General features: G+C 59.6%; 54 protein-coding genes, 1 tRNA gene, 1 pseudogene and 1 riboswitch (2 of these 57 running past the window's edge). Of the genes and pseudogenes, 26 read left to right on the forward strand and 30 right to left on the reverse strand.

Features of this window, described 5'->3' with window-relative positions:
• The 4 genes from CAF73_RS22020 to rpoE all read right to left on the reverse strand — a co-directional run.
• Positions 1–701, reverse strand: the 5' end (the start) of a protein-coding gene (locus CAF73_RS22020; RefSeq protein ID WP_085700596.1) for a DegQ family serine endoprotease. Its footprint begins 748 nt before the window's first position; the window shows 701 of its 1449 coding nt (coding positions 1–701); its start codon is at positions 699–701; the stop codon falls past the left edge of the window.
• Positions 702–907: 206 nt separating this feature from the next.
• On the reverse strand, positions 908–1870 hold the full coding sequence (locus CAF73_RS22030) for a MucB/RseB C-terminal domain-containing protein (protein WP_085700594.1): 963 nt from the start codon (positions 1868–1870) through the stop codon (positions 908–910).
• Positions 1871–1878: 8 nt separating this feature from the next.
• On the reverse strand, positions 1879–2466 hold the full coding sequence (locus CAF73_RS22035; RefSeq protein WP_011332903.1) for a sigma-E factor negative regulatory protein: 588 nt from the start codon (positions 2464–2466) through the stop codon (positions 1879–1881).
• A 31-nt stretch (positions 2467–2497) separates the two neighbouring features.
• Positions 2498–3079 carry an RNA polymerase sigma factor RpoE gene (gene rpoE, locus CAF73_RS22040; protein ID WP_003172477.1) on the reverse strand — a complete coding sequence of 194 codons (582 nt, stop codon included), beginning with the start codon at positions 3077–3079 and terminating at the stop codon, positions 2498–2500.
• A 556-nt stretch (positions 3080–3635) separates the two neighbouring features.
• Between rpoE and nadB the strand changes: the two genes are divergently transcribed.
• Entirely contained in the window at positions 3636–5252 is a 1617-nt protein-coding gene (gene nadB, locus CAF73_RS22045; protein ID WP_085703822.1) for an L-aspartate oxidase, read from the forward strand.
• Here nadB and CAF73_RS22050 read toward each other — a convergent pair.
• Positions 5221–5673, reverse strand: coding sequence for a protein YgfX (locus tag CAF73_RS22050; RefSeq protein ID WP_085703823.1), 453 nt, complete (start codon positions 5671–5673; stop codon positions 5221–5223). The genes nadB and CAF73_RS22050 overlap by 32 nt on opposite strands.
• On the reverse strand, positions 5657–5911 hold the full coding sequence (locus CAF73_RS22055) for a succinate dehydrogenase assembly factor 2 (RefSeq protein ID WP_007957989.1): 255 nt from the start codon (positions 5909–5911) through the stop codon (positions 5657–5659). Before CAF73_RS22055 ends, CAF73_RS22050 begins: the two co-directional genes overlap by 17 nt.
• Positions 5912–6060: 149 nt before the next feature.
• On the opposite strand from CAF73_RS22055, the gene CAF73_RS22060 reads away from it, so the two are divergent.
• Complete coding sequence (locus CAF73_RS22060; RefSeq protein WP_085700591.1) at positions 6061–7002, forward strand: folate-binding protein YgfZ; 942 nt, start codon at positions 6061–6063, stop codon at positions 7000–7002.
• 35 nt (positions 7003–7037) lie between these two features.
• The gene (locus CAF73_RS22065; RefSeq protein ID WP_085700590.1) at positions 7038–7859 is read left to right on the forward strand and encodes an HDOD domain-containing protein; all 822 of its coding nucleotides are present in this window, start codon (positions 7038–7040) and stop codon (positions 7857–7859) included.
• Here CAF73_RS22065 and CAF73_RS22070 read toward each other — a convergent pair whose 3' ends face one another.
• From CAF73_RS22070 to CAF73_RS30245, 3 genes are all read right to left on the reverse strand, one after another.
• Positions 7860–9245 (reverse strand): sensor histidine kinase, encoded by a 1386-nt coding sequence (locus CAF73_RS22070; RefSeq protein ID WP_085683188.1) that lies wholly within the window; start codon positions 9243–9245, stop codon positions 7860–7862.
• Positions 9238–9909: a response regulator gene (locus CAF73_RS22075; RefSeq protein WP_085683189.1), complete on the reverse strand. Its 672-nt coding sequence runs from the start codon at positions 9907–9909 to the stop codon at positions 9238–9240. The genes CAF73_RS22070 and CAF73_RS22075 overlap by 8 nt, the downstream gene beginning before the upstream one ends.
• Positions 9910–10034: 125 nt before the next feature.
• Positions 10035–10361 carry a hypothetical protein gene (locus CAF73_RS30245; RefSeq protein ID WP_170929780.1) on the reverse strand — a complete coding sequence of 109 codons (327 nt, stop codon included), beginning with the start codon at positions 10359–10361 and terminating at the stop codon, positions 10035–10037.
• On the opposite strand from CAF73_RS30245, the gene CAF73_RS22080 reads away from it, so the two are divergent.
• Genes CAF73_RS22080 through CAF73_RS22095 form a run of 4 tightly spaced genes read left to right on the forward strand, consistent with a single transcriptional unit; the run spans position 10360 to position 14398 of the window.
• Positions 10360–11337 carry a tripartite tricarboxylate transporter substrate binding protein gene (locus CAF73_RS22080; protein ID WP_085700589.1) on the forward strand — a complete coding sequence of 326 codons (978 nt, stop codon included), beginning with the start codon at positions 10360–10362 and terminating at the stop codon, positions 11335–11337. The two genes, CAF73_RS30245 and CAF73_RS22080, sit on opposite strands and share 2 nt — an antisense overlap.
• A gap of 56 nt (positions 11338–11393) precedes the next feature.
• Positions 11394–11852 (forward strand): tripartite tricarboxylate transporter TctB family protein, encoded by a 459-nt coding sequence (locus CAF73_RS22085; RefSeq protein WP_085700588.1) that lies wholly within the window; start codon positions 11394–11396, stop codon positions 11850–11852.
• A gap of 1 nt (position 11853) precedes the next feature.
• Positions 11854–13368: a tripartite tricarboxylate transporter permease gene (locus CAF73_RS22090; protein ID WP_085703824.1), complete on the forward strand. Its 1515-nt coding sequence runs from the start codon at positions 11854–11856 to the stop codon at positions 13366–13368.
• On the forward strand, positions 13361–14398 hold the full coding sequence (locus tag CAF73_RS22095; protein WP_085700586.1) for an AbrB family transcriptional regulator: 1038 nt from the start codon (positions 13361–13363) through the stop codon (positions 14396–14398). Before CAF73_RS22090 ends, CAF73_RS22095 begins: the two co-directional genes overlap by 8 nt.
• 67 nt (positions 14399–14465) lie before the next feature.
• Here CAF73_RS22095 and ung read toward each other — a convergent pair whose 3' ends face one another.
• Positions 14466–15161, reverse strand: a complete 696-nt coding sequence (gene ung / locus CAF73_RS22100; RefSeq protein ID WP_085683353.1) for a uracil-DNA glycosylase — start codon at positions 15159–15161, stop codon at positions 14466–14468.
• 132 nt (positions 15162–15293) lie between these two features.
• On the opposite strand from ung, the gene CAF73_RS22105 reads away from it, so the two are divergent.
• A complete protein-coding gene (locus CAF73_RS22105) occupies positions 15294–16406 on the forward strand; it encodes an enoyl-CoA hydratase/isomerase family protein (protein ID WP_085703825.1) in 1113 nt (370 codons plus the stop codon).
• Between the two features lie 77 nt (positions 16407–16483).
• Here CAF73_RS22105 and CAF73_RS30665 read toward each other — a convergent pair whose 3' ends face one another.
• The 6 genes from CAF73_RS30665 to CAF73_RS22130 all read right to left on the reverse strand — a co-directional run bounded on the left by CAF73_RS30665 (position 16484) and on the right by CAF73_RS22130 (position 25199).
• Positions 16484–21661, reverse strand: coding sequence for a calcium-binding protein (locus CAF73_RS30665; RefSeq protein ID WP_267963004.1), 5178 nt, complete (start codon positions 21659–21661; stop codon positions 16484–16486).
• 55 nt (positions 21662–21716) lie between these two features.
• Positions 21717–22043: a hypothetical protein gene (locus tag CAF73_RS29945; RefSeq protein WP_139834862.1), complete on the reverse strand. Its 327-nt coding sequence runs from the start codon at positions 22041–22043 to the stop codon at positions 21717–21719.
• 2 nt (positions 22044–22045) lie between these two features.
• Positions 22046–22906, reverse strand: a complete 861-nt coding sequence (locus CAF73_RS22115; protein WP_085703826.1) for a hypothetical protein — start codon at positions 22904–22906, stop codon at positions 22046–22048.
• 46 nt (positions 22907–22952) lie between these two features.
• Positions 22953–24152 carry a glycosyltransferase family 4 protein gene (locus tag CAF73_RS22120; protein ID WP_085703827.1) on the reverse strand — a complete coding sequence of 400 codons (1200 nt, stop codon included), beginning with the start codon at positions 24150–24152 and terminating at the stop codon, positions 22953–22955.
• 203 nt (positions 24153–24355) lie between these two features.
• Positions 24356–24757: a hypothetical protein gene (locus CAF73_RS22125; RefSeq protein ID WP_085700582.1), complete on the reverse strand. Its 402-nt coding sequence runs from the start codon at positions 24755–24757 to the stop codon at positions 24356–24358.
• A 178-nt stretch (positions 24758–24935) separates the two neighbouring features.
• The gene (locus CAF73_RS22130) at positions 24936–25199 is read right to left on the reverse strand and encodes a hypothetical protein (RefSeq protein WP_085700677.1); all 264 of its coding nucleotides are present in this window, start codon (positions 25197–25199) and stop codon (positions 24936–24938) included.
• Between the two features lie 284 nt (positions 25200–25483).
• A riboswitch (guanidine-I (ykkC/yxkD leader) is annotated at positions 25484–25584 on the forward strand.
• 63 nt (positions 25585–25647) lie between these two features.
• On the opposite strand from CAF73_RS22130, the gene CAF73_RS22140 reads away from it, so the two are divergent.
• From CAF73_RS22140 to CAF73_RS22205, 14 genes and pseudogenes are all read left to right on the forward strand, one after another.
• Entirely contained in the window at positions 25648–26715 is a 1068-nt protein-coding gene (locus CAF73_RS22140) for a putative urea ABC transporter substrate-binding protein (RefSeq protein WP_085703828.1), read from the forward strand.
• Between the two features lie 18 nt (positions 26716–26733).
• Positions 26734–27549: an ABC transporter permease gene (locus CAF73_RS22145; RefSeq protein WP_085703829.1), complete on the forward strand. Its 816-nt coding sequence runs from the start codon at positions 26734–26736 to the stop codon at positions 27547–27549.
• Entirely contained in the window at positions 27546–28334 is a 789-nt protein-coding gene (locus CAF73_RS22150) for an ABC transporter ATP-binding protein (protein WP_085700579.1), read from the forward strand. The genes CAF73_RS22145 and CAF73_RS22150 overlap by 4 nt, the downstream gene beginning before the upstream one ends.
• 12 nt (positions 28335–28346) lie before the next feature.
• Positions 28347–29072, forward strand: a complete 726-nt coding sequence (locus CAF73_RS22155) for an urea amidolyase associated protein UAAP1 (RefSeq protein ID WP_085700578.1) — start codon at positions 28347–28349, stop codon at positions 29070–29072.
• Between the two features lie 11 nt (positions 29073–29083).
• Positions 29084–29725 carry an urea amidolyase associated protein UAAP2 gene (locus CAF73_RS22160; RefSeq protein WP_085703830.1) on the forward strand — a complete coding sequence of 214 codons (642 nt, stop codon included), beginning with the start codon at positions 29084–29086 and terminating at the stop codon, positions 29723–29725.
• Positions 29726–29900: 175 nt separating this feature from the next.
• Positions 29901–33533 (forward strand): urea carboxylase, encoded by a 3633-nt coding sequence (gene uca / locus CAF73_RS22165; RefSeq protein WP_085703831.1) that lies wholly within the window; start codon positions 29901–29903, stop codon positions 33531–33533.
• Positions 33534–33558: 25 nt separating this feature from the next.
• Entirely contained in the window at positions 33559–35331 is a 1773-nt protein-coding gene (atzF, locus tag CAF73_RS22170; RefSeq protein ID WP_085703832.1) for an allophanate hydrolase, read from the forward strand.
• A 169-nt stretch (positions 35332–35500) separates the two neighbouring features.
• Positions 35501–36988, forward strand: coding sequence for a sensor domain-containing diguanylate cyclase (locus CAF73_RS22175; protein ID WP_085703833.1), 1488 nt, complete (start codon positions 35501–35503; stop codon positions 36986–36988).
• Between the two features lie 5 nt (positions 36989–36993).
• Positions 36994–37212: a cysteine-rich CWC family protein gene (locus CAF73_RS22180; RefSeq protein WP_085700573.1), complete on the forward strand. Its 219-nt coding sequence runs from the start codon at positions 36994–36996 to the stop codon at positions 37210–37212.
• Between the two features lie 33 nt (positions 37213–37245).
• Positions 37246–37932 (forward strand): annotated as a pseudogene (locus CAF73_RS22185) (pseudouridine synthase); the annotation flags it as partial.
• A 322-nt stretch (positions 37933–38254) separates the two neighbouring features.
• Positions 38255–39139, forward strand: coding sequence for an alpha/beta fold hydrolase (locus CAF73_RS22190; RefSeq protein WP_085700572.1), 885 nt, complete (start codon positions 38255–38257; stop codon positions 39137–39139).
• A 170-nt stretch (positions 39140–39309) separates the two neighbouring features.
• Positions 39310–39383, forward strand: a tRNA-Gly gene (locus tag CAF73_RS22195).
• A gap of 477 nt (positions 39384–39860) precedes the next feature.
• Positions 39861–40178, forward strand: a complete 318-nt coding sequence (locus CAF73_RS22200; RefSeq protein WP_064384151.1) for a helix-turn-helix transcriptional regulator — start codon at positions 39861–39863, stop codon at positions 40176–40178.
• Positions 40171–41430, forward strand: coding sequence for a type II toxin-antitoxin system HipA family toxin (locus tag CAF73_RS22205; protein ID WP_085700571.1), 1260 nt, complete (start codon positions 40171–40173; stop codon positions 41428–41430). Before CAF73_RS22200 ends, CAF73_RS22205 begins: the two co-directional genes overlap by 8 nt.
• An 80-nt stretch (positions 41431–41510) precedes the next feature.
• On the opposite strand, the gene CAF73_RS22210 is transcribed toward CAF73_RS22205, so the two are convergent.
• Positions 41511–41879: a DUF6124 family protein gene (locus CAF73_RS22210; RefSeq protein WP_085700570.1), complete on the reverse strand. Its 369-nt coding sequence runs from the start codon at positions 41877–41879 to the stop codon at positions 41511–41513.
• Positions 41880–42399: 520 nt separating this feature from the next.
• Between CAF73_RS22210 and CAF73_RS22215 the strand changes: the two genes are divergently transcribed.
• Positions 42400–43128: a bifunctional 2-polyprenyl-6-hydroxyphenol methylase/3-demethylubiquinol 3-O-methyltransferase UbiG gene (locus tag CAF73_RS22215; RefSeq protein ID WP_085703834.1), complete on the forward strand. Its 729-nt coding sequence runs from the start codon at positions 42400–42402 to the stop codon at positions 43126–43128.
• A gap of 41 nt (positions 43129–43169) precedes the next feature.
• On the opposite strand, the gene tam is transcribed toward CAF73_RS22215, so the two are convergent.
• Complete coding sequence (gene tam, locus CAF73_RS22220; protein WP_085700568.1) at positions 43170–43940, reverse strand: trans-aconitate 2-methyltransferase; 771 nt, start codon at positions 43938–43940, stop codon at positions 43170–43172.
• A 214-nt stretch (positions 43941–44154) separates the two neighbouring features.
• Here tam and CAF73_RS22225 point away from each other — a divergent pair, with 214 nt between their 5' ends.
• On the forward strand, positions 44155–44565 hold the full coding sequence (locus CAF73_RS22225; protein ID WP_085700567.1) for a low affinity iron permease family protein: 411 nt from the start codon (positions 44155–44157) through the stop codon (positions 44563–44565).
• A gap of 46 nt (positions 44566–44611) precedes the next feature.
• On the opposite strand, the gene CAF73_RS22230 is transcribed toward CAF73_RS22225, so the two are convergent.
• The 8 genes from CAF73_RS22230 to CAF73_RS22265 form a co-directional block, all read right to left on the reverse strand.
• Complete coding sequence (locus CAF73_RS22230; RefSeq protein WP_085700566.1) at positions 44612–45112, reverse strand: DUF4142 domain-containing protein; 501 nt, start codon at positions 45110–45112, stop codon at positions 44612–44614.
• Positions 45113–45187: 75 nt separating this feature from the next.
• The gene (locus tag CAF73_RS22235; protein WP_077045875.1) at positions 45188–45343 is read right to left on the reverse strand and encodes a KGG domain-containing protein; all 156 of its coding nucleotides are present in this window, start codon (positions 45341–45343) and stop codon (positions 45188–45190) included.
• A 118-nt stretch (positions 45344–45461) separates the two neighbouring features.
• Positions 45462–46811: a bifunctional diguanylate cyclase/phosphodiesterase gene (locus CAF73_RS22240; RefSeq protein ID WP_085700565.1), complete on the reverse strand. Its 1350-nt coding sequence runs from the start codon at positions 46809–46811 to the stop codon at positions 45462–45464.
• A gap of 77 nt (positions 46812–46888) precedes the next feature.
• A complete protein-coding gene (locus CAF73_RS22245) occupies positions 46889–47527 on the reverse strand; it encodes a LysE family translocator (RefSeq protein ID WP_085703835.1) in 639 nt (212 codons plus the stop codon).
• Between the two features lie 60 nt (positions 47528–47587).
• Complete coding sequence (fos, locus tag CAF73_RS22250; protein WP_085703836.1) at positions 47588–48004, reverse strand: fosfomycin resistance glutathione transferase; 417 nt, start codon at positions 48002–48004, stop codon at positions 47588–47590.
• Positions 48005–48007: 3 nt separating this feature from the next.
• Entirely contained in the window at positions 48008–48727 is a 720-nt protein-coding gene (locus CAF73_RS22255) for a hypothetical protein (protein ID WP_085703837.1), read from the reverse strand.
• 35 nt (positions 48728–48762) lie between these two features.
• A complete protein-coding gene (locus CAF73_RS22260; protein WP_085703838.1) occupies positions 48763–49497 on the reverse strand; it encodes a hypothetical protein in 735 nt (244 codons plus the stop codon).
• Between the two features lie 20 nt (positions 49498–49517).
• Positions 49518–50429, reverse strand: coding sequence for a LysR family transcriptional regulator (locus tag CAF73_RS22265; RefSeq protein ID WP_170929778.1), 912 nt, complete (start codon positions 50427–50429; stop codon positions 49518–49520).
• Positions 50430–50507: 78 nt separating this feature from the next.
• Here CAF73_RS22265 and CAF73_RS22270 point away from each other — a divergent pair, with 78 nt between their 5' ends.
• Complete coding sequence (locus CAF73_RS22270) at positions 50508–50996, forward strand: DMT family transporter (RefSeq protein WP_085700559.1); 489 nt, start codon at positions 50508–50510, stop codon at positions 50994–50996.
• A 34-nt stretch (positions 50997–51030) separates the two neighbouring features.
• Here the strand turns inward: CAF73_RS22270 and CAF73_RS22275 are convergent, their stop codons facing one another.
• The 4 genes from CAF73_RS22275 to CAF73_RS22290 all read right to left on the reverse strand — a co-directional run bounded on the left by CAF73_RS22275 (position 51031) and on the right by CAF73_RS22290 (position 55572).
• A complete protein-coding gene (locus CAF73_RS22275) occupies positions 51031–52362 on the reverse strand; it encodes an MFS transporter (RefSeq protein ID WP_085700558.1) in 1332 nt (443 codons plus the stop codon).
• Positions 52363–52443: 81 nt separating this feature from the next.
• Entirely contained in the window at positions 52444–53370 is a 927-nt protein-coding gene (locus CAF73_RS22280; protein ID WP_085703839.1) for a hydroxymethylglutaryl-CoA lyase, read from the reverse strand.
• Complete coding sequence (locus CAF73_RS22285; RefSeq protein ID WP_085703840.1) at positions 53367–54560, reverse strand: CaiB/BaiF CoA-transferase family protein; 1194 nt, start codon at positions 54558–54560, stop codon at positions 53367–53369. Before CAF73_RS22285 ends, CAF73_RS22280 begins: the two co-directional genes overlap by 4 nt.
• A 103-nt stretch (positions 54561–54663) precedes the next feature.
• Positions 54664–55572 carry a LysR family transcriptional regulator gene (locus tag CAF73_RS22290; protein WP_085703841.1) on the reverse strand — a complete coding sequence of 303 codons (909 nt, stop codon included), beginning with the start codon at positions 55570–55572 and terminating at the stop codon, positions 54664–54666.
• Between the two features lie 240 nt (positions 55573–55812).
• On the opposite strand from CAF73_RS22290, the gene CAF73_RS22295 reads away from it, so the two are divergent.
• Positions 55813–56531, forward strand: the 5' portion of a protein-coding gene (locus CAF73_RS22295) for an aminotransferase class I/II-fold pyridoxal phosphate-dependent enzyme (RefSeq protein WP_371918978.1). Its footprint extends 598 nt past the window's final position; only the first 719 of its 1317 coding nucleotides appear in the window; the start codon lies at positions 55813–55815; its stop codon lies off the right edge, out of view.

The raw sequence follows: 56531 nt of genomic DNA on the forward strand, positions 1-56531 counted from the left end.
CCGTTCAGGTTGAACAGCGGGCCACCGGAGTTGCCCGGGTTGATCGGCACGTCGGTCTGGATGAACGGCACATAGTTTTCATTCGGCAGGCTGCGGCCGACGGCACTGACGATGCCTTGGGTCACGGTGTGGTCAAAGCCGAATGGAGAGCCGATTGCCACGACCCACTGACCGGCTTTCAGATCCTGGGATTTGCCAAGCTTGAGCACTGGCAGATCCTTGCCTTCGATTTTCAACAGCGCCACGTCGGAGCGTGGATCGGTGCCGATCAGCTTGGCTTTCATCTCACTGCGATCAGCCAGACGGACAAGGATTTCATCGGCATCGGCGATCACGTGGTTGTTGGTCAGAATGTAGCCATCCGGCGAAATGATGAAGCCCGAACCCAACGATTGCGCTTCACGCTGACGATCACCACGCGGAGAACGCTGTTGCGGCGGCATGCCGCGCTCGAAGAACTCGCGCAACATCGGCGGCAAGCCTTCCAGATCAGGCATCTGCTGGCTCACTTTGCGATCCGGCAGTTTTTGCGTGGTACTGATGTTCACCACGGCAGGCGAGGCCTGTTCGACCAGTTGAGTGAAATCAGGCAGGTTGACCGGACTGGCTGCTTCGGCCGCCTGGACTGCAGGAACAGCCTGACCGAGCACCAGCACAGTGGCGAAAATGGAGAGATAAGATTTCAAGCTTGGTATCGACATACAGCTCCCGTTACGACGAGCAGGGTTAAGCGATATGGAGCAAGGAACACCGGAAACCACAGGCCGGCATTTTTGTTCCGGGAACAACAAACAAGGCCAGAGCCGAGAGGCTCTGACCTATAAAAAATTTTCGGGTGTTTTGCAAATGAAAAAGCTCAGCAAACATTTCACGTCTCGAAGACGAAGTGGAGATAGCTGGAATCAGCTCACTGCTTGCTGGTTGCAGCGCCATCATTGCGCATCGACAGGGCAATTCGTTCGGCTGTCCCGATAGGGATCTCGCCAACCACCGTGACCATCATTTCGCCTTGAGGCGTTGTCAAACGGCGGGATACGGCAACGGTCGGGCCCAGTTGAGTCCGGGTATCGGTAACGGTTGCGCCGTTGAGCGGCTCCAGGAAGACAGAGAAACGGGCGAGACCATCGTCGTACATCAGGCTGTTGACCTGGGTCTTGGTTTCCGGATCCTTGTGGGAGGAGCTGCTGGTGAGCTCGAAGCCAGGAGGCAGCCAGTCGGAACGCCAGACCTGGGCGGTCTTGACTGCAGACGCCTTGTCGCTGTCTAGAGTAACCGTCTTGCAATCGGAATCGGCTTGCAGATCTTTATCGGACGGGACATCAGACGTGTCCAGCCGCGTGAACTGGAATCTTTCGAGCAACTGTCCCTTGTCGTTCAACAGCAGCGACTTGAGCGGCAGACCCGTTTCCTTGTCCAGATGCAGTTCGAATCCATAACGGTGCTGATCCCGCGGCGTCAGCGATACGATCACCGCTTCCCGCCCGGCTACGCGCGACTTGCCGATGACGGCAAGGTCATACCAGTTCTTAAGCTTTTGAGGATCCAGAGGACGAGCGGCAGTATTGGGAGAGTCTCCCAGACCCGCAATCAGGGTGCCGCTGACGCACTGAGTATGTCCATCAATGCGCACGACTTCCTGAGCCGAACCGTCGAGCTGAAGCAAACGCTCGCGGACCTGGCCATTCTGGACCCGATGCCAGATGTTATGGGTAGAGAAACTACCGTTACGCTCGTAAACGAATGTGCCGTGAAAGCTTTGCTGCTGCTCGGCCCGGCCCAGGCGGGTCAACCAGTCCTGAGCCTCGTCGGCGTGGGCTGGAACAATGAACCAGCCGCTGAGCAGAAGCGAAAGTAGAGGTATGGCGCGCATGATCCCCCTTAACGGTTTTCCAGGCTTGCTGCACGTGCATAGGGCAGCGCGCTTTCGGTGCCTTTCAGGGCAGCCTGTTGAGCGTGTTGACGCAGGTAACCTGGCAGACGCTGATCATGCCAGCCTGGCTGACCTTGCAATACGCCATTGGCCATTGGGCCTGTGGCTTCCGAACTCTCATTGTAGCCCGCCAATACCGCCGGGCCTTTGACCTGAGGAGTGGCCAACACTGGCTGATTGGATTGCTGGGCGAGTTCCACGCCGGCGATTTCGTCCTGGTTGTACAGGCGAACACCCGCCAGAACGGCAACGGTCACCGAAGCGGCTACGGCCAGACGACCGAGGCTGCGCCATGGACCGCGGGACACTTTGGCAGGGGTCGCTTCGTCTTCCAGTGCAGCAGAAACAGCCGCAGCGAGATCCAGACGTGGAAGCAACAGATCCTTGTGCATGGCTGCCCGAGCGATCTGGTAACGAGCCCAGGTTTCACGGGTTTCAACATCGTCCAGTGCATTGAGCACTCGACGCAATTCCAGTTCGTCCGCTTCGTTATCCATCACTGCGGACAGCGATTCCTGCAGGGCTTCACGACTCATGGCGTTCCTCTCTTGGCTGTCGCCGCTGTCTTTAGTTTTCCTGCAACAACGGCTGCAGGGCTTTATCGATGGCCTCCCGGGCGCGGAAAATCCGGGAGCGCACGGTACCAACCGGACATTGCATGACGCTCGCGATGTCCTCGTAACTCAGACCATCGAATTCACGCAAAGTTAACGCCGTGCGCAAATCCTCTGGCAGTTGCTGAATGGTTCGATGGACGGTGCCCTCGATCTCATCCCGCAGCAATGCACGTTCAGGCGACTCGAGATCCTTCAGGCCGTGATCGCCGTCATAGAACTCTGCATCTTCGGAACTTACATCACTATCCGGCGGCCGACGGCCGCGTGAAACCAGATAGTTCTTCGCCGTGTTAATGGCGATGCGGTACAGCCACGTATAAAACGCACTGTCGCCGCGGAAATTTCCAAGCGCTCGATATGCCTTGATAAAGGCTTCTTGTGCGACGTCCTGGGCTTCATGGGTGTCGTGCACAAAACGCACGATCAACCCGAGAATTTTGTGCTGATACTTCAGCACCAGCAGATCGAAAGCTCGCTTGTCGCCACGCTGAACGCGTTCGACCAGCTGCTGATCCTCTTCCTGGGTTAGCATGAACACTCCTCGATAAACTCGGAGGAGGCTTGCATGACCAATCGACCGGACTTGCAAACATAGACTCGGGCTTTTCGCAAAAGTTCTCCCCCTCCAAGCAAGTTTCCTGCGAGCTCTGATTTGGCACGCACGAAAAACGCAGCGCGGGATGAACCGGCTGCGCGAATAATCTTGTCATCGGCTCGCCGGCAAAAACCCAACCGCAGGTTCCGCATTGAAGCCGACACTGTCCCTTGTTTCGGGCAACTGTCTATTGATCTTGGGCCTCTGGCAAAAGTTCCAAATATTTATAGACGTGTCGCACCGACCTTGTGCAACCGTGAGCGGAAAAAGCCTGTTTCATCGTCGATACAGTCGCTTTTCCCCAAAACCGCTGAAAAAACTGACGACAAAGCGTCGGGATTTTCCGTCACGGTAGTTTCACAATGCCATATCGGCCCGGCTATTGTGCCGCCCAACCCCTCTATATACTAGTGGGCTGTGTGGCTGCCTCGACTCGCCCATCCGCCAGTCCTGCGCCAACCCCGACCCGGGTCGCTTTGAGCGGAATCCTGAAATGAGCCAACAGTTTCAACACGATGTTCTGGTGATTGGCAGCGGTGCTGCCGGTTTGAGTCTCGCGCTGACCCTGCCCGGTCACTTGCGCATCGCCGTATTGAGCAAAGGTGACCTCGCCAACGGCTCGACCTATTGGGCACAAGGTGGCGTCGCGGCCGTGCTGGACGACACCGACACCGTCGAGTCCCATGTCGATGACACTCTGAATGCCGGCGGCGGCCTGTGCCATGAAGACGCGGTGCGTTTCACCGTCGAGCACAGCAAGGAAGCAATTCAGTGGCTGATCGACCAGGGCGTGCCGTTCACGCGCGACGAACAGTCCGGTACGGAAGACGGCGGTTTCGAATTCCACCTGACCCGCGAGGGCGGCCACAGCCATCGCCGGATCATCCACGCAGCTGACGCCACTGGCGCTGCGATTTTCACGACCCTGCTGGCCCAGGCCAAAGAACGCCCGAACATCGAATTGCTCGAACAGCGGGTAGCGGTCGACCTGATCACCGAGCGTCGGTTGGGGCTGGAAGGCGAACGTTGCCTGGGCGCCTACGTGCTCAACCGCAAAACCGGAGAAGTCGATACCTTCGGAGCACGCTTTGTGATCCTGGCGTCCGGCGGCGCCGCGAAAGTCTATCTATATACAAGCAACCCCGACGGCGCCTGCGGTGACGGCATCGCCATGGCCTGGCGTTCGGGCTGCCGCGTGGCAAACCTGGAGTTCAACCAGTTCCACCCCACTTGCCTCTACCACCCGCAAGCCAAGAGCTTTCTGGTAACCGAAGCCCTGCGTGGCGAAGGCGCCCATTTGAAGCTGCCGAACGGCGAACGCTTCATGCAACGTTTTGACCCACGTGCAGAACTGGCACCACGGGACATCGTCGCCCGCGCCATCGACCATGAAATGAAGCGCCTGGGTGTCGATTGCGTCTACCTCGACATTAGCCACAAGCCCGAAGCCTTCATCAAATCGCACTTCCCGACTGTCTACGAGCGCTGCTTCGGCTTCGGCATCGACATCACCAAGCAACCGATTCCGGTCGTACCGGCGGCGCACTACACCTGCGGCGGCGTGATGGTCGATCAACAGGGCCGCACCGATGTGCCCGGCCTGTACGCCATTGGCGAAACCAGCTTCACCGGCCTGCACGGCGCCAACCGTATGGCCAGCAACTCGCTGCTCGAATGTTTCGTCTACGCCCGCTCGGCTGCAGCGGACATTCTCGAGCAACTCCCCGACGTCGCGATCCCGCGCGCCCTGCCCGCCTGGGACGCCAGCCAGGTGACCGACTCCGATGAAGACGTGATCATCGCCCACAACTGGGACGAATTGCGGCGGTTCATGTGGGACTACGTCGGCATCGTGCGCACCAACAAGCGCCTGCAACGGGCACAGCATCGCGTGCGTCTGCTGCTGGACGAAATCGACGAGTTCTACAGTAACTACAAGGTCAGCCGTGACCTGATCGAGCTGCGCAACCTGGCGCAAGTGGCAGAACTGATGATCCGCTCGGCCATGGAGCGCAAGGAGAGCCGGGGCCTGCATTACACCCTCGACTACCCGGGCCTGCTGCCTGAAGCGCTCGACACTATTCTGGTGCCGCCCACCTACGCCGGCTGAACTTGAGGCGTACCCGCAGGCGTCGGTGCAAATCCGACGCCTGCGCATCCCGCGGCACGCAGATCGACCTGACGCGCCACTCACCACGCAACCGAAAGCGCAACACCACGATCAGCGGCAGCGCCAGGCTGTCCGGGCGCAATTGCACCGCTTGCCAGCCATCGGCCTTGTTCCACAGCTGCCAGCCATCCGCGTCCCGACGCAATCCGCAAAAGGCCTTGGGATGATTCAACAGAATCTGCCGTGGCAACACCCAGACAGCATGGGCGAGACATGCGAATGCCCCCAGCAGAGAACCCCATAAAGGAATCGACAACAGAAACAAAGAACCCAGCGCGAATGCCTGGGCCAGCAGATACGCCGCCAGCAACTGCCGTGAGGCGTGCCAGCGGCATTCGAACGTATTACTTGGGCTGGACACGATCCAGAATCATGCGAACCATGCGTTGCAGCTCGGGATCTTCCGATTCGCTGCGCTCCATGAACCAGCCGAACATGTCCTGATCCTCGCACTCGAGCAGGCGGACATACAACGCGCGATCCACCTCATTCAGATTGGCGTAGACCTCTTTCACGAACGGCACCAGCAACACGTCGAGTTCCAGCATGCCGCGACGGCTGTGCCAAAAGAGGCGATTCAGTTCAACTTGTTCGACCATGGAGCCCTCCTCAAATAGGCCGCAAGTATACAGGCCCGAAGCGGGCCGAACAGTCGGCTTTGGTCGGGCACCACCGATCCTTTATCAACTACCCATTTCAACAGCACCCCCTTATGATGTGCCCCAGTCTATTTACCCTGCGATGACCCATGGCCGATTCTGCTTTTTTCTGCACCCTCTCTCATGAAGGCGTTCTCGCGGTTCGCGGCGCGGATGCCGGCAAATTCCTGCAAGGCCAACTGACCTGCAACATCAATTATCTGAGCGAAACCCAGGCCAGCCTCGGTGCACGCTGCACGCAGAAAGGCCGCATGCAGTCGAGTTTCCGCATCGTGCTGGAAGGCGACGGCGTGCTGCTGGCGATGGCCGGCGAGCTGCTGGAGCCGCAACTGGCGGATCTGAAAAAGTACGCCGTGTTCTCCAAATCGAAACTGACCGACGAAAGCGCCTCCTGGGTACGCTTCGGCCTCGATCATGGCGATGCGGCCCTGAGCAGTCTGGGCCTGGAACTGCCGGCAGAAACCGACAGCGTGGCTCGCCACGAAGGTCTGATCGCGATTCGCGTCTCCCCGAACCGTGCCGAACTCTGGGTGCCCGCCGATCAGGCTGACACCGTCAAAGGCAAATTGTCCGCGCACTTGAGCGAAGCCGAACTCAATCAATGGCTGCTGGGCCAGATCCGCGCCGGGATCGGCCAGGTCATGCCGAGCACCCGCGAGCTGTTCATCCCGCAGATGCTCAATCTGCAGGCCGTCGGCGGCGTGAGTTTCAAGAAAGGCTGCTACACCGGTCAGGAAATCGTCGCGCGCATGCAGTACCTGGGCAAACTCAAGCGTCGCCTGTACCGCGTGCAACTGGACGCCAGCGAATTGCCGGAGCCGGGCACCCCGCTGTTCGCCCCGAGCCACGGCAGCTCCATCGGCGAAGTGGTACTGGCTGCCCGTGCCGAAAAGAATATTGAACTGCTGGCGGTGTTGCAGGCCGAAGCTGCCGACGCAGGCGATTTGCATCTGGGCGCAGCCGAAGGCCCGGCGCTGCACTTGCTCGACCTGCCTTACGAACTGGATCGCGACCGCGAAATCCAGCGTTGATCGCAGCATTTGTTGCAACACCCTAGAGAAACGACATGAGTGAGCTGGCGGATAAGGTCCAACAGGATTTGGTTGAGGCCATCGATAACGATGACCTGGTTCTGCCAACGTTACCGGAAGTGGCTCTGCAGATTCGCAAGGCCGCTGAAGATCCGGACATCAGCGTCAGCGACCTGAGCAAAGTGATCGGCCGCGACACAGCGTTGTCGGCGCGCCTGATCAAAGTGGTCAACAGCCCGCTGCTGCGTGCGACTCAGGAAGTCACCGACCTGCACACCGCCATCACTCGGCTCGGCGTCAACTACAGCAGCAATCTGGCGATCGGTCTGGTGATGGAGCAGATCTTCCACGCCCGCTCCGACGTGGTCGAACAAAAGATGCGCGAAGTCTGGCGCAAGAGTCTGGAGATCGCCGGCGTCAGCTACGCCCTGTGCCGCCGCTACACCCAACTCAAACCCGATCAAGCCGCGCTCGGTGGACTGGTTCATCAGATCGGCGTGCTGCCGATCCTGACTTACGCTGAAGATCACTACGAATTGCTGTCCGATCCGGTCAGCCTCAACCATGTGATCGACCACATTCACCCGCTGCTCGGCGACAAGCTGCTGCGGGTCTGGGAATTCCCCGAGCGTCTGGTGGAGTTGCCGGGTCTGTATGAGGACCTCAAGCGCGAATCGCAACAGATCGATTACGTCGACATCGTGCAAGTGGCCAGCCTGTATTGCCACAAGGACACCGACCACCCGATGGCCCGCATCGATCCGTTCAGCGTGCCGGCGTTCCGCAAGCTCGGCATCGATCCGGAAAACAAGGCGCTGTGCGCCGATCTGGAAGAATCGCGGTCGATGTTCTACTGATCAACCGGCGACAAAACTCACCCGCACCTTCAAACCCGCCTGTTCCCCATCGTGCAGACTGATCTGCGCCAGATGCGCGCGGCAGATTTCCCCGACGATCGCCAGCCCGAGCCCGGAACCGGCCACCTGCTGGTTGCGCCGGTAAAAGCGTTCGAACACCCGATCCCGCTCCTCCAGCGGAATGCCCGGCCCATCGTCTTCGACCTCCAGCACCGCCGGCGCCGTGACCCGCAGGATCACGTTGCCGCCCGGCGGCGTGTGCGCCAGCGCATTATCCACCAGATTGCTCAGCAACTCGTTGAGCAACGTCGGCTCGCCACGCAGCCAGACCGGCTCGTCCGCCTCCAGCGCCAGCGCGACACCCCGCGCGTGGGCCAGCGGCGCCATGGCCATGCCCAGTTCCCGCGCCAACTGACTCAGATCGAGCAACTGCGCACCGCCCTCGGCAATCGCCCGGGCGCCGTTTTCCACGCGGGCCAGCGACAACAACTGGTTGGCCAGATGGGTCAGGCGATCCGTGCTTTGCGCCGAAGATTCCAACGTATCGCGCCAGGTCTGCGGCTCGTTTGAGCGCAAGCCCAGTTCAAGCCGCGCCTTGAGCGCCGCCAGTGGCGTGCGCAACTCGTGGGCCGCATCGGCGATGAACTGCGCCTGCCGCTCGAACTGCCCGCGCAGGCGCTCGGTAAAGTGATTGAGCGCTCGCACCAATGGCCACAACTCGTGCTGCACTTCGACCAAAGGCAAGGGCCGCAGGTCATCGGGCTGACGCTCTTCCACTGCCGTGCGCAAACGCTCGATCGGCCGCAGCGCCGCACTCACCGCAAACCACACCAGCAACAACGCGCCAATCGCCAGCATCCCGAGCCGCAGCAGCGTATCGGCTGCCAGACTGCGGGCCATGCTGACGCGCGCCTCGTCGGTTTCGGCAACGCGAATCTCCGCCATGCCGTTCATGTTCGGTTCGCTCACTGCCTTGAGCAAACTCACCACGCGCACGTTCTGCCCCTGATATTTCGCGTCGTAAAAGCGCGCCAAGGCGGGATAGCTGTCGGTTCTCGGTGTGCCCGGCGGCGGGCCCGGCAGGTTTTCGTAGCCGGAAATCAACTTCTGGTTGATGTCGTTGACCTGGTAATAGATGCGCCCGGCGCTGTCGTAAGCGAAGGTATCGAGCGCCACGTAAGGCACGTCGGCACTGAGACTGCCATCGCGCTGGGACAGACCGGCGGCGATGGTCCGTGCTGACGCGAGAAGTGTGCGGTCGTAGGCGGTGTCGGCGGCTTCGCGACCGTTCCAGTACGCGCTCAATCCGCTGGCGAGCATCAACACCACCAGCAGCAGCGCGAGGTTCCACACCAACCGCCAGCGCAGACTGCTGGGCTTATGCATCGCGGCTTTCCAGCAGATAGCCCAGACCGCGAAAGGTCACGATGGCCACTGAATGGCCGTCGAGCTTTTTGCGCAGGCGGTGCACGTAGATTTCGATGGCGTCGGGGCTGGCCTCTTCGTCGAGACCGAACACCTGAGCAGCCAGTTGCTCCTTGCTCATCACCCTTCCCGGACGGGCAATCAACGCTTCGAGCACCGCCTGCTCGCGGGAGGTCAGCGTCAGCAGTTCTTCGCCGAGGGTGAAGCGCCGGGTATCGAGGTCGTAGGCCAGCACGCCGCAACGTTGCTGACGTTCGCCGCCGAGTACGCTGCGGCGCAACAGGGCTTTGACCCGCGCTTCGAGTTCGGTGAGTTCGAACGGCTTGGCGAGGTAATCGTCGGCCCCAAGATTGAGCCCATGGACCCGATCCTTGACGTCGCTACGGGCGGTCAGCATCAGCACCGGCAAGTTCTTGCCCCGGGCCCGCAGGCGCGCCAGCACCTCAAAACCGTCCATGCGCGGCAGGCCGACATCAAGGATCGCCACCGCGTATTCCTCGCTGCCCAGGGCCAGGTCGGCAGCAACGCCATCGTGCAAGACATCCACGGTCAGACCGGTGCTCTTGAGCGCCTGGGCAACGCTTTCGGCCAGCGGCAAATGGTCTTCGACGAGCAGGACACGCATGGATCTCTACCTCATTCAGGGATGGCCGACGCCATTCTTTGCGGCGGAGTTTACAGCCGCAACCGCCACTGTGAAGCCCGAAAACACGCGAAAGAATACTGAAAGGTTAGCGAAAGGTTGGGCCGTTACAGTCGCTTCACCGAGGGTCCCGACTGCCGACCTTCGCCGTTTTCTCCGTTCCTGCACCATAGCTTCAAAACGTAGCTCTCGAAAAACGCCACGATGCGTTTTCGCCAATAAGAACAATAACGAGGTACTGCATCATGCTGTCCACACAGCTTCAGGTTGACCCGTTTCATTCTTCCTCTCGTATTTCCCCGTTTTCGCTTGTCAGCGCCATCGTCGGCTGCGCGGCGTTCAACCCGTCCGGGTCTGAGCCTGTCAGCCTGCACGCGCGAAACTGCCGCACCTGAAATATCCCCAAAAACAACAACTCCCATGGAGACACTCATGAACCGATCCCTGCGCCGTTTCGCCCTCGCCGCCGGTTGCGTATTGTTCGCCGGCCAACTGATGGCCGAACCCAAACGTCCGGAATGCATTGCCCCCGCCTCCCCCGGCGGCGGTTTCGACCTGACCTGCAAACTGGCGCAAAGCGCGCTGGTCAACGAAAAACTGCTGACCAAACCGATGCGCGTGACCTACATGCCCGGCGGTGTCGGCGCGGTGGCGTACAACGCCGTCGTGGCGCAGCGTCCGGCTGATGCGGGCACTTTGGTGGCGTGGTCCAGCGGTTCGCTGTTGAACCTGGCCCAAGGCAAGTTCGGTCGGTTCGATGAAACCAACGTGCGCTGGCTGGCGGCGGTCGGCACCAGCTACGGCGCCATCGCGGTGAAAAACGACTCCCCCTACAAAACCCTCGACGATCTCGTGCAAGCGCTGAAGAAAGATCCGAGCTCCGTGGTCATCGGCTCCGGCGGCACCGTCGGCAGCCAGGACTGGATGCAGACCGCACTGATCGCTAAAGCCGCCGGGATCAACCCGCGCGACCTGCGCTACGTCGCCCTCGAAGGTGGCGGCGAGATCGCTACCGCCCTGCTCGGCGGCCACATCCAGGTTGGCAGTACCGACATCTCCGACTCCATGCCGCACATCCAGAGTGGTGACATGCGCCTGCTGGCCGTGTTTGCCGAGAAACGCCTGGACGAGCCGGAAATGAAAGACATCCCGACTGCCCGCGAACAGGGTTACGACATCGTCTGGCCGGTGGTGCGCGGTTTCTACCTCGGGCCGAAAGTCAGCGATGAAGACTACGCCTGGTGGAAAGCCTCCTTCGACAAACTGCTGGCCTCCGACGACTTCGCCAAGCTGCGCGATCAGCGTGAACTCTTCCCGTTCGCCATGACCGGTCCCGAGCTGGACACCTACGTCAAGAAGCAAGTGGCGGACTACAAGGTGCTGGCCAAAGAGTTCGGCCTGATTCAGTGATCGTCTCTGTCTAGCGTCCATGGCCCTTTCACCGGGGCCATGGCAGGAGTTCCCTCATGCTTATTCAACGCATTTTTGCCTCGGTGCTGTTGCTGGCCTGCGTCGGCCTGGCACTGATGGCGTGGCCTTACCAGGCGGCGTTTTCCTACGAACCGGTCGGCCCCCGGGCGTTTCCATTGCTGATGCTCGGCCTGATGGGCCTGGCGTTGCTGTACATGGTTTTTCGTCCAGCGCCCATCAAGCACAGCGACGACGAGCCGCCACTGGACCGCGAAACCCTGACCAAGATCGGCATCTGCGTGGCCCTGCTGCTGGTGTTCGCCGGCACTTTCGAACCCCTTGGTTTCATCGTCGCCAGCATCATCATCGGCGTACCAATGGCCCGACTGTACGGCGGCCGCTGGTTGCCGAGTGTGGTGATCATCAGCCTGATGGCCGTGGGTCTTTACCTGCTGTTCGACCGTTTGATGGACGTTCCGCTGCCCCTCGGCCTGCTCGACGTTCTGGAGAACTGATATGGATACTCTCGGTTATTTGGGTCAGGGCTTCGGCGTCGCGCTGAGCCCGTACAACCTGGTCACGGCCCTGACCGGCACGCTGATCGGCACCGTGGTCGGCTTGTTGCCGGGTCTGGGGCCGATCAATGGCGTAGCGCTGCTGATCCCCATCGCATTCGCCCTCGGCTTGCCACCGGAATCGGCTCTGATCCTGCTGGCAGCGGTGTATCTGGGCTGCGAATACGGCGGCCGGATCAGTTCGATTCTGCTGAACATCCCCGGCGAAGCCTCCACCGTGATGACCACTCTCGACGGCTACCCGATGGCCCGCAAAGGCCTGGCTGGCGTGGCGCTGTCGTTGTCGGCATGGAGTTCGTTCATCGGCGCCTTCATCGCCACCTGCGGCATGGTGCTGTTCGCGCCGCTGCTGGCGAAATGGGCGATTGCCTTCGGGCCGGCGGAATATTTCGTGTTGATGGTGTTCGCGATTGTCTGCCTGGGCGGCATGGCCGGTGACCGACCGCTGAAAACCTTCATCGCGGCGTTGATCGGCCTGTTCCTGTCCAGCGTCGGCATCGACGCCAATAGTGGCGTGTACCGTTTCACCGGCGACAACATTCACCTGACCGACGGCATTCAGTTCGTGGTGCTGGTACTGGGCCTGTTCTCGGTCAGCGAAATTCTCTTGTTGCTGGAGAAAACCCATCGCGGCCAGGAAGCGGTGAAAGCCACCGGCCGGATGATGTTCAACTTCAAGGAAGCGGCTTCGGTGTTCGTGGTGAACATCCGTTGCGGCCTGCTCGGTTTCATCATGGGTGTGTTGCCGGGTGCCGGCGCGACCCTGGCCAGCGCCGTTGCCTACATGACCGAGAAACGCATCGCCGGAGCCAGCGGCAAGTTCGGTCAGGGCGACGCGCGCGGCCTCGCTGCGCCGGAAACCGCTATCGGTGCCTCCGCCTGCGGCGCGCTGGTGCCGATGCTGACCCTCGGCGTTCCGGGTTCGGGCACCACGGCGGTGATGATTGGCGCCCTGTCGCTGTACAACATCACTCCGGGCCCACTGCTGTTCCAGCAACAACCGGACATCGTCTGGGGCCTGATCGCCTCGCTGTTCATCGCCAACATCATGCTGGTGATCCTGAACATCCCGATGATCCGTATCTTCACCCGCATCCTCGCTGTACCGAACTGGGCACTGGTGCCGGTGATCGCGATCATTACCGGGATCGGCGTCTACGCCGTGCACGCGACCACGTTCGACCTGTTCCTGATGGTAGGCATCGGCATCTTTGGCTACATCCTGCGCAAACTGGACTTCCCGCTGTCGCCAGTCCTGCTGGGCTTCATCCTCGGCGGCCTGATGGAGCAGAATCTGCGCCGGGCGCTGTCGATTTCCAACGGTGCGCTGGAGATTCTCTGGTCGAGCCCGATCACCTTCGGTGTCTGGGTGCTGACAGCGATCATGTTGCTGATGCCACTGCTGCGCATCTGGCGCAAACGCTCGGCCGCGCAACGCGCTATCGCCGATGTCTGATCGGCTCTCCCTTAAAACGTGGTGGGGAACCCCGCTGGTCGGTCTGCTTGGCGGTTACATCGCCAGCCAGATCGGCTGGCCGCTGCCGTGGATGGTCGGCTCGTTGCTGGCGATCATCCTGGTGCGCTGCCTGACCCCGTGGCAATTGACCGAAATCCCTGGCGGCCGCAAATGCGGCCAGTGGATCGTCGGGATCGGCATCGGCCTGCACTTCACCCCGCTGGTGATGGAGCAGGTACTGAGCCACTTCGGCCTGATCTTTTTCGGCGCGCTGGTCACCAGCCTGTCGGCGGTGGTCGGCGTGTGGCTGATGCGCCGCACCGGTGAGGATCGCGCCACGGCATTCTTCTCCAGCATGCCCGGCGGCTCCGGCGAGATGGTCAACCTCGGCGCACGCAACGGCGCGATGCTCAGCCATGTCGCGGCCGGGCAGAGCTTGCGGGTGCTGGTGGTGGTGCTGTGTGTGCCGGCGGCATTCAAATATCTGCTGGGCGATGGCGCACCGATTTCTCACGCCGGCAGCGTCGATTGGCGCTGGCTGGCGATTCTTTTTCCGGCGGGCGGCCTGCTCGCCTGGTTTTGGCAACGTTTGCGTCAACCCAACCCATGGCTGTTCGGCCCGCTGCTGGTCAGCGCAGCAGTGAGCATCGGCTGGGATCTGCACATCGGTCTGCCCAATGGCGGCAGTCAGATCGGCCAGTGGCTGATCGGCAGCGGTCTGGGCTGTCACTTCAACCGCCAGTTCTTCCGCCGGGCACCGTCGTTCATGGGACGGACGTTGATCGGCACGGCGCTGACCATGTTGATCGCGACACTGGCGGCGTTGGGACTGAGTGCCATGACCCATCTGGATCTGCGATCGCTGACCCTGGGCATGATGCCCGGCGGAATCGCCGAGATGAGCCTGACGGCAGAAACCCTGCAATTGTCAGTGCCGCTGGTGACGGCGATGCAGGTGATGCGGTTGTTGTTCGTGTTGTTTCTGGCGGAACCGTTGTTCAAGTACTGGAACCGTAATCCCGAAGCCTGATCCGGTTTTGATCGTTCCCACGCGGACGCCTCGACGTGGGAACGAGATTAACCGCCAGCCCTGAGCATCAGACCACCGACGGCAGACGCCACTCGATCGGCGCTTCGCCGTTCTGCTCCAGGAACTTGTTGGTGCGGCTGAAATGCCCGCAACCGAGAAAGCCGCGATAGGCCGACAGCGGCGACGGGTGCACCGAGGTCAACACCAGATGCTTGGTGGCGTCGATCAGCTTCTGTTTGCTCTGGGCATGGGAACCCCAGAGCATGAACACCAGATGCGGCTGCCGCTGACTGACCACCTCAATGATCCGGTCCGTGAAGAACTGCCAACCCTTGTCCTTGTGCGCATTGGCGTTGGCGCGCTCTACGGTCATGGTGGTGTTGAGCATCAGCACGCCCTGATCCGCCCAGCTCTGCAAGTAGCCGTGGTTGGGAATGTCGATGTTCAGGTCGCGCTTTAACTCTTTATAGATGTTGACCAGCGAAGGCGGCGCCGGCACGCCCGGTTGCACCGAGAAACACAAGCCGTGGGCCTGGCCCGGGCCGTGGTACGGATCCTGGCCGAGGATGACCACTTTCACCTTGTCCAGCGGCGTCGAATTCAACGCATTGAAAATCAGCGGTCCCGGCGGATAGATTTCCTTGCCGGCCGCCCGCTCCTGCTGCAGAAAAGTGCGCAACTCTGCCATGTAGGGCTGGTCGAATTCGGCACGCAGTGCCTCCTTCCAGCTCGGTTCGAGTTTGATACGGTCGTCAGCAGTCATGGTCATACCCGGCAAAATCAGTGGGGCGAACCCTAGGAAAGCCGACCACGCTTGTCAATTGATCTGACGCAGATCCGGCACTTTCCCACACAGCGATCATACTGATCGTTCAAATTCCCGATCGAGGTCACGATGAATCTGCACTTCGAAGAACTCACCGGCACCGACGGCGCGCGCATCGGCGTGGCCACGCTGGATGCCGAAAAGTCGCTCAATGCGCTGTCCCTGCCGATGATCCACGCCCTGAGCGACAAACTGAACGCCTGGGCCAAGGAGCCGCAAATCGTCTGCGTGCTGCTGCGCGGTAACGGCGCCAAGGCCTTCTGTGCCGGTGGCGAAGTGCGCAGCCTGGTGGAAGCCTGTCGCGCCCATCCCGGCGAGGTTCCGCCGCTGGCCGCGCAGTTTTTCAATGCTGAATATCGGCTGGACTACAGCCTCCACACCTACCCGAAGCCGCTGATCTGCTGGGGCCATGGATATGTGCTCGGCGGCGGCATGGGCCTGCTGCAAGGCGCGAGCATCCGGATCGTCACGCCGAGCAGTCGACTGGCGATGCCGGAAATCAGCATCGGCCTGTACCCGGATGTCGGCGCCAGTTGGTTTCTGTCGCGGCTGCCGGGCAGGCTCGGTTTGTTCCTGGGTTTGACCGGCGCACACATGAACGGTCGCGATGCGATCGATCTGGATCTGGCCGACCGCTTCCTGCTTGACGACCAGCAACAGGAACTGATCGACGGCTTGTTGCAGTTGAACTGGCAGGAACAGACCGCCATGCAGCTCAACAGCCTGCTCAAAGCGCTGCAGCAGGAAGCCGTGGCGCAAATGCCTGAGGCGCAATGGCTGCCGCGTCGGCAGCAGATCGATGAATGGCTGGATGTCAGCGACGTGACCTGCGCCTGGAAAGCCATCAGCCTGCATCGGGACAGCAGCGACCTGTTGATTGCCCGTGCGGCGAAAACCATGAGTGAAGGCTCGCCACTGACGGCGCATCTGGTCTGGGAACAGATCATTCGTGCCCGCCACTTGTCACTGGCCGAAGTCTTTCAGATGGAATACACCCTGAGCCTCAATTGCTGCCGCCATCCGGAATTCAGCGAAGGGGTCCGGGCGCGACTGATCGACAAGGATCAAAAACCGCACTGGCACTGGCCGGACATCGCCCGGGTGCCGGACGCGGTGGTCGAGGCGCACTTTCACAAGGTGTGGGAGGGGCGGCATCCGTTGGCGGATCTGTCGCAATACTAGAACCTATCGTTACCCGCGATGGCAGTCTTTTGGGCTCTGTCGCGGGAAGTTTGAGCCCGTTGCGAAACTATCTGCGATCAAATATTCAACTCATAAAACGCGATTATTTCCTTCATTGCCCGCAACGCCTCTTCATCATTTCTCGGCAAGATATCCTCTACGTCCTGTAAGGGAGGTAGAGGGTGCAAAAGCTCAGTGAGCTGGTTCGCCGTGTAATTTTTAACAGCGCCCTCTTCTCCTTGAACGCTGATGAAGCTGATAGCGGCATCGCCTCCTGAAAAGTGTTCGGAGACACGAACCTTTGGAGACATGCCATAACTCACTACGATGACGAGATCATTCCGTTCACGGTGGAACTTGAGTTGACCAATCGACAGTCCGACCTCCGAAAAATCTATACCGTCAGTTCCGCCGCCGGCATTGATTACCGGGTCTCGCCCAAGCCCATCATATTTATAAACATCATTGCCCCCGCCACCGGACAAGGTGTCATTGCCCGGCCCACCGTAAAGCACTTCATCACCTGAGCCACCGCCGAGCAGATCATCTCCTTGCATCCCTCTTATTTCACCAGTGCCACTGAGGGTGTCATAACCGCGACCGCCCACAAGCGGTAGAAAACGGTTCTCTCGGAAGGACTTAACCTGAGCAGCGTCCTGAACGGTGATGCCGTGATGATAAGTATCGGGGGCAATGCCTAATCGGCTAACGAGGTCTTTGAAACTGATGCTCGATCCGTCAGAAAATCTCACCCGCTCAATACCGGAACCACCGATCTCATTTGGATTGGGCAAAACGATTCGTACTTTTTGAGTTCCGCCCCACGCGATATCGAGTGTTGTGTACAGCATCTGGGCACGAGGCGGTCGACGATGAGCGTCACGTGGTGGAGTGGGTGAGAGTTCAATATTTACCGTCTCAACCAACACAGCTCCCCAGGTTAGCTTCAACTTGTCTGGTTTCGCCTCTTCCGGAAGAACGACTGTATCAATATCAAGCTCCCCAAACTCTTCATGCCACCCAGAGGCTCCAACCTCGGGACGCAAAAAAACAGGGTTAAGCACGTCGGCAATAATGGTGGTTGCGCCATCATGCGCTTCAACGATGTAAGTGTCGGGACCGTTTTCGCCGTAAAGCCAATCCTCTCCCGGTCCACTGATCAAATAATCGGCCCCCGCTGACCCGAGCAATGTGTCGTCACCTGCGCCCGCTGATAAAAATGCGCCTGGGATCCTGTCGTTCACCCCGCCGTACTCAAGCACTGAACCGGCATAGGTCACCACCAAGTCATCTCCTGCACCGCCATGAAAGAGATTTCCCACTTCGAGATTTACCCTGCCGCCAGCGTCACTACCCTGGACAATTTTATGTTTGATCGTTTGGGTAGTAGAGCTCCAGCGAAACGCTTTACGAACAATTTCATGATTTTCAAAACTGCCAGCGGGATACACGTACCACCCCTGAATAGCGCCGGAGTGGTCTATATCTTCGACTACAGCATCACCCACGTTGAACGAGAACCCCGAATAACTGGAGCCAGACGGGTAATATTTTGGCTTTTGTTTCGGTAATTGCGCAGTTTCAGCTTTTACAAACTTGAACGTGGTTTTCGTTGCAGAAATTGACTGCCTTTCACTCACCACGGCGTCTGCGGCAATCGCCCCCATCCACTCAGGTGTATTGGAAAAGACTCCGGCTTCAACGTCCTCATGGATCAGTTCGGCGCTGATGGCATAGCCACTTTTGTCGGTAGCAATATGACTTCTAACCCAAACACCCTGATCGTTCAGTGCAAATCCTGATGCCTGCCGGGCCGCTGAGCGCTTTGTGTTCAGTTCCGAAAGAAAAAGGCTATCCCACCGGGTGTGACGACCCGTTTCACTGCCTTCCCTCTCAGTAGAAGCGGCTAAGTCATCGGGCAGTGTCTGGACGACTGCTTCGATCTCACTCTCAATGTCCTGCTTTTTTTCGGGATCGGGTACCGCAGCAAATGTCGCAGACGGATCCGTTACATCTACCGGTTGCACCGTTAATTTGATTACATCCTGGAAATTCAGGATCACGCCATCGTTGAACCTGAACGTCGAACCTGCCCACTTTTCATGGTGAAGAATCAGAAGCGCGTCACCAATACCATTCGACAGCCGCAACGCTGTGCCCGCATCAAGATTAACGATCTTGGCTTGCAAGTTCTCCGCAGAAAATCCATCGCCAAAACTTACGACGTTGTTGCCACCTATATCGGTGATAACATCCAGCCCATCGCCCACTCCGAAATAAAAGACGTCATTACCCTGCATCCCTTCCAGATAATCGTTGCCGGCACCACCTTCAAATTCGTTATCGCCAGGGCCGCCACGTAAATAATCGACTCCCTCCCCGCCAACCAGTGTGTCGTTTCCGCCACCGCCCAGCAAAGTGTCGTTGCCTGAACCGCCATCAAGATAATCGGCGCCATGTTCTGCTTCGGATGTTCGCTCGTAGTCCCCTATCAAAAAGTCATCATCGGCACCGCCCAAAAGTGTATCGGCGCCCAAACCACCCCAGAGCGTATCGTTTCCTGAATTACCTTGAATGTGGTCATCGTTGGTTGCGCCCGCTTTCAAGTTGGGCTCATCGCCATCCAGAGCGTCAGCGCCTGATCCGCCTATCAGTGTGTCGGAGCCACCCAAGCCACGGAGTGTGTCGTCACCCGCACCGCCATCAAGATAGTCATCACCGTGATAACGAATCGGGTGTTCATGGTAATCACCAACTAACTCGTCGTTGCCGCTGCCACCGAAAAGTGAGTCATCGGCACCGCCGCCCCAAAGGGTGTCATTGCCCTCACCGCCATCCAGAAAATCACTTCCGAAAAAGTCTGCGGCATCACCCGAAACGCCTCGCAGCACCTCGTCATCACCTTTCAGCACATCATTGCCGCTGCCGCCGTACAACACGTCGCTACCACCGTTTCCGGCAAGGTAGTCATCGCCACTGCCACCCGCCAACAAATCGTTGCCATGATGGCGACTGTCGAGACCGCCACCCCAATCCAGGTTGTCTCCCGATAATGTGTCATCGCCACTCCCGCCAGCCAGCGTGTCATTACCCTCTTCGCCGTACAGTGTGTCGTCGTCACTTCCGCCATCGAGCAGGTCATCTCCCCTGCCGCCATTGATAAAATCCCGGCCACCCTGCCCATAGAGGATGTCGTCACCGCCCTCGGTGGGACTATTCAATGAAAATTTGTCAAAGACGCTACGCATGCTGATGACGCCATCACTGAGTGGAACGTCGATGCGCTTGACTGTCCAATTTTGCTCATGTGCACCGGTTGTTTGATCACCGGACAAATTGTCATCACCTGCTCCCCCAATCAGCGTGTCTCGACCGTTGCCGCCGAGCAGCACGTCTCGCGAGGCAGTGCCGACAAGCAGGTCATCACCCTGCCCACCATCCAGCCAATCGCCACGGCTGGCCTTTCCTTTTGTTGCATCGGCAAATGCATTTTCCAGCGTCGTCTGCTTGTCACCGAATAAACGATCGTTGCCTTCTTTGCCGAACAATCGATCAGACCCGCCAAGTCCAACGATCAGGTCATCTTTCGGTGATCCGTAAAGCAGGTCGGCTTTGTTCCTCTGTTTAACATTGGGCAAAAGCAAGGCGTTGCCCAACTCATCGTAAGAAGGCTGATCTCCGCGAACATTGGGGTCGTTATCTTTAATTTTCCAGTCGCCTTGAAGGACCAGATCGGGGACGGAGAAGGTCGGTCTTTGGTAATCAGGAAGATCAATTCCGAGCATCCCTGGCTTAAAGTTCTTTATGACGATGAGATCACTCAGTCCGTATTTAATGTTCAGCGTGGTTTCAGCCTGATCTTCAATGAGCGTCAAACTGATGGCTCGATCTTCCGTAAGCCAGATATTGCTGAGCGGAGCACTGCGTTCGAGAGGTGGGATCGGAAGTCCATTTATCAGCAACGCGCCCTCAACGTCCGCATCAAAAATTTCGTCGATTCCATCTCCGCTGGAGAACTCATACCGATCGTTACCCGGCCCGCCAGTCAGGGAGTCGTTACCTTTGCCACCCACCAAAACATCATCACCGACCATACCGTACAACGCATCATTGCCATCGCCTCCTGTTAAAGAGTCATTGCCGCGAGCCCCTTGGATAAAGTCGTTACCAGACAGTCCGCTCATGGAATCGTTGCCGTCACCGCCGTAAAGATGATCGGTATTTGTCCCGCCACCAAATGATCGTCCGCCGTCATCACCAAACATGACCAGAGGGTTTGAGACGCCGGTGGTCATAAGGGCCTGTTTGCCCGAAGCCAGATCCGAATAGGAAAAGGTCTGGACAGTATTTCGACCGAACGATCCATTGGTTCGCGCAATCAGCCGGGCCAGCATTTCAGAGCGATCGGCAAGCCACTGTTCAGTGATGAAGCCCTCGCCCGTTTCTGGGTCGTAAAGCTCCAGGCCGCGTCCGGAAAAACCGTCGGCCCGCTCAATCACGATTTCGCTTAGTTGCTTGAGGGAATTGCGTAACGCGGCGCCGATTGGCGTTGCCTGACTGGCCAACGTTGCCCAGTCCTTGGCACTGCCATACTCGCCAATGGTTCTGGTAACGATGCTTTGCGATTGAGACGGAGAAAGTGCGGAGAAAAATGTGTAGGCATTGGAGGCGAAGGTTTCGTCGGTGGTAGGCGTGGCGGCCGAGTTTCCGTCGTAGGTTCGCCTGAGCATGTCAAAGAAATCATTCAGGTTATATCGCAATATCAGGCTGACAATAGGTGAGATGGGCGTACCTTTCACCACATGCTGAATCAGTGGATTGATGCTGCCACTGGCGAGAGCGATATTTATTTGTTCGGGCAGAACTGAAAACAGGCTTTCAACCATATTCGACCCGAAGTTTTTAATCACTGCCTGCAATGCAACACTGTATGAGTCCACGGCAAACAGAACATTCTTTAGGTCATCAAGCCTCTTTAACTTGGCAAGATGATGATTCCCTTTTATATGGGAATCCGGATCACCGGCGGAGATCAACCTCCAAGTTTCATATGGTTTTTCTCCACCCAACAGGCTGAAGCCGATTGTTCCAGACCATCCCGCATTACGACTGGTAGCTGTATCAATTTCATCAACATCTTCACGAAATAATACTTTACCAATAGCGCTCGCATCGATTTCTGCAATTTGGCTTATGGAGGGCACAGTCCATGGAGCCAAATCATGCTCAACGGAGCCTTTTATCAACGTATTCATGAGATTGACAGCCACCTGATTAGATGACTGTTGCATCTTCGAATCGCTGATTTTTTTATTTAACCTTAACTCCCCCCTGCCGCAGGGTATAAGCTCGGATCAATGCAGAATAAGCGCCCACTCCGCCATTTGCATCAATTGCTACATCGAGCCAGAGTTTGGCATCTTTAAAAATGCCCATCACGCTCTCATCGAACGCAGAACCGCCTAAGAATTTCCCACCCAAAATATTCGACAATGTACGATAAAGTACAGCGCAGTTTCGCCCCTCCACTGCCATCGCAAAATACTCTTCCTCCTCGACATTGAATTTCATTCCCTCACAAATATTTGCAGCCTGCAAAATTTCCAACTTTTCCAAACCACTGAATATATAGCTCATATTCATTTCCCTGTAATAATTGAATGTGAAAGATAGTCGCTGACAGCCTTAAGCGCTTCTGGAGCACCCCGCAAGCCCTCGGTACCCAAATGTATACGAGCATCCCCACCTGCAAAGTCGAAATGGTGCAACTCGACCGTGCAATACGTACGTAAACTCCCAAACTCCAAATTCTCCAACTGCTCCTTATTCATTTTCAAAAGATATGCTTTACTCAAACCACTGGCAGAAGCTTTAGATTCGGGCGAATTTAAACCAATACAATTTATCTTCCGTGGTGTTCCATCACGCCGGCGCCAGTCGGGCATAACAAAAATTCGAACAGAGAATTCATTTTTGATACTGGGTGGAGGCGCGGTAAGCCAAAGTTCCAGGCCTGGATAGTTCTTCAGTTTTACAACCAGATCATCCGGCCAATCCACATGCCGTCCGCCCATATTATGCGGCTCCGTGGTATCCCTTCTGGTGTAAAGTCTGGCGGAAACATTGTAATACGTCCAACTAATGGGTGGTTCTACCCCGTGAGCTTCATATTCCGGAAACAGTTCTTTTCCCGTCCACCAGAATGACCCTGAAAGAAGATCGGCAATACAGGAACCGTCGCTCCTTAATGTCGATCCAAAATGGAATCCGGGAATCTTTGTCCGGTCCAGCAGGCTGCCGCCAAGTATCGGGACCTGCTCCATACCCGCCAGCTTCCTGCTGCACGCCCCTTGTTTCTTCTGATAAATCTCGCGCGCTACTGCGGCCTCCTCCCATCGAATACAGAAATCAACGACCCAATAACAGATCGCTAATAACACGCCATATTTAACTCCCCTTCTGCACTGGCGAAAAACCTCCTTGCGAGACATCTTAAGCATTTCAAATCTCCATTTTAAAATGACCAATCACATCACTAGAAACAACTCACCTCATCAACTCCTTAAATACTTCAAAGTAACCACTTACTCCTTTAACCACATCAAATTCGCTTGCCTTCAACCTCGCCGCATCTTTCATAGACTCAAAACCACCGAAAGACGTTAAAACCCTGCACACTGCCGTGGCGATTTCTTCAACGTCAAAAAAACCAACAAGTATCCCGCTGATTCCATCTTCGACAACTTCCTGTACGGGAGCGGTATTTGAACCTACGACAACACAGCCAGAAGCCATTGCTTCCAACAGAGACCACGACAGTACAAACGGATACGTCAAATACACGTGAGCCTTTGAAAGACTCAGAACCGACCTGTAAGTTAGATAAGACAACTTCCCAACAAAGTGAACATTGGAAGCATCAAAATCCACCTCCGCAATCATCTTGCTTCGCCAGTTCAAAAATCCAAAAGGCAGCCGCCCATAACTGACGCCATCCCCACCTATAACAACAATCTGCGCACTCGGGCACTTTTCCTGAATATAGGGAATGGATCTCATAAAACTATGAAAGCCTCGGTACGGTTCGAGGTTTCTGGCGACATAAGTCACCACAGGCTGACCCGCTTTTATCACGCGCCCGCCGGGTAGCGTTACAGACTCGACCTCTTCTGATTCGGTAAATTGAATAATGCCTTCGTGAATGACGCGAATTTTAGACTGATATGTTTTCGGAAAAAGACCGCGCTGCCATTGCGTAGGTGCAATCCCGGCATCGCACTGCTCAATATTCAGGAGATGCATCGAATTCAAGACTCTAAGCCTTGAGGACGCATCCATCGCACAGGGAAACTCAGGATCGAAACCAGAGTCTGCCTCACGCGCTCGGTAATAGTACTCACAGAAATGAACTAGCGGCACATCGGGGTAAACATCTTTGACGAATAGCGTTTCACCCCACCCCGGATGGGCAAGAATCACATCAGGCCGAAAGCCTGCCTGGCTGAGCCTCTTCAATATTCGTTGAACTTGTTGCCCGTCCGAAACGGCCTCTTCATATCTATGCAAATAGCCATGAACGCCATTAGCCATATGCCTTGATGGTCGGTATCGAAATAACCTTACCCCGGCAATACCTGGCGCTGTATCGCGTCCAATTGCAATAACTCCCAAACGTCTGCGCAATGCTTCCAACGCCACATGACGAAACTGACCGGGAAAATTCTGATGAATGATAAGAAGATTCATATCTGAGCAATATCCCGCGCTTATACACCTCCATGAAATTGAAGTTTTTCAACATCAACATGTGCATACAAACGCTAACAAATGTTCAGAAGTAAAACTGTAGGAGGGATCCGAGAACCCCCTAGGAGATGGTGCGATCCACACCAGCACAAAAAGCAGGCACAAAAAAAGCGGCGCTCAATGCGCCGCTTTTTTGCGAGGGGTTACCAGCGGTTGCCGTGCCGGTTGTAATCGCCGCGTCCGCTGTGACGGTCGTAGTTGCCGCGACCCCGACGATCATCCCAGCCACCGCGGCGATGGTCATCCCAGCGTCCGCGATCATGACCGTGCCAGCGACGGCTCTCATAGTAGCGCGGGGCCGGTTGGTAATAACGAGGCGCCGAGTAATAGCGTGGAGCCGGTTGGTAATAGCGCGGTGCTGGCTGGTAGTAGCGCGGCGCCGAGTAGTACGTGCTGCCGCCGGTGTAATAAGTGCCACCGCTGTAATACGAAGGTGCCTGCGATGTGTAGACCTCTGAGCTGTAGTAGCCATCTCCGTAGGAATAAGGGACGCATCCGCCAAGGGAAAAAAGCATCACGGTAAACAGAAGAATTCGGCGATACATGGCGGCCTCCTGGACCGCGGGTAGCCACACCAGCGACGCTGGCAGGCGTCAGTCTTTTATTCGGCGACTGACGAAAAATCAGACAGCGTTTTCGGCATCTGGTGCGTTTCTGCAACAACTTGAAACAAGTGCTTCATGAAACCTTGTTCATCCAAAAACGCCTTCATTCAGCCGCTGATTAGTGGTGCCCACCGTGGTATCCACCGCCGTGATAACCCCGTCCATAGCCGCCGCGATAGCCATAACCGCCGTAGTAATAGCGGGCACCGCCGTAGTAGCGCGGACCGTAATAACCACCGTAGTAATAGGGCGAGTAATAGCCGGGATAGTAATAGGGCGAGGAATAAACATCGTAGCCGCCGGCGTAGTAGTAACAACCGGACAGCCCCAGACCGAGCACTGCTCCCGGCAGCACCCAACGCAGCAATTTTGAAATACGCATGGCGGCCTCCTGAAAGACCTGTGACAGCAGTCGGCACAGACCGGCTGACATCACGTTTGACTGGCTGACCGCTACCGAGTGCCCACGCCCCACCGAGCATCGGATCAGCGGCCATCGCGCTGCATCACGGTGCAGGCGCGCACCAACACAAAGCGCCGCCGCCACCTGCCAACCGCATCCTTCCACCCGCAAGCCGCGTCGCAGAAGGCTCGCCGCGACTTGGCACGCCTCTCGCTTTAGCAAACCCGTGCAGGAGTCATCACAGGTTCGCGGCACCACAATTTGCAATGGCTGACTAGGGTTCCGGCTCGCATCTGCGAGTGGCTGGTCCGAGAGTTGGCGACCTCCAGTTGAGGTTACACGGCGGGACAAAAGCCCGGGAGACAAGCCACCGTTCGCGGTGCCGCGTTGCCTTCCTGTCCGCCCTCGATCAACTGGAGAAGCCACCATGTCCCGACTACGTTTGCCCGCCCTTCTCGCCGCCGCGTTCGCCGCGCTCGTCAGCACCCAATCCCCCGCCGCGCAGAAAGACCACTTCAGTGTCTGCTGGACGATCTACGCCGGCTGGATGCCATGGGAATATGCCGGCAGCCAGGGCATCGTCGATAAATGGGCGAAGAAATACGGGATCAAGATCGACGTAGTCCAACTCAACGATTACGTCGAATCGATCAATCAGTACACCGCCGGTCAGTTCGACGGCTGCACCATGACCAACATGGACGCGTTGACCATCCCGGCCGCCGGCGGCGTCGACAGCACCGCGCTGATCGTCAGCGATTTCTCCAACGGCAACGACGGCATCGTTCTCAAAGGCGAGGGCAAGAAAGTTGCCGACCTCAAGGGCATGGACGTCAACCTGGTCGAACTGTCGGTCTCGCATTACCTGCTGGCCCGCGCGCTGGACTCGGTCGACCTGACCGAGAAAGACCTGAAAGTGGTCAACACCTCCGACGCCGACATTTCTGCCGCCTTCAACACCGAGCAGGTCAACGCCGTCACCACCTGGAACCCGATGCTCTCGGACATCAAGGCCAAACCCGGCGTGACCGAAGTCTTCAATTCCAGCCAGATCCCCGGCGAAATCATGGACATGATGGTGGTCAACAGCGCCACCCTCAAAGACAACCCGGCCCTGGGCAAGGCGCTGACCGGCGCGTGGTTCGAAGTGGTCGAGCTGATGAACGCAAAAAACGCTGCGAGCAAAGCCGCGCTTGAGCACATGGCCAAGGCCTCGGGCACCGACCTGGCCGGATTCCAGGCGCAACTGGACACCACCAAACTGTTCGCCACCCCCAAAGAAGCCCTGGCGTTCGCCACCAGCAAGCAGCTGCCGGAAACCATGCGCAGGGTCGCCGAGTTTTCGTTTGAGCACGGTTTGCTCGGCGAAGGCGCGAAAGACACCAGTGCGGTCGGCATGGCGTTCGCCAACGGCGTGACCAGCGGCGACACCGCCAATCTCAAGCTGCGTTTCGATCCGACCTACGTGCAGATGGCCGCCGACGCCAAGCTGTAAGCCACGGAGGATTTGGCCATGCGCCTGATCAATCGCCACCCGGATCGCCCCAGTCGTCTGCTGCTGGTGATCCTGCCGTTCGCCCTGGTGCTGTTCGCCTATTTCATGGGCTCGGCCGAACGTCTGGCGGAGAACCCCAACGACAAACTGCTGCCCAGTGCCGTGCAGATGACCGATGCGGTTAAACGCCTGGCATTCAATGCCGACAGCCGCACCGGTGAATATCTGCTCTGGCAGGACACCGCCGCGAGCCTGCAACGCCTGGCCATCGGTCTCGGTATCGCCGCGCTGGCCGGGCTGTGCCTGGGCATCGCGGCCGGAACCCTGCCGCTGTTCGGCGCACCGTTGTCGCCGATGCTGACGGTGTTATCGATGGTGCCACCCCTGGCGATCCTGCCGATTCTGTTCATCGTCTTCGGCCTCGGCGAGCTGTCGAAGGTGATGCTGATCGTGATCGGTATCACCCCGGCTCTCGCCCGAGATCTGGAACAGCGCGCGCGGGACATTCCGGTCGAACTGCTGATCAAGGCGCAGACCCTCGGCGCCTCGACCTGGACCCTGATGCTGCGTGTGGTTCTGCCGCAGCTGTTGCCGCGTCTGCTGATTTCACTGCGGCTGATGCTCGGTTCGGCGTGGCTGTTCCTGATCGCCGCCGAGGCGATCGCCTCCACCGACGGTCTGGGCTACCGGATTTTCCTCGTGCGTCGTTACCTGGCGATGGATGTGATTCTGCCGTACGTGGTGTGGATCACCCTGCTCGCCTGGCTGATGGACTGGGGCCTCAAGTGCCTGACCCGGCGTGCATTCCCCTGGTATGAGGGAGCAGCCAAATGAGCTTCATCACAGTGAAAAACGTCTGGCAGCAATACGCCGACCAAGTGGTGCTCGAAGGGCTGAACCTCAACGTCAACGAGGGTGAGTTCTGCACGCTGGTCGGAGCTTCGGGCTGCGGTAAATCGACCTTCCTGCGCCTGCTACTGGGTCAGGAAACCGCCAGTCGCGGCGAGATTCTGCTCGACGGCCAGCCACTGGCCCGCGAACCGGATGCCAGCCGTGGCGTGGTGTTCCAGCGCTACTCGGTGTTCCCGCACTTGAGCGTGCTGGACAACGTCGCCCTCGGCCTCGAACTGCCCCGGGCGCCACTGCTCGGGCGTCTGTTCGGCAGCGCCAAACGCGACGCCCGCGAACAGGCCACGGCGCTGCTGCAAAAAGTCGGCCTCGGCCATGCGCTGGACAAGTACCCGGCGCAACTGTCCGGCGGCATGCAACAGCGGCTGGCGATCGCCCAGGCGTTGATCATGAAACCGCGCGTGTTGCTGCTCGACGAACCGTTCGGCGCGCTCGATCCGGGCATTCGCAAGGACATGCACGCGCTGCTGCTGGAGCTGTGGCGCGAGACGCAACTGACCGTATTCATGGTCACCCACGACCTGTCCGAAGGCTTCAGCCTCGGCACCCGTCTGCTGGTGTTCGACAAGGTCCGCCTCGACCCGCACGCCCCCGGCGCCTATGGCGCCCGCATCACCTACGACATCCCTTTGAACAGCGACCGCCGTGCCCAACGCGCCGCCGTCGACGCCCTGCCGGAGCAACTGGCGAGCGCCCTTCGAACCGCTTGAGAGGAACCTTCCATGACTGATTCAACCCGAATTTTCCCGCCCTTCGCCGAAGAAACCCTGCCCGGCGGCGGCCATCGCTCCTTCGTCTTGAAACGCGGGCAGCTGCTGCGCCTGACGGATCTGCGCGGTGGTGCCAACGTCAGCCTGACCTTGCTCAACGCCAACGAAAAAACCGAGCGCCTGAACCTGCCCGACAGCCTCAAATGTCAACACACCGCCAAGCTGACCGCGGGCCATTGCCTCTACTCGGACATGGGCCGCGTGCTGGCGGCGATCACGGCGGATACCTGCGGCTGGAGTGACAGTCTCGGCGGCGTGCTGTGCGCCGAGGAAGTCGCGGAGAAATACGGCCAGGGCCGCTATCAGGAACTGCGCAACGGCTTCTTTCGCAACGGCACCGACAACCTGCTGGTGGAGCTCGGCAAGTGGGGGCTGGGCCTGTCCGACCTGCTGATGACCCTCAACCTGTTCAGCCGGGTCAACGTCGACGACAGCGGGCGTTTGCACTTTGTCGAAGGCCATTCGCAGGCCGGTGACTACATCGAACTCTATGCACCGATGGACACCCTGGTTGTGCTCACAGCCCTGCAACATCCACTGGATCCGTCGCCGCAATACGCGCCCAAACCGCTGAAGCTGAGCTGGATGAACGCCGACCCGAGCGTCGCCGAGCACTGCCGTACCTCGCGCCCGGAGAACGAGCGCGGCTTCATCAACACCGACCGTTTGTTCGCCTGAGGATCGTCGCCATGTCAGTTGCTATCGCCACTTCGCAAAAACAACCGGACGCGGCGGTATACCGCGCCACCATTCCCGCCGGCGAACCCTGGCTGATGGAGGTCAAGGCCGGCCAGACCCTGCGCATCCTTGATCTGGAAGGCAATCAGGCGGTCGACACCTTGTTTTACAGCGTCGCCAATCCCCGTGAGCGCTACGACGTGCAGCGCACATTGCGTCGACAAAACAACGTCTACCTGAGCACCGGCAGCGTTTTGTATTCCAACCTCGGCAAACCGATGCTGACCATCATCGCCGACACCTGCGGCCGCCACGACACCCTCGGCGGCGCCTGCGCGCAAGAGAGCAACACCGTGCGCTACGCCTTGGAAAAACGCTACATGCACAGCTGCCGCGACAACTACCTGCGCGCCTGCGCTCACGACGGGCGCCTGGGCAAAGGTGACATCGGGCCGAACATCAATTTCTTCATGAACGTGCCGGTCACTGCCGAGGGCGGCCTGACCTTCGAAGACGGAATTTCCGCCCCCGGCAAATACGTCGACTTGCGCGCGGAGATGGACGTGATCGTGCTGATTTCCAACTGCCCGCAACTGAACAACCCGTGCAACGCCTACAACCCGACACCTGCGGAGCTACTGGTATGGAACTGAAATTCGTCCGTCTGCGCCGCTGGTTGTTTGCCCTGTGCCAGGCGCGCTCGGGCCAGTGCCTGAAAAAGTGAAGTGATTTCGCCGTCGGGGACGACCCTGGCGCCTGAACAAAAACGGCGGGACGGCCCGCCTCCCAGTCGAGCCCGCCACCTGCGCGGGCTCCGGGGGATTCTCCATGTTCGAAAAAGTCCTGATTGCGAACCGTGGCGCGATTGCCTGCCGCATTCTGCGCACCTTGCATGAACTGCACGTCGAAGGCGTCGCGGTCTACTCCGAAGCCGATGCCGCCAGCCTGCACATCCTGCAAGCTGAAGAAGCGCACAGTCTCGGCGAAGGGGCAGCGGCCGGCACCTATCTGGCCGTGGACAAGATTCTCGCCATCGCCAAAGCCAGTGGCGCCACAGCAATCCACCCCGGTTACGGCTTCCTTTCGGAAAACGCCGCGTTCGCCGAAGCCTGCGCAAACCATGGCATTGCCTTCATCGGCCCGACACCGGAGCAACTGCGGGTGTTCGGCCTCAAGCACACCGCACGCGCCCTGGCCAAACAGCACGGTGTGCCGATGCTTGAAGGCACCGAACTGCTCGAAAGCCTTGAGGCCGCACTGATTGCCGGCGAACAGGTCGGTTATCCGGTAATGCTCAAAAGCACTGCCGGTGGCGGTGGCATCGGCATGCGCGTGTGCCGTAACCCCGGCGAACTGAGCGAGTCTTTCGACGCAGTGAAGCGCCTCGGTCAGAACAACTTCAGCGACGCCGGCGTGTTCATCGAGAAGTACATCCAGCGTGCGCGGCATCTGGAGGTGCAGGTGTTCGGCGACGGCCACGGTGCGGTGATCGCCCTCGGCGTGCGCGATTGCTCGGTGCAGCGGCGCAATCAGAAAGTCCTTGAAGAAACCCCGGCACCGAACCTGCCCGAAGGCATGGCGGATGAGCTGTGCGCAGCGGCGATCAAACTGGCCAAGGCAGTGAGTTACCGCAGCGCCGGCACCGTCGAATTCGTTTTCGACAGCGATGCGCAGCGCTTCTATTTTCTGGAAGTGAACACCCGATTGCAGGTTGAGCACGGCGTCACCGAACAGGTGTGGGGCGTCGATCTGGTGCGCTGGATGATCGAGTTGGCGGCCGGTGACTTGCCGCCGCTGGCCGAGTTGTTCGCAGGCCTGCAACCGCAAGGGCATGCGATTCAGGCGCGGCTGTATGCCGAGGATCCGGGCCGCGATTTCCAGCCCAGCCCCGGCTTGCTGACGGCGGTCGATTTCCCGGTCGCCAATGGCCGGCACCTGCGCATCGACACCTGGGTCGAGGCCGGTTGTGAGATCCCGCCCTACTTCGATCCGATGATCGCCAAAATCATCAGCTGGGCGCCGACCCGCGAACAGGCCCGCACCGATCTGCATCAGGCCCTCGGCGACAGCCAGCTGTACGGCGTGGAAACCAACCGCGACTACCTGCGGCAGATTCTGCTCGATACGCCTTTCGCCAGCGGCCAGCCCTGGACCCGTTGCCTGGAAGGCCTGGTGTACCGGGCCAACACGTTTGAAGTGCTGAGCGCCGGCACCCAGACCAGCGTCCAGGACTACCCCGGTCGCCTCGGCTACTGGGCGGTCGGCGTGCCACCCTCGGGGCCGATGGACAGTCGCGCGTTGCGTCTGGGCAATCGTCTACTGGGTAACGATGAAGGCCTGGCGGCGCTGGAAGTCACCATGAGCGGGCCGTTGCTGCGCTTCAATTGCGAGGCGGTGGTGGCCGTGACCGGCGCACCGATTGCCCTGACACTCGACGGTCAGCCGCAGGCGATGAATACCGCCCTGCTGATCCCCGCGGGCAGCCAGCTGCATCTGGGCAATCTGTCGGGCGCCGGAGCCCGCAGCTACCTGTGCCTGCGCGGCGGGTTGCAAGTGCCGGATTATCTGGGCAGCAAAAGCACCTTCACCCTCGGTCAGTTCGGTGGTCATGGCGGACGTGCCTTGCGCGCCGGTGACGTGCTGCATCTGGCTGCCCTGAGTGAGCGCAGCGCCGGGCAGACATTGGCGCCCCATCACGTCAGCGAATTACCTGCCGTGCGCCGGATCCGCGTCATCTACGGCCCCCATGGCGCGCCTGAGTATTTCACTGAAAACTACATCGACACCTTTTTCGCCACGCAATGGGAAGTGCATTTCAACTCCAGCCGCACCGGCGTGCGCCTGATCGGACCGAAACCGGAGTGGGTGCGCGCCGACGGCGGCGAGGCCGGCCTGCATCCGTCGAACATTCACGACAATCCCTACGCCATCGGTGCGGTGGACTTCACCGGCGACATGCCGGTGATCCTCGGCCCGGACGGCCCGAGCCTTGGCGGTTTCGTGTGCCCGGTGACGGTGATCGAGGCGGATCTCTGGCAACTGGGTCAACTCAAGGCCGGGGACAAAGTGCAGTTCGTGCCCGTCGACCTCAAGACCGCACGCGATCTCACTCTGAAATGGGATTCCTGTGAAAGCGCGATTGCCAGCGATGAAGTTGACGCGGTGTCTGCTCGGGCCCTGTCGCTGGCAAGCCAGCTCCCACAGGGCCTGGTTTCGCCTGTGGTTCTGGAATTGGGTCAGGACGACAAGCGGCTGGTCGGGCGTGTGTCCGGCGATACCCATCTGCTGCTGGAAATCGGCGCCCCGGAGCTGGATCTGGTCCTGCGCTTCCGGGCCCACGCACTGATCCAGGCGCTGGAAGGCAAAAACCTGCACGGCGTGATCGACCTGACACCCGGCATTCGTTCACTGCAGATCCACTATCAGCCCGAACAACTGCCGCTGGCCGATCTGCTCGGGATCGTCGCGGGCGAGTGGGATGCCGTGTGCGCTGCCGGGGATCTGCAAGTACCGTCGCGCATCGTCCACCTGCCGTTGTCTTGGGACGATCCGGCCTGCCAGTTGGCGATCGAGAAATACATGACCACCGTACGCAAGGACGCGCCGTGGTGCCCGAGCAATCTGGAGTTCATCCGCCGCATCAATGACCTGCCCAACCTCGACGAGGTGCAACGCACAGTGTTCGATGCGAGCTATCTGGTGATGGGCCTCGGTGATGTCTACCTCGGTGCGCCGGTCGCCACACCGCTCGACCCGCGCCATCGGCTGGTGACCACCAAGTACAACCCGGCGCGCACCTGGACCGCCGAAAACTCGGTGGGCATCGGCGGCGCCTACCTGTGCGTCTACGGCATGGAAGGCCCGGGCGGATATCAGTTCGTCGGGCGTACCTTGCAGATGTGGAACCGATATCGCGAAGTCGCCGCGTTCGAAGGCAAACCGTGGCTGCTGCGGTTTTTCGATCAGATCCGTTTCTACCCGGTCACCGCCGAAGAACTGCTGCGCATCCGCCGCGACTTTCCTCTCGGCCGCTTCGACCTGAACATCGAACAGAGCCAGCTCAACCTCGGAGAATATCAAGCGTTTCTCAACCGCGAGGCCGAGAGCATCCACGCCTTTCGCCTGCAGCAACAAGCCGCGTTCAACGCCGAGCGCGAACGCTGGATCGCCAGCGGCCAGGCGCATTTCGACAGCGAAGAGGCCGTGTCGCAAAGCTGCGAAGAAATGCCACTGGCCTGCGGTCAGCAGAGTGTCGACAGCCATATCGCCGGCAACCTGTGGCAGGTCCAGGTCGAGGTCGGAAGTCGCGTCACGGCCGGCGATGCGTTGGTGATCCTGGAGTCGATGAAGATGGAAATCCCCGTACTCGCACCGCTGCCCGGCGTGGTCCGGGAGATTCGCGTGCAACCCGGTTCGGCGGTACGCGCCGGTCAACGGGTCGTGGTGCTGGAACTCGACTGAACCCATTTTTGCAAAGGATGACCCCATGAATCTGCAACTCGATGCCCTGCGCCAGGCCTACCGCGACGGCCAGACCACCCCCCGCAAATTGCTCTTGGCCCTGCGGGAAAAAGCCGCTGCGCTCAATCCCGACTATCACTTGTTTATTCATCTGCTCAGCGTCGAGGAACTGGAGCCGTACCTCGCCAGCCTCGACGGCCGCGATCCAGAGAGCTTGCCGCTGTATGGCGTGCCGTTCGCGATCAAGGACAACATTGACCTGGCCGGTGTCCCGACCACGGCCGCGTGTCCGGCATTCGCCTACGTTCCCGAACGTTCGGCCACCATCGTCGAACAGTTGCTGGCGCTGGGCGCAATTCCGCTCGGCAAGACCAACCTCGACCAGTTCGCCACCGGCCTCAATGGCAGCCGATCACCGTACGGCGCTTGCCCGAACAGCGTGCTGCCGGAATATCCCTCCGGTGGTTCCAGTGCCGGCTCGTCGCTGGCCGTGGCGCTCGGCGTCGCCAGTTTCGCGTTGGGCACCGACACCGCGGGCTCCGGAAGGGTGCCGGCGGCGTTGAACAATCTGGTGGGTCTGAAGGCCAGCAAAGGGCTGATCTCCACCGCCGGCGTGCTGCCGGCCTGCCGCACGCTCGATTGCGTCACCACGTTCACCACAACGGCGCGGGAAGCCAGTCAGCTCCTGGCGCTGACCGCGCACCTCGATCCGAGGGACGAATACAGCCGCAGTAATCCGTCATGGAATGACGGTTCCGCGTTCGGCGTACCACGGCCGTTCCGCTTCGGTGTACCACGTGCGCAAGACCTGGAATTTTTCGGCTGTGAGGAGGGCCCGCGGCTGTTCGGCGATGCCATTGACCGGCTCAAGGCAGCGGGCGGTGAGGCTGTCGAGCTGGACCTGTCGCCATTCCTCGAAGCGGCGCGGTTGCTCTATGAAGGGCCGTGGGTGGCCGAGCGCTACAGCGTGGCCGGCGAGTTGATGGAAGAAAATCCTGCGGCGGTGCTGTCGGTGATCCGCGCGGTGCTGGCCAAGGCACCAGCCGTCAGCGGCGTGCAGACGTTCCGTGCGCAATATCGCCTGCAAGCACTGAAAGCCGTTTGCGATAAAGCACTGGAAGGACTCGACTGCGTGCTCACGCCCACTATTGGTCGTCCGGTGACGCTGGCGGAGCTCGACGCGGAACCGGTGCTGCGCAATTCCGAACTGGGCTACTACACCAACTTCATGAACCTGCTCGATTACGCCGCCGTCGCCGTACCCGGCGGTTTCATGGCCAACGGGCTGCCGTGGGGTGTGACGCTGTTTGGTCGAGCGTTCACCGATCAGTATCTGCTGGGCGTGGCCGATGCCTTGCAGCGCCAGCAGGATCGCGCGCTGCCGACGCCGAACAACCCGGCGCGCCATGACCGTGCACGACTGGTGGTCTGCGGTGCGCATCTGGACGGACTGGCCCTGAACTGGCAACTGCGTCAGCGCGGCGCACGCCTGATCGAAGCCACCTGCAGCTCGAAGGACTACAAACTTTATGCCCTGGCCGGTGGCCCGCCGTTGCGCCCGGGCATGCTGCGCGTGGCCGACGGTGGCGTGGCCATCGCGGTGGAAGTCTGGGAGTTACCGAGCAGTGAACTGGGCTCGTTCCTGACCGGGATCCCGGCGCCGCTGGGCCTGGGTAAGGTGCAACTGGCGGATGGCCGATGGGAAAGCGGATTCATCTGCGAACCTTACGGCCTGGAAGGTGCAACCGATATCAGCCATTTGGGTGGGTGGCGAGCGTATCTGCAAACCAGAACCTGATTCTAAAACCGGCCCCCTTTCGTTCCGGGAGGGGGGCTGGATGAGCAAGCCATTCTCCAGACACACCTGCCCGGCTGATCCCCCCGCATTTCAGGCACAAATCCCGCAGTCTTTTCCCCGCCGTGCCACTAGAATGCTGCCCATCGGGTCACTGTCAACGGAATTGCCAATGCCGCTCAGATCTGCGTTTTACTCCCAACGTTCGCTGGTATTGACTCTGGTCGCCTTCCTCGGCGCAGGTTTCCTCGCCACCTCGCTGCTCAGCTACTACGCCTCGCGGGCCTCGATCCGCGACAACATCGTCAACACCGAACTGCCGCTGACCTCCGACACGGTGTACTCGGAAATCCAGAAAGACCTCGTCAGACCAATCCTGATTTCCTCGATGATGTCGCGCGACACCTTCATGCGCGACTGGGTGGTGAACGGCGAGAAAGACAGCGACCAGATGACCCGTTACCTCGACGAGGTCATGACCCACTACGGCGCCTACACCGCGTTCTTCGTCTCCAACAGCACCCACACCTACTACCACGCCAAGGGCGTGCTCAAGCAGGTGAAAATCGACGAGCCGCGTGACACCTGGTACTTCCGCGTGCGCGACATGAAGGATCCGTACGAGATCAATGTCGACCCGGACCTGGCCAACAAAGACAACATGACCTTCTTCATCAACTACAAGGTCTACGACTACAACGATCGCTTCATCGGCGCCGCCGGCGTAGGGCTGACGGTGGATGCGGTGATCAAGCTGATCGACAAGTACCAGCAGCGCTATCAACGCAGCGTTTACTTCGTCGACACCTTCGGCCGACTGGTCTTGACCGGCGCCGAGGGCGGCCCGGAAGGTGCGCGGGTCGGGAAAAGCCTCAACGATCTCGACAGCATGAAAAGCCTGGTCAGCCAGTTGCCCAAACCCCACAGCGGCAGCTACGAATATTCCGCCCACGGCCAGGGACATTTCCTCAACGTGCGGTTCATTCCCGAGTTGAACTGGTACCTGTTCGTCGACAAACGTGAAGACGGCGCGCTGAGCGAAATCCGCCAGTCGCTGTATATCAATCTGCTGATCTGCCTGCTGGTGACGTTGATCGTGCTGTGGCTGGTCAACCGCTTGATCAAACGCTACCAGGACAAGATCCACGCCCAGGCCACCCTCGACAGCCTCACCGAACTGCCCAACCGCCGCGGCTTCGACCTGCTCGCCGCGCAAGCCCTGCAGGAAGCCCGCCGCGAGCCAAAACCACTGACAGCGTTGCTTCTGGATCTGGACCACTTCAAGGAGTTGAACGACACCTTCGGACACATGGCCGGCGATCAGGTTTTGATCGGCTTTGCCCGGGACCTGCAAAGCTGCCTGCGCCATTCCGACATCGTCTGCCGTTGGGGCGGTGAGGAATTCATCGTTCTGCTGAAGGATACCGACGGCGAGACCGGTCAGAAGATTGCCGAGAAGATCCGCCAGCACGTCGAACAGCATGAATATGCCTACAACGGTCACACGCTGAATCTGACGGTCAGCATCGGCGCCACCACCCTGCAACGGGATGACACCTTGCACAGCCTGCTGTCCCGGGCCGATCATGCGATGTATCGGGCCAAACAGACTGGCCGCAATCGCACCTGCGTGGAAATGCCTCACTCGACCTATGCCTGAAGCCCATGAACAAACCTGACCTCTGCCCGGCCTGTGGCGCCCGCAACGACTGCACCCTGGCCGACCCGCGCACCGCCGACCGCGCCTGCTGGTGCTACGGCGTCACCATCGATCCGGCAGTGCTCGAAGCCCTGCCGCCGCAACTGCGCGACCAATCCTGCCTGTGCCCGCGTTGCGCCCAGGTCGAAGCGCAACTGCAAGCGGCCAAGCCGTCGATCCCGTAAGATGCGCGCCCCGCTGCCTGCCGATTCCTGATCATGCGTGTCGACCGTTTCCTCAGTAACCTGCCCCGCTACAACCGCAAGCAGGTTCGCCTGTTGCTGGTGGAAAAGCGCGTGCGCATTGACGGAAAAGTCGTCAGCGACCCTCACAGCGAAGTCCTGGAATTCAGCCGCGTCGAAGTCGACGACGAAGTGCTGCAAAGCGGTAAACCGGCGCGCTATTTCATGCTGCACAAACCGCAGGGCTGCGTCAGCGCCACCCGCGATCCCGAGCACCCGACCGTGCTCGACCTGATCCACGAGCCGGACAAGGACGACCTGCACATCGCCGGGCGTCTGGACTTCAACACCACCGGGCTGATGCTGATCACCAACGATGGCACCTGGTCGCGGCGCCTGACCCAGCCGCAGACCAAACTGCCGAAGGTCTACTACGTCGAGACCGAGCAGGAGATCGGCCCGGAATATGCGATCAAGTTCACCGAGGGGATCTATTTCGCCTTCGAAGACCTGACCACCCAACCGGCGCAACTGCAAGTGCTCGGCCCGCGAACGGCGCGGTTGAGCATCGTCGAGGGTCGCTACCATCAGGTGAAGCGCATGTTCGGTCACTTCAACAACAAAGTGCTGCGGCTGCACCGCGAATCCATGGGCCTGCTGAACCTGGATAACGCGCTAAAACCGGGCGAATACCGGGCCTTGCGCACCGAAGAGATTCATTTGTTCCAAGCGGCCGACCGCTCAGCAGAAGTTGTCGAACAATTTACCAACGGCACTTGCGCGATCCGGATCCCCCTGCTTGAATCAGGACGTCGGCCAAATTGTGACCGATGAGTCACATATAACTTCCAAGAAACTTTTTGCCGGTAGACAGCCCTCAGGGCTGCGCCTCAGCCGACAGATTGCCCGCCAATAACAATACCCGTCGACCTGCCGTTCCGGATCGACATGGGCTCCAAAATTCCAGGCGTATGCCTACCTGTCACAAAGCTCGTGCAATCTCTATTTGCGCGCATACCCGCTTGCTTGCCAGGAGTCTTATGACATGAGGCCAGAAATCGCTGTGCTGGATATACAGGGTCAGTATCGGGTTTACACGGAGTTCTATCGCGCAGACGCCGCAGAAAAGACCATCATCCTGGTCAACGGCTCGATGGCCACGACTGCGTCGTTTGCACAAACCGTGAAAAACCTGCACCCGCAATTCAATGTGGTCTGCTACGACCAGCCCTACGCGGGCAAGTCGAAAGTCCACAATCGCCACGAGAAACATCTGACGAAAGAAGTCGAAGGTCTGATCCTGCTGGAGCTGATCGATCACTTCGCGGCCGAACACGTGCTGTCGTTCTCCTGGGGTGGCGCCGCGACCATGGTCGCCCTCGCCCATCAGCCTCGGCGAATCGAAAAAGCCGTGATCAGCTCGTTCTCCCCGGTGATCAACGCGCACATGCTTGATTACCTGGAACGCGGCGTCGAATGCCTCGGCCAACGTGACGGCGACCGGGTAGGGCACCTGGTCAATAACACCATCGGCAAACACCTGCCGTCGCTGTTCAAGCGCTTCAACTATCGCCACGTCAGCAGCCTGGCCGAGCACGAATACGGGCAGATGCATTTCCACATCAACGACGTGCTGCACAGCGACCGTCAGTGCTATCTGAACGCGGCGAAGAAAATCAACGTGCCGGTGCTGTTCATGAACGGCGAATGGGACGAATACACCGCCGCCGAAGACGCGCGCCTGTTCGGCAACCACGTCGCGCAGAGCACCTTCACCACCCTGCAGGCCACCGGACACTTCCTCGACATGGAACACAAGTCCGCCTGCCGGGACAGCCAGAACGCCCTGCTCGGTTTCCTGAAACCGGCGCAGCAGGCCAGCCGAACGCGTTACCAGTTAGTCCAGGATCACCATGCATTGGCCATTTGAAACAGCGTCCTCGCGAGCAAGCCTGCAGAGCTGAGATTCAGCCGTCCTCCAGCCCGCAGCGCTTGCCCGCGATTGACCGATGTCGGCTCTGTTTCAGGACTTTCCGTAGTTCGCGTGCAAAGAAAACTTCAAATCCGTGGCCGAGTCTGGTACAAAGTCAGCCGCTCTGAGCGGGTGTCGTATAATGGCATTACTCCAGCTTCCCAAGCTGATAACGAGGGTTCGATTCCCTTCACCCGCTCCAACCGAATTCATGTCCTGCGTCGTGGTTTGACGAAGGATGCGCAAACAGAAAAAACCGGCCTTGATGGCCGGTTTTTTTGTGTCCGGGATTTAGTAGCGAGCAAGCCAGCTTTGAACCATTCAGAAACAACACGTTGATTGAATTCCCCCCATCTGCGCTTACGCTCCTGACAGTCAGTCACTCATGTCGTGAGCGCTCGTTATCGAAGCGTTCGGCTTCAAGGGAGAGATCCGCATGCCTCCCCGGCTGCTTCTAGGACAGAGGCGATCAAGGGTATACGAATGGTTTCGATGGAGTCTCAACGTAAAGCCAAGCTAAAGCGGTTTTAACACCGACAATTTAATTCTGAATTATTGTGTTTTATCGGTATTAATCGCAGATAACCCATATCAAAATGGAGTTAACTGATTTGACGCAATGAAGGTTAACTCTATAATTTTGGGTATTAACCGACCTTTATGCGACATAAGGCACACCATGCTGGAATTAAGCCTCAGCAAACCAAGCGAGATCGTCAAACGGCTCTGCCAACGCCTGCGCACAGAGCGGATAGCCCTGCAGATGACGCAAGCCGATGTGGCTGCTCGCGCAGGTGTCGGCACCAATACGGTGGCCAACCTTGAAGCCGGGCGCAATGTCAGTTTCGAAACCGTAGTTCGAGTGGCCATGGTTGTGGGGCGCGTCCAGGAAATCGAAGACCTGTTCTTGCCAAAACTGGACAGCCTGGACGACATCCTTCGTTACGAAGACAGCTCCAGGCGTCAGCGCATAAAAAGGAAATCAGGAAATGCTTGAACAAGTGGACGTCTACTACGATGGCTGGGGTGAACACTGGCGGTGGGGCACGCTCGTTTCCACGACGGCTATCACCGGTCGCCCACTGATCGTGTTCGAGTACAGCGACGAGGCAAAGAACAGAGGTCTGGAATTGTCGGCGTACAGACTTCCATTGGAAGGCCCCAAGTTACGGCGGGACTTTCCGCTCCATCAATTGGGTTTACCTGGACCGGTCTACGATGCGCTGCCGGATGGCTGGGGCATGCTGCTGATGGATCGATTGTTCAAGCGGCGCGGCCTTAATTCCGCACGTATCGGCCCACTCGAGCGCCTCGCTTACATCGGCAACAATGCCATGGGCGCAATGTCATTCGAGCCGGTAGCACCCGAGGCGCTGGAGCCGCAAGTTGAGGTCTCCATTGATCTGCTGGCTGCCGAGGTGCAGGAAGTCCTCAAGGGTGAGGGTGGCGAGTTCTTGCAACAGCTGTTGCTGGTGGGTGGATCTCCGCAGGGTGCCAGACCCAAAGCCTTGGTCTATCGGGATCCGCGAACAGGCATCTTTACCACCATAGCCAGATCAGGCTTCGAGGCCTGGCTGGTCAAGTTTCCCGCCCGGCAGGAGCACCCCGAGGTATGTGCCATCGAAATGGTCTACGCCGAATGCTTGCGGATGTGTGGAATAAACACACCTGACACTCAGTACTTCAGCCTGCCGAACGGGCTGGCAGCGTTTGCTACCAAACGCTTTGATCGCGAAGACAACTTACGCGTGCCGATGCAAAGTCTCGCGGCCTTCACTGCCGCCGACTTCCAGAATGCCGGTGTGCTGGACTACGTCAACTTCTTGCGTGCGACCCATCTCTGCACCAATGACGTACGAGAGAAAGCGCTCGCGTTTGAGCGTGTAGTCTTCAACGTCGCGTTCAACAACCGCGATGACCACCCCAAGAACTTCGCCTACATCATGTCTAAATCGGGCCAATGGACGCTGGCGCCCGCCTACGATGTGACCTTCTGTGAGGGTCCCGGCGGATACCACCAGATGGACGTCATGGGCGAAGCATTGGAGATCGGACGAAAAGCCATGCTCGACCTTGCAGAGGAAGCGGAAGTATCGGCTGAAACGGCCGACGGCATCATCGCCCGATTCTGCGAGGTGGCTGATCAGTTCGCGACGATGGCAGAAAAGATGTACCCCGGCATCATCACTCAGGACACGTTGCAGACTATCCAGAAACGAATCGATGAAAACGTCGAGCGGCTTCGCTGAGATTGCTCTGCCAAAGCGCCAAAAATGAAAAAACCGGTCGCGATGACCGGTTTTTTTATACCTGCCAAAACATCTGCAAATCAGTCCTTCACCTCAACATGATCCAGCGCCTGATTCACCGCCAATTCCCCCAGCATCACCAGTTGCGCAATGCCTATCGCTGTTCTGCGGTGGGCGGGGTCGAGGGTGGCGGCGAAGTTGTTGAGCATCTCGGAGGCCGAGCCCAGTGATTCGCTGGCGTTGGCCAGCAGGGATTCGGTGTCGTAGGCCGGGTTGGCGAAGTACATCGGGTCGGGTTGGTTGGTCGTGCCCATGACATGGGCGCCTGGGCTGAGGTAGTGGTCGAGGGCGCGGTTGGCGGCGTCGTTGAGTTTTCTGCAGTCGATAGAGACATACGGGGACGTCGGGTCGGTTTCGACTTCAGGGGGATTAGGTGTTGGCTTGAACATGATTTCATCTCTCAAAGTATAGGTTTGAGCTGATCCACTCGGTTCCACGCGAGAGGAGGCAGCTGTACGCGGGTTGGAACCCGGGGAGAGACAACCCGACAGACACAAAGGTCTCCCGCGCACAGCCGCCATAACTGAGTGCACACATTCAAGGTGCGCAGCATACGTCATGAACAACGCTTGTGCGTCGTCAACTCTACTCGGGGTTCCAATCCCGATCGCCGATTCATCAGCGACCCTCACAGGCTAGAGCCCGCACTTCCGACGGACAACCTGAAAACCTTGTGGGAAGGTTCAGTGAACGGAACCCACTCTTTAAACATCCCGAATCGAAAAACCACGTTTACAGATCCCCAACATTCCCCTGGTTCTCACGCTCGCCACGACCCGCTAGCATTTCCCCATCGCCCACCACCCTCCCCCTGCGCGGCCATCGACGAATACGCGCCTTCACGTTTCGAGGGATTCAAATCCGTGGCCTCCGAGCCACCCAAATCAAATTCAAAAGAGCAGCAAACCCATGACCCAAAACATCTACGACGACCCCGAATTTTTCCAGGGCTACAGCCAGATGAACCGCTCCATCGGCGGCCTCGATGCCGCGCCGGAATGGCCGGCGCTGAAAGCTTTGTTGCCCTCCCTGCACGGTTTGCAGGTGGTGGATCTGGGCTGCGGCTATGGCTGGTTCTGTCGCTGGGCCAGCGAACACGGCGCAGCCGAGGTGCTGGGGCTGGATGTCTCGGAGAAAATGCTCGCACGAGCGAAGGAAACCACCTCGGCCGCGAACATCCGCTACGAACGTGCCGACCTGGAACAGCTCGACTTGCCTGCATGCACTTACGATCTGGCCTACAGCTCGCTGGCGCTGCACTACATCAAGGATCTCTCGGGGCTGTTCGCCAAACTGCACGCGGCGCTTAAACCCGGTGCGCACTTTGTGTTTTCCATTGAGCACCCGATCTTCATGGCGCCGCGCAATCCGGGCTGGCTGATCGACAGCGAAGGCCACAAGCGCTGGCCGCTGGACAGTTATCAGATGGAAGGCGAGCGGGTGACCAACTGGCTGGCCGACGGCGTAATCAAGCAGCATCGTACGGTCGGCACGCTACTCAACGCGTTGATCGACGCCGGGTTCACGATTCAACACGTCGACGAATGGGGCCCGAGCGATGCCGAAGTGGCCGCGCAACCAACGCTCGCTGAAGAGCGTGAGCGGCCGATGATGATGCTGGTCGCCGTACAGCGCTGACCGCCAAAGAAAGGGCCGATCAAATCGGCCCTTTTTTCATTTCAACGTGTGGCGACAATGAACAACCGTGGAAACGGCAACAGCACCGAACCATCCGCCAGTGCCGGATACGCCTTCGCGACCTCCGCCAGATAGTGCGCCAGATACTCCGCCCGCTCCGCTTCCGCCAGCGGGCTGAGGAACGGAATCAGACCGCTGCCCTTGAACCACTCGACAACGCCCGAAGCCCCGCCCGCCAACTGATGGTGATACGTGGTGCGCCACACATCGACCCGTGCGCAATGCGGACGCAGCATCGAAAAATAAGAACTGGCATCCGCCATCTCGGTCCGCTGCCCCGCCGCGCCCGCCAGTTTGTCGGCCCACGGCCCGTTGGCCGCCACTTCACGCATCAACCGATGGGACGGCTCGTTGAGGTTGTCCGGCATCTGAATCGCCAGACTGCCACCCTGCGCCAACTTGCCCGCCAGCGCCGGCAACAAGGTCGCGTGATCCGGCACCCACTGCAAAACGGCGTTGGCAAAAATCACATCGAACGGCCCTGCATCCGCCCATTGATCAATGTCCGCCACCTCGAACTGCAACTGCGGCAGACGCTTGCGCGCGGCATCGATCATGTCCGGCGAACTGTCGAGCCCCCGCACTTTCGCCCCCGGAAAACGCTCTACCAGAAGCTCAGTCGAGTTGCCGGGGCCGCACCCGATGTCGACCACGGAACGCGCCTCGGGCGTCGGAATCGCCGCCAGCAAATCGCGGGCCGGGCGGGTGCGTTCATCTTCGAAAGTGACGTATTGCTTGGCGGACCAGGTCATTGCGTTCTCCTGTCGTGGACGTTTTGGCGAAACGTGCAAAAGCGGCTGCCGTCACGATACAGCGATCGTTTAGACCTGCCTTCCCCTACCTACGTCCGATATCGCGAGGATCGCCGGCCTCGTCCGTGCGCACAGGGATTCGGAAAACTGTAAGTAGAATTTTCACACGGCCCACGATGTCTGAATTTCAAGCCCCCCAACAAGGAACACGGTCATGAAATTCGCAAAGGTTTCCCAAACGCTGGCGCTCTGGGCCGGTAGCCCGAAGACGTTCATGGGCGCTTTGATTCTGATCGGGCTCTGGGGGTTGAGCGGGCCGATTTTCGATTACAACGACACCTGGCAACTGATCATCAATACCTCGACCACGATCATCACGTTCCTGATGGTGTTCCTGATCCAGAACACTCAGAACCGCGACACCGACATCATTCATTTGAAACTCGATGAGTTGCTGCGGGTAACCAAGGAAGCGCAGAACGCGATGCTCGGGCTGGAGTCGCTGGATCTCAAGCAGCTGGAAGCGCTGCGCCGGCATTACCGGGCAATGGGTGAAAACGAGGTGTTTGACCTGGAAGGCCTGGGGGACAAGAGCAAGCCGAAACAGAATCTGAACGACTGTTGAAGACAACAAAAACGGCGCCATGAGCGCCGTTTTCTTTACCTCGGCGTTAGCGACTGGCCAGGGCCTTGGCCATTTCCAGATGACTCTGCAATTTCGGCAGAGTCTCGTCGGCAAACGCCTTGATCTCCGGCACGTCGGTGGTCTGGGCTTCCTGCTGGATCTGCTCGATGGCTTCTTCAGTGGCCTTGACCTGGCTGGCGGCGTACGCCTGATCGAAGCTCGCGCCCTCTTTGACCTCCGGCATCAACGCCTTGGCCTTGTCGGCGACTTCTTCGCGGGGCGCGACCGGAAGATCCAGTTTCCTGGCAATTTTCGCCAGATGCTGGTTGGCGGTGGTGCGGTCGTTGATGACGACGATGGTGTAATCCTTGACTTCTTTGGACTCCGCCTTGCTGTGCGCCAGACGACTGGCCTCGATGTCGGCCATGCCTTTGGCCGAGGCTTCGTTGATGAAGTCGGCTGGCGACTGGGCAAACGCACTGCTGGCAAACAACCCCAACAGGCTGACAAAACTGATGCGGCGTACTCGGGTGGCCATCCGGCTCATGGTCGCGCCCTCCTTCTTTGCAGATTCAAGCGGGAGCTTGCGCCCCCGCCTCTCAATCAAAACAACCTTCGCCGACTACTTCGATTTCTGAGCAGGCTTGCGGCCCATGTCGGTTTTAGGCTCTTTGTCGACAGTCGTAGTGGTGGTTTTCCCACCTTTGCGACCGGCTTCAGACGCCTTCGTTCGATCGTTGGCGAAGTTTCCCGAGTTCGAGTTTCTTGAGTTAGGCATGATTCTCTACCTCTTGGCATTGATCGTAAGCGAGCAGGTGCCCGCCTAGATTGAGAATTTCCTCACCGCCAAAGGTTTAGAAAAGTTGCGGTTGCCGCGACGAACGGTGAACCGCCAATCAGCTGTCCAGCCGCCGATGATTCTGGCGCTTGGCGCTGTACATGGCCTGGTCGGCGTGGCGGAACAGTTGCTGTTCCTCGTCGCCATGCTCGGGGTAACGGGCCACGCCAATGCTCGGTTCGATGTGCAGGTTGTGCCCGTCCAGGCGCATGGGTTGCACCAGTACCTGTCGGATTTTTTCCGCCACGCTGTCGGCATCGTCGGCGGCGTGGACGCTGTGCAACAGCACCACGAATTCGTCGCCGCCGATCCGCGCCACGGTGTCGGTTTCGCGCACACAGCCCTTGAGCCGGTTGGCCACCGTCTGCAGCAGCATGTCACCGACCCCATGACCAAAGGTGTCGTTGACCTGTTTGAAGCGATCCAGATCGACATACAGCAGCGCCATGTGCCCGGACTGTTCCCGCGCACGGCTCAGCGCAGCCTTGAGGCGGTCGCGCAGCAGTTCGCGATTGGGCAATTGGGTCAGTTGATCGTATTGCGCCATGCGCCGCAGACGAGCGTGCAGTCGCTGGCGTTCGATGGCGGTGGCGACCTGGGCGCAGACGTATTGCAGCAATTCCTTGTCGCGCTCGGTGTAGCGCTCGCCGCCGGGCAGGCTTTTGACGATCAGCGCGCCGATGGTGCGGTCTTTCGAACTCAGCGGCACGCCGAGCCAGCACGGTGATTGCTGACCGGCTACCAGCGCTGCGAACTCCGGCGGCGCGTGTGGGCAATCCGGGGTCAGGAGGATCGGCTGGCCGCTGCGAATCACTTCCGTACACAAGCGCCCGGTGACGGTGCCGGGTTGCTCCGGTTGCAACTCGTTATCGTCGACGTGATAGGGAAAGTTCAACTGCGCGCAATGTTCGTCGTACAGCGCCACGGAGAAATTCAGCGCCGGCAGCCACTCGCCAATAATCATGTGGATGCGCTTGAACAGCGCCAGCAGATCCTCCGCCGCATGAGCCGCTTCGGAGATCGCGTACAGCGCCGCCTGTCGGGATTCGGCCAGTTTGCGTTCGGTAATGTCACGGGCCACGGCGATGCGCAGTTGATCGACTTCCGACCAGCGCGCCGACCACAGGATGTGCACGACGCTGCCGTCCTTGCGTACATAGCGGTTTTCGAAATTGAGCTTGGGTTCGCCGCCCATGATGTCGCTGGCGGCGGCCAGGGTGCGCTCTCGATCCGCCGGGTAGACGTAATCGATCATCGCCTGGCCGATCAGTTCGTCAGGCGTGTAACCGAGAATCCGCTCGCAGGCCGCACTGACAAAAACGAAACGACCTTGCTTGTCGACCGCGCAAACGGCGTCCAGCAATAGATCGATGTAACTCGCCAGCGGCGCGGAATTTCGGCTTTCCATGGTTCAGCGTAGGTGTCCGGGCAATGCAGCACTGTTCAACCATCCATGACCTCGACCTCGCATCCCTGCGACTGTTTTCAAGCCTCGTTCGGCATCAACCCCGGCAGCGCATGCACCAGCGCGTTGATGGCAAAACCGATGAACATGATCCCGCACAACCGGGTGATCGCCAGTTCGTGGCGCTGATACAGCGTACGCACCTGCCGCGCCCCGACGATGCCAATGAGGATAGCGTAGGCGAGCAATCCACCGAGGAAACTCAAGGCGATCAGCATCGGCAGCATCGACCAGTTGAGCAGTTCGGCGCGGCTCGACAGCAGCGCGGTGAACGTCGCCACTGCCACCGGGTAGGCCTTGGGGTTGGTCAGCCCGAACAGGATGCCGTGCCAGAACGGCTGACGCGCCGCACCCTGCGGCTGTTCGCCGTTGCTGCGCTTGGTCCGCACCGCGCGCCAGCCGAGCCAGAACAGGTACAGGCCGCTGAGTACGCCGAGCACATCGAACGCGGTGCTGCCGATTTCCCGGGCGCCAACAATCGCGATCAACGCGGTGCTGCACCAGATCACATCGCCCAGCAGATGCCCGCACAAGAACCCCGCCCCGGCCCGCCGCCCACGTGCGGCGCCGATGCCGAACACCGCCAGCACACCCGGCCCCGGCGTGATGCCGTAGATGAAACCCGAGGCCAGCACGGCCATTAGCAACGATGGAGTCATGGAAAACCTGCAAGTCCCGGAAAACGTGGCCGCCAGTCTATCCCAGCGGTTTGTGGATATTCACGGCTCGTTGAAAAAACGCATGCCCGCGTAGGGCTTTTGCCGACACGCGGCCAACCGCGAAGCGAGATCACCGACGTGGGCTTCGAGCTTGTGACCGTCCGGGTCGAGGAAGTAGAACGACGCGCCTTCACTGCGGTTGTCGCGCCACTCCTGCACGTTGGCGGCACGAAGCTGCTGCACGAACAGCGCAAAGTCCGCAGCGCCAATGCTGAAGGCGTAGTGGGTGTAGTCGGCGGCGGGCTCGGGATGGCGCTTCGTATCAAGCGACAGGCACAACCACAGGCCCGGAAGCGACAGATAGGCACCGGCGTCCCAGATGGCCTCGACGCGCAGCTTCAGCACATCGCGGTAGAACGCGAGGCTGCGATCCAGGTCGCTGACGGCGAGGGTCAGGTGGTTGAGGCCGGTGAGCATCGGTCAGTAACCTCTGAGGTCTTCGGGAATGGTGTATTGCTTGCCGTCGTAGGTCAGGGTGATTTGGGTTTTAGTGAGGTCGGTGGTTTTGGAAACGCACTCTTTGCCTGACTGGGTCGAGGTGTACACCACACCACTTGAGGAAACGATCAGGTCAGCGAGGCCATTATGGCTGGATGGGCCGATTTCCAAGGTCCTGAGGATTTTCGTGTCCCTGGTTTCGCACTCCCCCGTACCCTCGCCGAACTCCTTGCGAATGACCAGACCTTCCAGTACAGGTCGTAGCTTGGCGCCTTCGCGGACGTACAGCGCCAAGTCTGTCCTCGCATAGGGATTGGCTCTGGAGAGATGGACAGAGAAATCCGAGCGCAGACCGAACGCGCGAACCTCCGATGCGAGACGGTAACGGGCGGTATCGATCTTCAGATCATCGAACCGGGTAGCATCAGAGTTGTAGGCGCCGGGCTTGGTATAAGTCGCCAGCGGTTTGGCGTCGGAAGCGTTGAGCAGCGACAGTTCCAGGTCGAACACTCCATCCTGGTCACCTTCGGAATCGGGCACGAACGTGGACTTCGCCGAAATCGCCTTGTCGGGGAAGGCCGGCCACACTTTGCAGCGTGACAGGGAGTGGCCGTCGAGTTTTTTTACCTGACAGGCAGCGTGTGCCTGAGTGGTAACGGCCAGAAAGCCTAGGGCGATGAAAAGTCGGGTTGGGCTGAGCATTGTTCTTCCTTGAAATAAGTCGCGTTGGCTCTGTATCACTCGATGGCTTTGAAACCTTTAGGCAAGACGTAAGACTTGCCGTCATACCGAAGTGTGGTCAATACGGGTTTATCGGCCGTAGTCTTCAACGCACAAGTGTCCGGTGGCCCTTCGCCTACAAGGCCGGTAGTGACTGATTTAACAATCAGGTCGGCGTAACCGTGCGAACTGGTTTTACCGATTTCGATAGTACGATCCGTGTAATAACGCTCCCCCGCACAACCACCATCCCACTCGCCACCGTAGTCATACATCACCAGTCGATCCAGCACCGGACGCAACTTGTCGCCCTCCTTCACATAGAGCGACAACAGGACTTGATCCATGGGATTGACGCGGGAAGAGCCCTTGAATCTCACACGAACGCCAAAAGCCCGAAGCTCGGGAGTGAGCTTGTAACGCGCCGTATCGAACTCCACGCTTTCCAATGCGATCGCATCGGACATGAATGCAGAGGGCAAGTGATAGGTGGCAATCGTTTTGAATTCATCTGTAGTTACCGACAACCCAAGGTCATAACTGCCGACGTCATTGTCCTTGCCATACACCGGATCGGGTGCAAATTTCGAAACCGCATTCAGGGTCAAGCCGGGATAAGCGGGCCACGCCCTACACACTGAAAAATCCCGCGCGCCCGTCACCGGCGCAGGCACACACTCAGCTAACACCTGCCCCGCGATCAACGCCCCACACAGCGCCAGCCCCACCGTTACCCCAGACTTCACTGTCACGCCCCGCTCCTTGATATTTTTCAGCCGCGCACTATCCCCTGCTCAATCCGCCGATTCAACCAGTTCAACGCCTGATCCCCGCCGCGCCGTTTGTGCCACGCCGAGACAAACGTGAACGGCGCGATTTCAAACGGTGGCGGCACGACGATCAGTGAGTCGTCATGCACCTCATTCAACGCCCGCGAGGCCACGGTCAGGATCAGGTCCGTGCCGCTGATGAACTGCGGCGCGACGCTCCAGTGCGGCAGGCTGATGGCGACGCGACGGCGTTCGCGCAGGGCGGTCAGGGTGCGTTCGATTTCCGGGGTACCGCTGCCGCGCATTTCCAGCAGGACATGGGGACGGGAGAGATAGGTTGGCAGGTCGAGAACACCTCCGGCGGGAAGGCTATGGCGATCCAGAAGGCAGACGTAGCGTTCCTCGAACAACGGCGTGCTACGCAGTTCACCGGGCAGTTCCGGGAGTACACCGGCAGCGAGATCGATGTCGCCGTTGAGCAGACCTTCGACCATGCCTTCGCGGCTGGCGTGACTGATTTGCAGATCGATACCCGGCGCTTTCGCGCGCAAGGTGCGAATCAGTCCGGGCAGGATGATCGCCGCGCCGTAGTCCGACATCGCAAGGCGAAAGGTCCGACGGGCGCTGGCCGGATCAAAGGTATTCGGCGCCAGCAACGATTGCACCTGAGCCAGGGTTTCTGCCAGCGGTGCCGCCAGCTCCAGCGCTCGCGCAGTGGGCACCAGCCCCGAACCGGCACGCACCAGCAATGGATCACCGAGCAAGTCGCGCAAGCGCGCCAACGCGTGGCTGACCGCCGGTTGACTCAGGTGCAGACGCTCGGCAGCGCGGGTCACATGTTGCTCGCTCAGCAACGCGTCCAGAATCACCAGCAGGTTGAGATCGATGCGGCGCAGATCATTCATTCGATGCATGTTCCGGATATCAAAACAGAATTTAAATCTGCGCGACGAATACCCTAGAGTCCAGCAAAACCTTGCAGGAGAACGATCATGGGGACGATGCAGTGGGTCGGATTGCTTTTATTGGCGGTATTCGCCGGTGCTGTGGTGCCGTTTCAGAGTGCGATCAACATCAATCTGGCGCGGGGGTTGGGGCATCCGCTGTGGGCAACGCTCACCTCGCTTGTGGTGAGCGTGCTGGTGTTGTTGCCAGTGATTGTCGCGCTGCGCCTGCCGTTGCCGTCGCTGGCCCTCGCCAGCAAGCTGCCGTTTTGGATGTGGACCGGTGGCGCGTTCGGGGTGTGCTTTGTCGCATTGGCGGTGGTGTTGCTGCCAAAGTTGGGGGCGTCGGGATTTCTGGCGCTGGCCTTGGCCGGGCAAATGATCACGTCAATCGTGCTGGATCACTTTGGCCTGTTCGGATTGGTGGAGAAACATCTGACCTTGCCGCGCCTGTTCGGCGCGGTGTTGTTGATGGCTGGAGTGGTGCTGATTCAGTTTGGTGACTCGGCTGCCAGGTCCCTGTCAGCGGCGAGCTGATCGTTCGCGTTACAAGAACGACCAGCCCGTGATCTCAGTACTTGTCCAGCGTGCGCAGCTTCTGCGGCAAGCCCCACAACAGCAACGCCGCCGCGATCAGCGCCGCCACGCCGATGACATACAACGCCGGTGTGGTGCTGCCGGTCAGATCCCTGATCCGGCCGACCATTACCGGGCTGACGATGCCGCCGAACTGCCCCAGGGTGTTGATCACCGCAATCCCGCCCGCCGCACCGGCTCCAGCGCCGGCCAGCAACTTCGGTGGCAGGGTCCAGAAACTCGGAATCGACGCGATGATCCCGGCGCCCAGCAATCCAAGGGCGACGATCAGGAACGTGGTGTGGCTGGCGAAAATCCCCGCACTGAAGAAGCCGATGGCGCCGACAACCACCAGCCCCGCGACAAACTTGCGCCGCTCCCCCGTGGCATCTGACAGACGACCGATCACCACCATGCTGATCGCACCGCAAACGTATGGAATCGAGGTCAGCAGACCGATCATCACCGGGCTTTCGGTGCCGGCACTGCGGATCAGTTGCGGAGCCCAGAAATTCAGGCCGTAGGACGCGACCTGGATCAGGAAGTAGATCAGCCCCAGCGTCAGGAAACCCGGAATCTTCAGCGCCGCCAGCAACGAACCGCCGCTCTTGTGCGGTTCGTGATGGGCGATGCGGCTGGCCAACAGTTTTTTCTCATCCGGGGTCAGCCAGTGAGCGTCCTCGATGCGGTCCTTGAGCAAGGTCAGCACCAGAAAACCCAGACCGACGCAAGGCACACCGCCAAGCAGGAACAACCAGTGCCAGCCGCGCATTTGCAGCACGCCGTCGAGGTGTTCCAGTACCAGTCCGGAGAACGGCGCGCCGACCAGTCCGGCAAACGCCGAGGCCAGGAACAGCATCGAAGTGATGCGGCCACGGAAGTGCTGCGGGAACCACAGCGTCAGGTAATACAGCACGCCGGGGGCGAAACCGGCCTCCATCGCCCCGATCAGAAAGCGCAGCACGTAGAACTGCCATTCGCTGGTGACGAACACCATCAGCGCCGTCGCCACGCCCCAGGACATCATGATCCGGGCGATCCAGCGCCGCGCGCCGACCTTGTACAGCATCATGTTGCTCGGCACTTCGAACAGCACGTAACCGACCACGAACAGACCGGCACCGAGACCGTAGGCGGTGTCACTCAGGCTCAGGTCGGCCTGCAACTGAAACTTGGCGAAGCTGATGTTGATGCGGTCGAAGAAGGCGAACAGGTAGCAAACCATGATCAACGGCATCAGGCGCCAGGCGACCTTGCTGACCAGGGCTTTTTCGGCGTCGTGATCGACGGACGGGCTCGCGCCCGCCTCCATAACATTGAGGCTCATAGTTTTTTCTCCAGGCGGACTGCCGGTGGGCGTCCGATTGTTGTTGTTGTCTGGTTCAGGTGAGTCGGTGAGCGTGTGAAATCAGGTGGGGATCGGGTGCAGATCGCAATTGCGTCCGGCCTTGGCCAGTTGCCCCGGCACTTCGTGGCCCAGCAGCGCGGGCAAACCACGGGACAGTTTCAGCAGCAGCGGCAGATCGATGCCGGTGGGAATGCCGACTTCATCGCAGAGGTTCACCAGGTCTTCGGTGCAAATATTGCCCGACGCACCCGGTGCAAACGGACAGCCGCCGAGCCCGCCCAACGCCGCGTCGAAACGCCGGGCACCTGCTTCGTAAGCCGCCAGTACATTGCACAGACCCAGGCCTCGGGTGTTGTGGAAATGCAGGGTCAGGTCCGCCGCCGAAACGCGCTGCAATACCCGTCGCACCAGTCGATCGACCTGTCGCGGATTGGCCATGCCGGTGGTGTCGGCCAGGGTGATGCCCTGAATGCCGAGCGCCTGATAGGCCTCGACAATTTGCAATACACGGTCTTCGTCGATCGCGCCTTCGAACGGGCAACCGAAGGTCGTCGCGACACTGCCGTTGAGCCGCACGCCCGAGCCGCTGGCGAAACTCACGATTTCGCCGAACGCCGCCAGCGAAGCTTCGCAACGCATGCGCATGTTCGCCAGGTTGTGGGTCTGGCTGGCGGACATCACCAGGTTCAGTTCATCGGCGCCGGACTCCAGCGCCCGTTGCGCGCCCTTGAGGTTGGGAATCAGCGCGACGTAAATCACCCCCGGCTGACGCTCAATGCCCTTGAACACCTGCTCGCCATCACGCAGGGCCGGGATCGCTTTCGGCGAGACGAACGAGCCGGCCTCGATGCGGCTGAATCCTGCCTGTGACAGCTGATCGATCAGGGCGATCTTGTCTTCGGTTTCGACCCAGGTCGGTTCGATTTGCAGGCCGTCCCGGGGCGAGACTTCCTGGACGATCAGGGTCTGCGAGTAATCGCTGATCATTGCACCACCCCCTGGCTTTTCAGGCGTTCGATGTCCGAGGCGGTCAGACCGAGACCTGCGAGAATGCCGTCGGTGTGCTGACCAAGGCCGGGGCCCGACCAGTTCACCCCGCCGGGGGTTTCCGAAAGTTTGGGCACGATGCCCGGCATCTTCACGCTCGCCCCGCCGGGCAGTTCGGCGTCGAGCAACATGTCCCGGGCCTGATAGTGCGGATCGGCAACAATATCGGCCACCGAATAGATGCGGCCGGCCGGCACTTCGGCGGCTTCCAGCGCCGCCAGTACATCATTGATCGGCAGGCTGCTGGTCCAGTGGGTAATGGCGGCGTCGAGCAGACCGCTCTTCGCGGCGCGGCCGTCGTTGTGGGCGAACTCTTCGGCGTCGGCCAGATCATCCCGACCGATCACCTGCATCAGGCGCTTGTAGATCGGATCGCTGTTACCGGCGATCACCACGTAGGCGCCATCGGCCGTGAGGTAGGTGTTGGAGGGTGCGATGCCCGGCAACGCGCCGCCGCTGCGTTCGCGGACATGGCCGAGCATGTCGTATTCCGGCACCAGACTTTCCATGACGTTGAACACGCTTTCGGCCAGTGACACGTCGACAACCTGCCCGCCGCCCTGCCCGGTCTTGACCCGCAGCAGCGACATCAGCGCGCCGATCACCGCGTGCAGCGAAGCCAGCGAATCGCCGAGGCTGACACCGACTCGCGCCGGTGGCGAACCGGGGGTGCCGGTGGTGTAGCGAATGCCGCCCATGGCCTCGCCGATCGCACCGAAGCCGGGGCGGTCGCGGTAAGGGCCGGTCTGGCCATAGCCGGAAATGCGCACCAGGGTCAGGTCGGGATTGAGCGCGTGCAGCACGTCCCAGCCCAGGCCGAGTTTTTCCAGGGCGCCGGGGCGCAGGTTTTCGATGATCACATCGGCATCACGGGCCAGTTGCTTGACCAGTTCGATGCCTTCACCGGATTTCAGATTGAGCGCCAGGGATTTCTTGTTGCGCGATTGCAGGTACCACCACAGCGACGTTCCTTCGTGCAGCTTGCGCCATTTGCGCAGCGGGTCGCCCTGACCCATGGCTTCGATCTTGATCACCTCGGCGCCGAATTCGGCGAGCATGCGCGCGGCAAACGGCGCAGCAATCAGGGTGCCGATTTCGATCACTTTGATCGCACTCAGAGGGGCAGTCATCGCGGGGTACCTCTTGTTCTTGGAATTGCGGCCAAGGCTAGAGGAACGTCATGACTGCAATCCAGCCGTCACTCGGCAACGGGCGTTCGCCAAACGCGAACGCTCAGCCGGCTGCGCGCAATTGCTCGAACAGGATCCGGCTCACGGGCGACAACCCGGCCTCGTCACGCACCACCACGATAAGGTCGCGATCCGACCAGCCATCGGTCAGCGGCACCGCTTGCAACCCCAGCGCCCGACCAAATAATTCATACGCCCGCTGCGGCAGGATGCCGATGCCCATGTTGGCCTGCACCATCCGGCACACCGCGTCGAAACCCGGCACATGAATGCGTATGCGCAGCACCTTGCCGGCCTGCCGCGCGGCGGCGTGGGTGCGCATGTTGATCGAACTGGCGGCATGCAGGCCGACGTAATCGCTGTCGAGGGTTTCGCTGAACGCCATGGATTCACGCACCGCCAGCGGATGCTCGGGCAGCATCACCACCACCAGTTTGTCCCGGCGATAGCACACGCTGTGCAGGCCTTTGATATCACTGTCGCTGGAGCAGATACCCAGATCCGCCACGCCATCGAGCACACCCTGAATCACTCCGGCACTGGGCCGTTCTTCGAGGTCGGTCTTGACCTGCGGGTGTTGCGCGGCGAAGTCACGCAGGTCCTCGGGGAGAAATTCAATGATCGCCGACAGGTTCGCCAGCATTCGTACATAGCCGCGTACACCGTGGCTGTGCTCGCCCAGTTCCAGGCCCATTTTCTCGACGTTGAACAACATCCGCCGGGCGTGGTGCAACAGGGTTTCGCCGGCCGGGGTCAGGGTCATGCCTTTCGCCTGACGCACGAACAGGCTGATCCCCAGCGCTTCCTCCAGCTCCATCAAGCGCTTGCTCGCCGCCGACACGGCAATCGCCTCGCGGGACGCGGCACGGGTCAGCGTGCCTTCCTCGTGCACGGCGACGAACAATTGCAGGGTGATCAGGTCGAGGCGGCGGGTCAGGTTTTTCTGCAACATGAGGCACTCGTTAACAGGGTTCGCGGACCCCGGCAGGATAACCGCGTTGCTCTCGATGCAGGCAGTCAATTGCCCTACAACCAAGGGTTACATTCCCCTACAAAAAAAACTCAAACAACGCTCAAGGCTATCGGATACAGCCGATTCTGACCCCGCATCGCCCTCTGTAAAGTCTGGCAACACACACAAATTGAAACACCCCATGGATTGCCATGCTCAAGGAGAGCTGCTTTGAACAATCTGCCCGATACCACCGCCCACACTTTCCCCCACTATCGCAAAGTCATCGCGCTGGCCGACCACGACCGGGAGGCTGCCGAAGCCGGAAAAATCGCCGCCCTCAACGTCGAAGTCAAAGGCTGCAACCACTTGCTCGATCAGCACGGGCGCCAGTTCCATCATTTCTGCACCACGTCCTATCTGGGTCTCGATCACCACCCTGCCCTGCTCGAAGGTGCCATCGCGGCGTTACGGGAAACCGGCACACTGCGCGTAGCCAATTCGAAAAACCGCTGCAAACTGGCGCTGCTCGACCGATACGAAAGCGAGCTGTCGCAATTGTTTGGCGCCGTGTGTCTGAGCACTCTGTCCTGCAGCGCCGCCAGTGCCGGGATCCTGCCGTTATTGGCCAGCGGTGTGTTTACACACAACCGCCCGCCGGTGATGGTGTTCGATCGTATGGCTCACTATTCGATGAATCACCTGAAGGCCAGTTGCGCCGATGAAATCCAGGTATTGACCTGCCCACACAACGACATGGATTTTCTCGAGTCGGTGTGCCAGCGTCATTCAACCGTCGCCTTCGTTGGCGATGGTGCCTACAGCATGGGCGGCGTGGCCAATCTGGACGGCCTGCTGTACCTGAAAGAGCGTTACGGCCTGTTTCTTTATCTCGATGACTCCCACGCGTTGTCGGCGGTGGGTAGCAACGGTGCCGGTCTTGTACGGCCAAGAATGCC

Origin of the sequence: Pseudomonas sp. B15(2017) (genome assembly GCF_002113215.1) — a bacterium.
GTDB lineage: Bacteria > Pseudomonadota > Gammaproteobacteria > Pseudomonadales > Pseudomonadaceae > Aquipseudomonas.

What these genes read in the sequence shown, in the direction of transcription:
- CAF73_RS22030 (WP_085700594.1), bottom strand. Translation starts at nt 1,870, where the DNA reads ATGCGCGCCATACCTCTACTTTCGCTTCTGCTCAGCGGCTGGTTCATT.
- CAF73_RS22035 (WP_011332903.1), bottom strand. Translation starts at nt 2,466, where the DNA reads ATGAGTCGTGAAGCCCTGCAGGAATCGCTGTCCGCAGTGATGGATAAC.
- rpoE (WP_003172477.1), bottom strand. Translation starts at nt 3,079, where the DNA reads ATGCTAACCCAGGAAGAGGATCAGCAGCTGGTCGAACGCGTTCAGCGT.
- nadB (WP_085703822.1), top strand. Translation starts at nt 3,636, where the DNA reads ATGAGCCAACAGTTTCAACACGATGTTCTGGTGATTGGCAGCGGTGCT.
- CAF73_RS22055 (WP_007957989.1), bottom strand. Translation starts at nt 5,911, where the DNA reads ATGGTCGAACAAGTTGAACTGAATCGCCTCTTTTGGCACAGCCGTCGC.
- CAF73_RS22060 (WP_085700591.1), top strand. Translation starts at nt 6,061, where the DNA reads ATGGCCGATTCTGCTTTTTTCTGCACCCTCTCTCATGAAGGCGTTCTC.
- CAF73_RS22065 (WP_085700590.1), top strand. Translation starts at nt 7,038, where the DNA reads ATGAGTGAGCTGGCGGATAAGGTCCAACAGGATTTGGTTGAGGCCATC.
- CAF73_RS22070 (WP_085683188.1), bottom strand. Translation starts at nt 9,245, where the DNA reads ATGCATAAGCCCAGCAGTCTGCGCTGGCGGTTGGTGTGGAACCTCGCG.
- CAF73_RS22075 (WP_085683189.1), bottom strand. Translation starts at nt 9,909, where the DNA reads ATGCGTGTCCTGCTCGTCGAAGACCATTTGCCGCTGGCCGAAAGCGTT.
- CAF73_RS22080 (WP_085700589.1), top strand. Translation starts at nt 10,360, where the DNA reads ATGAACCGATCCCTGCGCCGTTTCGCCCTCGCCGCCGGTTGCGTATTG.
- CAF73_RS30245 (WP_170929780.1), bottom strand. Translation starts at nt 10,361, where the DNA reads ATGAGTGTCTCCATGGGAGTTGTTGTTTTTGGGGATATTTCAGGTGCG.
- CAF73_RS22085 (WP_085700588.1), top strand. Translation starts at nt 11,394, where the DNA reads ATGCTTATTCAACGCATTTTTGCCTCGGTGCTGTTGCTGGCCTGCGTC.
- CAF73_RS22090 (WP_085703824.1), top strand. Translation starts at nt 11,854, where the DNA reads ATGGATACTCTCGGTTATTTGGGTCAGGGCTTCGGCGTCGCGCTGAGC.
- CAF73_RS22095 (WP_085700586.1), top strand. Translation starts at nt 13,361, where the DNA reads ATGTCTGATCGGCTCTCCCTTAAAACGTGGTGGGGAACCCCGCTGGTC.
- ung (WP_085683353.1), bottom strand. Translation starts at nt 15,161, where the DNA reads ATGACTGCTGACGACCGTATCAAACTCGAACCGAGCTGGAAGGAGGCA.
- CAF73_RS22105 (WP_085703825.1), top strand. Translation starts at nt 15,294, where the DNA reads ATGAATCTGCACTTCGAAGAACTCACCGGCACCGACGGCGCGCGCATC.
- CAF73_RS30665 (WP_267963004.1), bottom strand. Translation starts at nt 21,661, where the DNA reads ATGAATACGTTGATAAAAGGCTCCGTTGAGCATGATTTGGCTCCATGG.
- CAF73_RS29945 (WP_139834862.1), bottom strand. Translation starts at nt 22,043, where the DNA reads ATGAGCTATATATTCAGTGGTTTGGAAAAGTTGGAAATTTTGCAGGCT.
- CAF73_RS22115 (WP_085703826.1), bottom strand. Translation starts at nt 22,906, where the DNA reads ATGCTTAAGATGTCTCGCAAGGAGGTTTTTCGCCAGTGCAGAAGGGGA.
- CAF73_RS22120 (WP_085703827.1), bottom strand. Translation starts at nt 24,152, where the DNA reads ATGAATCTTCTTATCATTCATCAGAATTTTCCCGGTCAGTTTCGTCAT.
- CAF73_RS22125 (WP_085700582.1), bottom strand. Translation starts at nt 24,757, where the DNA reads ATGTATCGCCGAATTCTTCTGTTTACCGTGATGCTTTTTTCCCTTGGC.
- CAF73_RS22130 (WP_085700677.1), bottom strand. Translation starts at nt 25,199, where the DNA reads ATGCGTATTTCAAAATTGCTGCGTTGGGTGCTGCCGGGAGCAGTGCTC.
- CAF73_RS22140 (WP_085703828.1), top strand. Translation starts at nt 25,648, where the DNA reads ATGTCCCGACTACGTTTGCCCGCCCTTCTCGCCGCCGCGTTCGCCGCG.
- CAF73_RS22145 (WP_085703829.1), top strand. Translation starts at nt 26,734, where the DNA reads ATGCGCCTGATCAATCGCCACCCGGATCGCCCCAGTCGTCTGCTGCTG.
- CAF73_RS22150 (WP_085700579.1), top strand. Translation starts at nt 27,546, where the DNA reads ATGAGCTTCATCACAGTGAAAAACGTCTGGCAGCAATACGCCGACCAA.
- CAF73_RS22155 (WP_085700578.1), top strand. Translation starts at nt 28,347, where the DNA reads ATGACTGATTCAACCCGAATTTTCCCGCCCTTCGCCGAAGAAACCCTG.
- CAF73_RS22160 (WP_085703830.1), top strand. Translation starts at nt 29,084, where the DNA reads ATGTCAGTTGCTATCGCCACTTCGCAAAAACAACCGGACGCGGCGGTA.
- uca (WP_085703831.1), top strand. Translation starts at nt 29,901, where the DNA reads ATGTTCGAAAAAGTCCTGATTGCGAACCGTGGCGCGATTGCCTGCCGC.
- atzF (WP_085703832.1), top strand. Translation starts at nt 33,559, where the DNA reads ATGAATCTGCAACTCGATGCCCTGCGCCAGGCCTACCGCGACGGCCAG.
- CAF73_RS22175 (WP_085703833.1), top strand. Translation starts at nt 35,501, where the DNA reads ATGCCGCTCAGATCTGCGTTTTACTCCCAACGTTCGCTGGTATTGACT.
- CAF73_RS22180 (WP_085700573.1), top strand. Translation starts at nt 36,994, where the DNA reads ATGAACAAACCTGACCTCTGCCCGGCCTGTGGCGCCCGCAACGACTGC.
- CAF73_RS22190 (WP_085700572.1), top strand. Translation starts at nt 38,255, where the DNA reads ATGAGGCCAGAAATCGCTGTGCTGGATATACAGGGTCAGTATCGGGTT.
- CAF73_RS22200 (WP_064384151.1), top strand. Translation starts at nt 39,861, where the DNA reads ATGCTGGAATTAAGCCTCAGCAAACCAAGCGAGATCGTCAAACGGCTC.
- CAF73_RS22205 (WP_085700571.1), top strand. Translation starts at nt 40,171, where the DNA reads ATGCTTGAACAAGTGGACGTCTACTACGATGGCTGGGGTGAACACTGG.
- CAF73_RS22210 (WP_085700570.1), bottom strand. Translation starts at nt 41,879, where the DNA reads ATGTTCAAGCCAACACCTAATCCCCCTGAAGTCGAAACCGACCCGACG.
- CAF73_RS22215 (WP_085703834.1), top strand. Translation starts at nt 42,400, where the DNA reads ATGACCCAAAACATCTACGACGACCCCGAATTTTTCCAGGGCTACAGC.
- tam (WP_085700568.1), bottom strand. Translation starts at nt 43,940, where the DNA reads ATGACCTGGTCCGCCAAGCAATACGTCACTTTCGAAGATGAACGCACC.
- CAF73_RS22225 (WP_085700567.1), top strand. Translation starts at nt 44,155, where the DNA reads ATGAAATTCGCAAAGGTTTCCCAAACGCTGGCGCTCTGGGCCGGTAGC.
- CAF73_RS22230 (WP_085700566.1), bottom strand. Translation starts at nt 45,112, where the DNA reads ATGAGCCGGATGGCCACCCGAGTACGCCGCATCAGTTTTGTCAGCCTG.
- CAF73_RS22235 (WP_077045875.1), bottom strand. Translation starts at nt 45,343, where the DNA reads ATGCCTAACTCAAGAAACTCGAACTCGGGAAACTTCGCCAACGATCGA.
- CAF73_RS22240 (WP_085700565.1), bottom strand. Translation starts at nt 46,811, where the DNA reads ATGGAAAGCCGAAATTCCGCGCCGCTGGCGAGTTACATCGATCTATTG.
- CAF73_RS22245 (WP_085703835.1), bottom strand. Translation starts at nt 47,527, where the DNA reads ATGACTCCATCGTTGCTAATGGCCGTGCTGGCCTCGGGTTTCATCTAC.
- fos (WP_085703836.1), bottom strand. Translation starts at nt 48,004, where the DNA reads ATGCTCACCGGCCTCAACCACCTGACCCTCGCCGTCAGCGACCTGGAT.
- CAF73_RS22255 (WP_085703837.1), bottom strand. Translation starts at nt 48,727, where the DNA reads ATGCTCAGCCCAACCCGACTTTTCATCGCCCTAGGCTTTCTGGCCGTT.
- CAF73_RS22265 (WP_170929778.1), bottom strand. Translation starts at nt 50,429, where the DNA reads ATGCATCGAATGAATGATCTGCGCCGCATCGATCTCAACCTGCTGGTG.
- CAF73_RS22270 (WP_085700559.1), top strand. Translation starts at nt 50,508, where the DNA reads ATGGGGACGATGCAGTGGGTCGGATTGCTTTTATTGGCGGTATTCGCC.
- CAF73_RS22275 (WP_085700558.1), bottom strand. Translation starts at nt 52,362, where the DNA reads ATGAGCCTCAATGTTATGGAGGCGGGCGCGAGCCCGTCCGTCGATCAC.
- CAF73_RS22280 (WP_085703839.1), bottom strand. Translation starts at nt 53,370, where the DNA reads ATGATCAGCGATTACTCGCAGACCCTGATCGTCCAGGAAGTCTCGCCC.
- CAF73_RS22285 (WP_085703840.1), bottom strand. Translation starts at nt 54,560, where the DNA reads ATGACTGCCCCTCTGAGTGCGATCAAAGTGATCGAAATCGGCACCCTG.
- CAF73_RS22290 (WP_085703841.1), bottom strand. Translation starts at nt 55,572, where the DNA reads ATGTTGCAGAAAAACCTGACCCGCCGCCTCGACCTGATCACCCTGCAA.